57 protein-coding genes and 1 tRNA gene (1 of these 58 running past the window's edge) are annotated in these 55,781 nt (G+C 55.0%); 32 read left to right on the forward strand and 26 right to left on the reverse strand.

Annotated features, from left to right (window positions below):
• Positions 1-533, forward strand: a 533-nt coding sequence (locus ACR0B0_RS19920; protein WP_480649280.1) for a hypothetical protein, incomplete at its 5' end; no start/stop codon positions are given.
• A 547-nt stretch (positions 534-1,080) separates the two neighbouring features.
• Here ACR0B0_RS19920 and ACR0B0_RS19925 read toward each other — a convergent pair.
• Positions 1,081-2,760 carry a BCCT family transporter gene (locus tag ACR0B0_RS19925; RefSeq protein ID WP_170352056.1) on the reverse strand — a complete coding sequence of 560 codons (1,680 nt, stop codon included), beginning with the start codon at positions 2,758-2,760 and terminating at the stop codon, positions 1,081-1,083.
• A 334-nt stretch (positions 2,761-3,094) separates the two neighbouring features.
• Between ACR0B0_RS19925 and ACR0B0_RS19930 the strand changes: the two genes are divergently transcribed.
• Positions 3,095-4,027 (forward strand): LysR family transcriptional regulator, encoded by a 933-nt coding sequence (locus ACR0B0_RS19930; RefSeq protein ID WP_170361945.1) that lies wholly within the window; start codon positions 3,095-3,097, stop codon positions 4,025-4,027.
• 236 nt (positions 4,028-4,263) lie between these two features.
• On the opposite strand, the gene ACR0B0_RS19935 is transcribed toward ACR0B0_RS19930, so the two are convergent.
• Positions 4,264-4,482, reverse strand: coding sequence for a tautomerase family protein (locus tag ACR0B0_RS19935; protein ID WP_480649282.1), 219 nt, complete (start codon positions 4,480-4,482; stop codon positions 4,264-4,266).
• 121 nt (positions 4,483-4,603) lie between these two features.
• Here ACR0B0_RS19935 and ACR0B0_RS19940 point away from each other — a divergent pair, with 121 nt between their 5' ends.
• From ACR0B0_RS19940 to ACR0B0_RS19955, 4 genes are all read left to right on the forward strand, one after another.
• Positions 4,604-5,029, forward strand: coding sequence for an acyl-CoA thioesterase (locus ACR0B0_RS19940; RefSeq protein WP_170414968.1), 426 nt, complete (start codon positions 4,604-4,606; stop codon positions 5,027-5,029).
• A gap of 365 nt (positions 5,030-5,394) precedes the next feature.
• Positions 5,395-5,889, forward strand: a complete 495-nt coding sequence (locus ACR0B0_RS19945) for a GNAT family N-acetyltransferase (protein WP_170379561.1) — start codon at positions 5,395-5,397, stop codon at positions 5,887-5,889.
• Between the two features lie 182 nt (positions 5,890-6,071).
• Complete coding sequence (locus tag ACR0B0_RS19950; RefSeq protein ID WP_170552502.1) at positions 6,072-7,058, forward strand: DMT family transporter; 987 nt, start codon at positions 6,072-6,074, stop codon at positions 7,056-7,058.
• A gap of 108 nt (positions 7,059-7,166) precedes the next feature.
• Positions 7,167-7,634, forward strand: a complete 468-nt coding sequence (locus ACR0B0_RS19955) for a lytic transglycosylase domain-containing protein (RefSeq protein WP_254429585.1) — start codon at positions 7,167-7,169, stop codon at positions 7,632-7,634.
• A gap of 773 nt (positions 7,635-8,407) precedes the next feature.
• On the opposite strand, the gene ACR0B0_RS19960 is transcribed toward ACR0B0_RS19955, so the two are convergent.
• Positions 8,408-8,827 (reverse strand): hypothetical protein, encoded by a 420-nt coding sequence (locus ACR0B0_RS19960; protein ID WP_480649285.1) that lies wholly within the window; start codon positions 8,825-8,827, stop codon positions 8,408-8,410.
• A gap of 569 nt (positions 8,828-9,396) precedes the next feature.
• On the opposite strand from ACR0B0_RS19960, the gene ACR0B0_RS19965 reads away from it, so the two are divergent.
• From ACR0B0_RS19965 to ACR0B0_RS19980, 4 genes are all read left to right on the forward strand, one after another.
• On the forward strand, positions 9,397-9,993 hold the full coding sequence (locus tag ACR0B0_RS19965) for a TetR/AcrR family transcriptional regulator (protein ID WP_170352048.1): 597 nt from the start codon (positions 9,397-9,399) through the stop codon (positions 9,991-9,993).
• A gap of 122 nt (positions 9,994-10,115) precedes the next feature.
• A complete protein-coding gene (locus ACR0B0_RS19970) occupies positions 10,116-11,222 on the forward strand; it encodes an alkene reductase (RefSeq protein ID WP_480649287.1) in 1,107 nt (368 codons plus the stop codon).
• Between the two features lie 340 nt (positions 11,223-11,562).
• Positions 11,563-13,452, forward strand: coding sequence for an SLC13 family permease (locus ACR0B0_RS19975; RefSeq protein ID WP_480649289.1), 1,890 nt, complete (start codon positions 11,563-11,565; stop codon positions 13,450-13,452).
• 254 nt (positions 13,453-13,706) lie between these two features.
• Positions 13,707-14,612, forward strand: coding sequence for a haloalkane dehalogenase (locus ACR0B0_RS19980; RefSeq protein ID WP_170352045.1), 906 nt, complete (start codon positions 13,707-13,709; stop codon positions 14,610-14,612).
• A gap of 32 nt (positions 14,613-14,644) precedes the next feature.
• Here the strand turns inward: ACR0B0_RS19980 and ACR0B0_RS19985 are convergent, their stop codons facing one another.
• Positions 14,645-15,532 carry a LysR family transcriptional regulator gene (locus ACR0B0_RS19985; protein ID WP_170352044.1) on the reverse strand — a complete coding sequence of 296 codons (888 nt, stop codon included), beginning with the start codon at positions 15,530-15,532 and terminating at the stop codon, positions 14,645-14,647.
• A 104-nt stretch (positions 15,533-15,636) separates the two neighbouring features.
• Here ACR0B0_RS19985 and ACR0B0_RS19990 point away from each other — a divergent pair, with 104 nt between their 5' ends.
• The 7 genes from ACR0B0_RS19990 (at position 15,637) to ACR0B0_RS20020 (ending at position 19,546) form a co-directional block, all read left to right on the forward strand.
• The gene (locus tag ACR0B0_RS19990; RefSeq protein WP_170352043.1) at positions 15,637-15,927 is read left to right on the forward strand and encodes a putative quinol monooxygenase; all 291 of its coding nucleotides are present in this window, start codon (positions 15,637-15,639) and stop codon (positions 15,925-15,927) included.
• 26 nt (positions 15,928-15,953) lie between these two features.
• A complete protein-coding gene (locus ACR0B0_RS19995; protein ID WP_170352042.1) occupies positions 15,954-16,970 on the forward strand; it encodes a zinc-binding alcohol dehydrogenase family protein in 1,017 nt (338 codons plus the stop codon).
• A complete protein-coding gene (locus ACR0B0_RS20000) occupies positions 16,967-17,347 on the forward strand; it encodes a VOC family protein (protein WP_170352041.1) in 381 nt (126 codons plus the stop codon). Before ACR0B0_RS19995 ends, ACR0B0_RS20000 begins: the two co-directional genes overlap by 4 nt.
• Positions 17,348-17,492: 145 nt before the next feature.
• Entirely contained in the window at positions 17,493-17,876 is a 384-nt protein-coding gene (locus tag ACR0B0_RS20005; RefSeq protein ID WP_170352040.1) for a nuclear transport factor 2 family protein, read from the forward strand.
• Between the two features lie 134 nt (positions 17,877-18,010).
• The gene (locus ACR0B0_RS20010; RefSeq protein ID WP_480649291.1) at positions 18,011-18,514 is read left to right on the forward strand and encodes an aggregation factor core; all 504 of its coding nucleotides are present in this window, start codon (positions 18,011-18,013) and stop codon (positions 18,512-18,514) included.
• A gap of 13 nt (positions 18,515-18,527) precedes the next feature.
• Positions 18,528-18,980 carry a TspO/MBR family protein gene (locus ACR0B0_RS20015; protein ID WP_480649293.1) on the forward strand — a complete coding sequence of 151 codons (453 nt, stop codon included), beginning with the start codon at positions 18,528-18,530 and terminating at the stop codon, positions 18,978-18,980.
• A 65-nt stretch (positions 18,981-19,045) separates the two neighbouring features.
• A complete protein-coding gene (locus ACR0B0_RS20020) occupies positions 19,046-19,546 on the forward strand; it encodes a CIA30 family protein (RefSeq protein WP_480649295.1) in 501 nt (166 codons plus the stop codon).
• Positions 19,547-19,649: 103 nt separating this feature from the next.
• On the opposite strand, the gene ACR0B0_RS20025 is transcribed toward ACR0B0_RS20020, so the two are convergent.
• The 6 genes from ACR0B0_RS20025 to ACR0B0_RS20050 form a co-directional block, all read right to left on the reverse strand.
• Positions 19,650-21,182, reverse strand: a complete 1,533-nt coding sequence (locus tag ACR0B0_RS20025) for a phospholipase D family protein (RefSeq protein ID WP_480649297.1) — start codon at positions 21,180-21,182, stop codon at positions 19,650-19,652.
• Between the two features lie 338 nt (positions 21,183-21,520).
• Positions 21,521-21,970: a MarR family winged helix-turn-helix transcriptional regulator gene (locus tag ACR0B0_RS20030; protein WP_480649299.1), complete on the reverse strand. Its 450-nt coding sequence runs from the start codon at positions 21,968-21,970 to the stop codon at positions 21,521-21,523.
• The gene (locus ACR0B0_RS20035; RefSeq protein WP_170414921.1) at positions 21,960-23,060 is read right to left on the reverse strand and encodes an Acg family FMN-binding oxidoreductase; all 1,101 of its coding nucleotides are present in this window, start codon (positions 23,058-23,060) and stop codon (positions 21,960-21,962) included. Before ACR0B0_RS20035 ends, ACR0B0_RS20030 begins: the two co-directional genes overlap by 11 nt.
• Positions 23,061-23,275: 215 nt before the next feature.
• Positions 23,276-23,953, reverse strand: a complete 678-nt coding sequence (locus ACR0B0_RS20040; protein WP_170352034.1) for a GntR family transcriptional regulator — start codon at positions 23,951-23,953, stop codon at positions 23,276-23,278.
• The gene (locus ACR0B0_RS20045) at positions 23,950-24,981 is read right to left on the reverse strand and encodes a Gfo/Idh/MocA family protein (RefSeq protein WP_480649301.1); all 1,032 of its coding nucleotides are present in this window, start codon (positions 24,979-24,981) and stop codon (positions 23,950-23,952) included. Before ACR0B0_RS20045 ends, ACR0B0_RS20040 begins: the two co-directional genes overlap by 4 nt.
• Positions 24,978-26,066: an isocitrate/isopropylmalate dehydrogenase family protein gene (locus tag ACR0B0_RS20050; RefSeq protein ID WP_480649303.1), complete on the reverse strand. Its 1,089-nt coding sequence runs from the start codon at positions 26,064-26,066 to the stop codon at positions 24,978-24,980. The genes ACR0B0_RS20045 and ACR0B0_RS20050 overlap by 4 nt, the downstream gene beginning before the upstream one ends.
• Before the next feature lie 135 nt (positions 26,067-26,201).
• Between ACR0B0_RS20050 and ACR0B0_RS20055 the strand changes: the two genes are divergently transcribed.
• Genes ACR0B0_RS20055 through otnC form a run of 7 tightly spaced genes read left to right on the forward strand, consistent with a single transcriptional unit; the run spans position 26,202 to position 32,525 of the window.
• Positions 26,202-27,209: a Bug family tripartite tricarboxylate transporter substrate binding protein gene (locus ACR0B0_RS20055; protein WP_480649305.1), complete on the forward strand. Its 1,008-nt coding sequence runs from the start codon at positions 26,202-26,204 to the stop codon at positions 27,207-27,209.
• Positions 27,210-27,266: 57 nt separating this feature from the next.
• A complete protein-coding gene (locus ACR0B0_RS20060; RefSeq protein WP_480644830.1) occupies positions 27,267-28,016 on the forward strand; it encodes a hypothetical protein in 750 nt (249 codons plus the stop codon).
• A gap of 4 nt (positions 28,017-28,020) precedes the next feature.
• Complete coding sequence (locus ACR0B0_RS20065) at positions 28,021-29,532, forward strand: tripartite tricarboxylate transporter permease (protein WP_480649307.1); 1,512 nt, start codon at positions 28,021-28,023, stop codon at positions 29,530-29,532.
• The gene (locus ACR0B0_RS20070) at positions 29,532-29,819 is read left to right on the forward strand and encodes a putative quinol monooxygenase (RefSeq protein WP_480638644.1); all 288 of its coding nucleotides are present in this window, start codon (positions 29,532-29,534) and stop codon (positions 29,817-29,819) included. Before ACR0B0_RS20065 ends, ACR0B0_RS20070 begins: the two co-directional genes overlap by 1 nt.
• On the forward strand, positions 29,816-30,613 hold the full coding sequence (locus ACR0B0_RS20075) for an N-acyl homoserine lactonase family protein (protein ID WP_480638645.1): 798 nt from the start codon (positions 29,816-29,818) through the stop codon (positions 30,611-30,613). The genes ACR0B0_RS20070 and ACR0B0_RS20075 overlap by 4 nt, the downstream gene beginning before the upstream one ends.
• Positions 30,610-31,887, forward strand: coding sequence for a 3-oxo-tetronate kinase (otnK, locus tag ACR0B0_RS20080; protein WP_480649309.1), 1,278 nt, complete (start codon positions 30,610-30,612; stop codon positions 31,885-31,887). Before ACR0B0_RS20075 ends, otnK begins: the two co-directional genes overlap by 4 nt.
• Positions 31,884-32,525 (forward strand): 3-oxo-tetronate 4-phosphate decarboxylase, encoded by a 642-nt coding sequence (gene otnC, locus ACR0B0_RS20085; protein WP_480649311.1) that lies wholly within the window; start codon positions 31,884-31,886, stop codon positions 32,523-32,525. The genes otnK and otnC overlap by 4 nt, the downstream gene beginning before the upstream one ends.
• Positions 32,526-32,775: 250 nt before the next feature.
• Here the strand turns inward: otnC and ACR0B0_RS20090 are convergent, their stop codons facing one another.
• From ACR0B0_RS20090 to ACR0B0_RS20110, 5 genes are all read right to left on the reverse strand, one after another.
• Positions 32,776-34,326: a polyamine aminopropyltransferase gene (locus ACR0B0_RS20090; protein WP_170352024.1), complete on the reverse strand. Its 1,551-nt coding sequence runs from the start codon at positions 34,324-34,326 to the stop codon at positions 32,776-32,778.
• Between the two features lie 77 nt (positions 34,327-34,403).
• The gene (locus tag ACR0B0_RS20095) at positions 34,404-34,991 is read right to left on the reverse strand and encodes a hypothetical protein (RefSeq protein WP_170352023.1); all 588 of its coding nucleotides are present in this window, start codon (positions 34,989-34,991) and stop codon (positions 34,404-34,406) included.
• Positions 34,992-35,020: 29 nt separating this feature from the next.
• A complete protein-coding gene (locus tag ACR0B0_RS20100; RefSeq protein WP_480649313.1) occupies positions 35,021-36,214 on the reverse strand; it encodes a GNAT family N-acetyltransferase in 1,194 nt (397 codons plus the stop codon).
• A gap of 106 nt (positions 36,215-36,320) precedes the next feature.
• Complete coding sequence (gene speD / locus ACR0B0_RS20105) at positions 36,321-36,710, reverse strand: adenosylmethionine decarboxylase (protein ID WP_170352021.1); 390 nt, start codon at positions 36,708-36,710, stop codon at positions 36,321-36,323.
• 216 nt (positions 36,711-36,926) lie between these two features.
• On the reverse strand, positions 36,927-38,135 hold the full coding sequence (locus tag ACR0B0_RS20110) for an oxidoreductase (protein ID WP_480649315.1): 1,209 nt from the start codon (positions 38,133-38,135) through the stop codon (positions 36,927-36,929).
• Positions 38,136-38,235: 100 nt separating this feature from the next.
• Here ACR0B0_RS20110 and ACR0B0_RS20115 point away from each other — a divergent pair, with 100 nt between their 5' ends.
• The 5 genes from ACR0B0_RS20115 (at position 38,236) to ACR0B0_RS20135 (ending at position 44,287) form a co-directional block, all read left to right on the forward strand.
• Positions 38,236-39,144: a LysR family transcriptional regulator gene (locus tag ACR0B0_RS20115; RefSeq protein WP_480649317.1), complete on the forward strand. Its 909-nt coding sequence runs from the start codon at positions 38,236-38,238 to the stop codon at positions 39,142-39,144.
• Between the two features lie 155 nt (positions 39,145-39,299).
• Positions 39,300-40,352, forward strand: a complete 1,053-nt coding sequence (gene nadA, locus ACR0B0_RS20120) for a quinolinate synthase NadA (protein WP_480649319.1) — start codon at positions 39,300-39,302, stop codon at positions 40,350-40,352.
• A gap of 8 nt (positions 40,353-40,360) precedes the next feature.
• Entirely contained in the window at positions 40,361-41,926 is a 1,566-nt protein-coding gene (locus ACR0B0_RS20125; RefSeq protein ID WP_480649321.1) for an L-aspartate oxidase, read from the forward strand.
• On the forward strand, positions 41,923-42,771 hold the full coding sequence (nadC, locus tag ACR0B0_RS20130) for a carboxylating nicotinate-nucleotide diphosphorylase (RefSeq protein WP_170361978.1): 849 nt from the start codon (positions 41,923-41,925) through the stop codon (positions 42,769-42,771). The genes ACR0B0_RS20125 and nadC overlap by 4 nt, the downstream gene beginning before the upstream one ends.
• Before the next feature lie 271 nt (positions 42,772-43,042).
• Complete coding sequence (locus tag ACR0B0_RS20135; RefSeq protein ID WP_480649323.1) at positions 43,043-44,287, forward strand: molybdopterin molybdotransferase MoeA; 1,245 nt, start codon at positions 43,043-43,045, stop codon at positions 44,285-44,287.
• 14 nt (positions 44,288-44,301) lie between these two features.
• On the opposite strand, the gene ACR0B0_RS20140 is transcribed toward ACR0B0_RS20135, so the two are convergent.
• The 8 genes from ACR0B0_RS20140 to ACR0B0_RS20175 form a co-directional block, all read right to left on the reverse strand.
• Positions 44,302-44,820, reverse strand: a complete 519-nt coding sequence (locus tag ACR0B0_RS20140; protein ID WP_170352014.1) for a GNAT family N-acetyltransferase — start codon at positions 44,818-44,820, stop codon at positions 44,302-44,304.
• The gene (locus tag ACR0B0_RS20145) at positions 44,817-45,371 is read right to left on the reverse strand and encodes a helix-turn-helix transcriptional regulator (RefSeq protein ID WP_170361980.1); all 555 of its coding nucleotides are present in this window, start codon (positions 45,369-45,371) and stop codon (positions 44,817-44,819) included. Before ACR0B0_RS20145 ends, ACR0B0_RS20140 begins: the two co-directional genes overlap by 4 nt.
• Positions 45,372-45,490: 119 nt before the next feature.
• Positions 45,491-46,507, reverse strand: a complete 1,017-nt coding sequence (locus ACR0B0_RS20150; RefSeq protein ID WP_480649326.1) for a Fe(3+) ABC transporter substrate-binding protein — start codon at positions 46,505-46,507, stop codon at positions 45,491-45,493.
• Positions 46,508-46,648: 141 nt separating this feature from the next.
• Positions 46,649-47,212 (reverse strand): hypothetical protein, encoded by a 564-nt coding sequence (locus ACR0B0_RS20155; RefSeq protein ID WP_480649328.1) that lies wholly within the window; start codon positions 47,210-47,212, stop codon positions 46,649-46,651.
• 29 nt (positions 47,213-47,241) lie between these two features.
• Positions 47,242-47,757 carry a hypothetical protein gene (locus ACR0B0_RS20160; protein ID WP_170352012.1) on the reverse strand — a complete coding sequence of 172 codons (516 nt, stop codon included), beginning with the start codon at positions 47,755-47,757 and terminating at the stop codon, positions 47,242-47,244.
• Complete coding sequence (locus tag ACR0B0_RS20165) at positions 47,747-48,124, reverse strand: hypothetical protein (RefSeq protein ID WP_170352011.1); 378 nt, start codon at positions 48,122-48,124, stop codon at positions 47,747-47,749. The genes ACR0B0_RS20160 and ACR0B0_RS20165 overlap by 11 nt, the downstream gene beginning before the upstream one ends.
• 184 nt (positions 48,125-48,308) lie before the next feature.
• On the reverse strand, positions 48,309-48,434 hold the full coding sequence (gene ykgO / locus ACR0B0_RS20170; RefSeq protein WP_008755722.1) for a type B 50S ribosomal protein L36: 126 nt from the start codon (positions 48,432-48,434) through the stop codon (positions 48,309-48,311).
• Positions 48,435-48,525: 91 nt separating this feature from the next.
• A tRNA-Val gene (locus tag ACR0B0_RS20175) sits at positions 48,526-48,600 on the reverse strand.
• A 148-nt stretch (positions 48,601-48,748) separates the two neighbouring features.
• On the opposite strand from ACR0B0_RS20175, the gene ACR0B0_RS20180 reads away from it, so the two are divergent.
• On the forward strand, positions 48,749-49,609 hold the full coding sequence (locus ACR0B0_RS20180; protein ID WP_480649330.1) for an N-formylglutamate amidohydrolase: 861 nt from the start codon (positions 48,749-48,751) through the stop codon (positions 49,607-49,609).
• 7 nt (positions 49,610-49,616) lie between these two features.
• On the opposite strand, the gene ACR0B0_RS20185 is transcribed toward ACR0B0_RS20180, so the two are convergent.
• Positions 49,617-50,870 (reverse strand): DNA polymerase IV, encoded by a 1,254-nt coding sequence (locus tag ACR0B0_RS20185; protein ID WP_480649332.1) that lies wholly within the window; start codon positions 50,868-50,870, stop codon positions 49,617-49,619.
• A gap of 358 nt (positions 50,871-51,228) precedes the next feature.
• Complete coding sequence (pyrF, locus tag ACR0B0_RS20190; RefSeq protein WP_170352008.1) at positions 51,229-51,933, reverse strand: orotidine-5'-phosphate decarboxylase; 705 nt, start codon at positions 51,931-51,933, stop codon at positions 51,229-51,231.
• 150 nt (positions 51,934-52,083) lie between these two features.
• Between pyrF and ACR0B0_RS20195 the strand changes: the two genes are divergently transcribed.
• Both ACR0B0_RS20195 and clpB read left to right on the forward strand, forming a co-directional pair.
• Entirely contained in the window at positions 52,084-52,404 is a 321-nt protein-coding gene (locus ACR0B0_RS20195; protein WP_170352007.1) for a hypothetical protein, read from the forward strand.
• A gap of 129 nt (positions 52,405-52,533) precedes the next feature.
• Positions 52,534-55,152 (forward strand): ATP-dependent chaperone ClpB, encoded by a 2,619-nt coding sequence (gene clpB, locus ACR0B0_RS20200; RefSeq protein WP_170399974.1) that lies wholly within the window; start codon positions 52,534-52,536, stop codon positions 55,150-55,152.
• 48 nt (positions 55,153-55,200) lie between these two features.
• Here clpB and ACR0B0_RS20205 read toward each other — a convergent pair whose 3' ends face one another.
• Positions 55,201-55,781, reverse strand: the 3' portion of a protein-coding gene (locus ACR0B0_RS20205) for an alpha/beta hydrolase (RefSeq protein WP_480649334.1). 325 nt of this gene lie beyond the right edge of the window; only the last 581 of its 906 coding nucleotides appear in the window; its start codon lies off the right edge, out of view; it ends in the stop codon at positions 55,201-55,203.

A 55,781-nucleotide genomic window follows, 5' to 3' on the forward strand; every position in this document is an offset into this window, starting at 1 on the left:
TCAGTGCAATTGATGCCACCCGCCAACTGGCTTCTCAAATAGTGCGCCTGTTGAAAGGATTGGCTTCCGGGATTGTGCTGGTTTCGGGCCTGGTTTGGACCTCACCAGCTGTCGCGGCTGACGTTTCGCAACTTCCGCCCGGTTTGCAGGCGAAGGTTGATCTGGCGGCACAGGCCTGTGCGGAGTTCAACGACGGTCAGTTTGACTTAGATTGGGGTGCGGTTGAAAGGGTCGATCTCGACGGAGACCTACAACGCGACTGGGTTTTGAATGAATCTGGTTTTGCGTGTTCGAGCGCCGCATCTCTTTACTGCGGAACTGGCGGATGCATGTCGCACTACTTGATTGAAGAGGAGGTTCAATCCTTGCTCAACCAGGGCTGGACGGTTGTTGATTTTGGGCTTCAACGCGTTATTGTTGCGGATATTCATGGATCCAATTGCGACGGAATAAACCCAACGCCTTGCGTCACCGCCAGTGTTTGGGATGCGGACGCTAAGACGTGGCGCTCGTCTGCTGGCGATTGGGAGTAAACTGCATTTGTGTGTAGCAGATGTGCCAGAGGCCCCATTTTTCGATGGGTTCTCTGTGGCACGCAAACTTATGGGCGAATTGTACAAAGTTGTGCGCAAATACCGCGCAGAGCTATGGGCAAGCTTCCAAGATTTTCTTCAATGAAATCAATGTTGGGAATGCAGCGCTATGAGTGCACCTACAGTCTCTGAAGGGATTCAATAAAGGATTCTTGTTGTTGCGAACTTGCCTGCGGGTTGGGACGCTACTGAAACACCTTACTGCATGGACATCGCAATCCGGGTCGTAACTAAACGTGAGCAGTGTTGCTGGGGTTCATGCTCAATGTGACTTTTGGAATCCTAGGTTTGGGTTCTCAGGCAGTTTGAACATTCTGCGCAGAAAGCAGACTCTGCAAAGTTCAACCAAAGACGTTTTTTCGGCAATGATCAAGCAATCAATATGCGGCGCTAAAACCCGCATTTTTTGATAGATTTCTGTTTCGGCTGCCATCATATTTGTGACCCCGGTTTTTTCGTCCCAGGGTCACATTTAGATACGCGAGTACTATTCGGCTGGCATCGTTGATGTTTCGGGATCAACAGTTGATGCAATGCCAGCCGCTTCGCGGCGACCATCGTTCCAGATCGCTTTTATCAAAGCAATGCACATCAGCGCCATGACGATAGAGAAAGGTAATGCGCCGATTACCATAGCGGTCTGAATGGCCCCGGTTCCACCTGAGATCAGAAGGCCTCCAACCACCAATGCCAGCGCAGCGCCCCAGAACATGATATGCGGACGTGCCTTGGGCCCTTCGTCACCAGCCGCGTTGATCGTATTCACGATTAACACGGCCGAGTCAGCCGAAGTGACAAGGAAGGTCATCAGCAAAATCACGATCACAACCGCCATGGCCCAGGCCAGGAACTCGGCTATGGGCGCGAGCATGTAGGTGGTCATGGCAAAGATCTTGTCACCATTAGCCGCATCCAGGATCACACCGTTTGCGCCACCGTTCAGTTCAAGGTCGATAGCGGTGCCGCCGGCCCATGCAAACCAGACAAAGCACATCAGCGACGGTACGATCATCGCACCCAGCACGAACTCACGGATGGACCGCCCCCGCGAGATGCGCGCCAAGAACAATCCGACGAAAGGTGCAAACGCGATCCACCAGGCCCAATAAAACACCGGCCACCAGCCCTGCCATTGTGCCAGCAGGAAAGATTCAGACCCTTCTACGCCATCCGAGGCGTAGACGTTGAAGCTGAGCCAGGGCAGAGCAACCAGATAGTCCCAGATGCCGACAAAGAATGCCTTGGCGCCAAAGAACGTAGCCCCGAACAGGATGAAGAAACCCAGAAGGAAGATCGATAGCGCCATATTAATGTTCGACAGCCACTTGATGCCCTTACCCACACCAGACAGAGCTGACAGTGTCGAAGCCCCCATGATGACCAGCAACGCGACGATGATGCCCAGCGTTGTGGCTGAACCGTCTGTATTTGCCAGGCCGCCGATGCCGATACGCGTCAGGCCCGCAACGAACTGCTCAACACCAAAGCCAAGCGTCTGTGCCACACCCAAGATGGTTGCAACGACGGCGACGATATCGATCAGGTGGCCAAGGTTGCCCGAAAGCGCCTTACCAAAAAGCGGCGTCAGGGATGAGCGGATCGTCAGCGGAAGCCCACGGCGATAGCTGAAGAATGCCAATGCAAGACCTGCAATCGCGTAGCACGCCCAAGCGCCCAATCCCCAATGCAGATAGGACCACACGTAGGCAGTGCGCACATTGTCCGCATCTAGGGCTGTAGTGACCCCCTGAATAACCGAAGGATTGTTCTTGAAGTGGGCCACGGGTTCCGCCACCGCCCAGGTCAACATCCCAACTCCGATACCTGCACCGAACATCATCGAGAACCATGAGAAATTCGAGAACTCCGGCTTTTCGCCTTCTACACCCAGGTTCAGACGTCCTGCGGCTGGCCAGATGGCCAAACCAATACAGACGATAACAAACCCGGTTACGACCCAGATGTACCAAGCTGCAAACTGAGCCAGAATGGCTGCATTCCAATCGCCAAGGATCCTGCCGGCCTGGGTCGGCCAAACGATGCACCAGACGACCAGCAAACTAATGATAATCTTACTGATCACCGTGACGTTAACACTGAACCCCCTATAAAAACCGTTGTCAGCGGTCTTAATCGGAAGTTCTGATAGAGGTGGCTTTATCGCCATAATCAACTTCTCCCTGTTTTTGATATTCTGGTGGGACAGTCTGCTAGTTTTGGCCCGATCGCCCATATTGCCGGGAAACCAGTGAGCCCAACGATGCACACCAGTTGCATCGTCAATCTCACTGGGTCCGGGGAGTTAAAACGCGCCGAAATTCTTAGCTTCTCAGAGCCAGCGCACGCGTGTGAATTTCGTTAATCGGATGGCTGTCCGCACCTATGGCCGCGGTTTTGTTTGGTTATCATTGGCTCCCGTGTTTCTCTCACAGGGCTGCACTCGCGCCCATTGGCATAGTTTTTGGTATAAATTTTCTCTCTTTTGCAGTAGCTGAGTAATTATGGGTGACATTAACAGAGTTAATACCAGTCTAAGCCGAAACCTCGTGGCGCTTTATGCGTTCGAAATGGTCGCGAAGCATGGAAACTTTACAAGTGCCGGCGACGCTCTCGGGCTGACCCAGTCCTCGATCTCGCAACGGATAAAAGGTTTGGAGGTCGATCTGGGCGTCGTCCTCTTCAAAAGAGAACACCGGGGCGTTTCACTGACTTATGAGGGGTTGAGGCTTTTGAATGTGGTCAGACCCGCAATGACGCAGATGAATTTTGCGGTAAACTCTTTGCTCGAGCGCAAAACTAAACCCAGTGTTCGAATCTCAGCCGATTTTGCGTTCTCAACATTCTGGCTGCTTCCGCGTCTTGGTTACCTCCGAGAGGAAATCGGGGATGAAATTGAAATTCAGATTTTGGCCTCCACTGTGCCGCCCGGCCTGGATGATACCGATTGCGACATTCGTATCCATGTTGCACCCAAAGCCCAGATCAAACCTGATGAAATACTACTCTTGGAAGAGGTTGTCGCCGCTGTTTGCAGTCCTCAGCTATTAGAGAAGATTGGATCAATCCAAAATCCCGCGGACTTGCTGGATGTTCAACTTCTGAGCCTGTCAAAACCTGCAACCGCAGCGTGGCAAACCTGGCAAGGATGGTTTGATAGCCTGGGCATAACTGGCAAAAGAAAGAAAAATTACATCAGTTTCAACAACTATGACATGGTCACCCAGGCTGCTTTGTCTGGTGAAGGTGTCGCATTGGGGTGGATTGGATTGATTGATGATCTGCTCAGCAAGGGGTCTCTGGTGACCGTTACGGACGATTTAGTCTTCAGCGATGCTGGTTATGTAATGTCTCGAAGTCATACCAACTCCGGCAGGGGGTCCAGGCTTGTGTTCGACTGGATTGCGGATCAAGTTCTCGCAGCATCTTCGAATTAGAACGTCGCTGAGTTGTTCAGTCAGCTCGGCCATAACGTCAGGTCAATTCGAAAACTACGGCAATACTACAACAACATGAAGCGGCATTGAAAACTTGCTTTCTTCTCGCTTTACGGAATTGCAAAATCTGGTCGCGAATGTCGGCTACGGGCTGAATCAGCCAAATATGCAACCCGTAGAAAATGACTGCTGTGGGCCAAAGCTGCCGAAAACTGACTCGGTCCTAAGGTGTTTTTTCAACCACGGGCGCGCATCTCCAAAGCGTCTTGTGTAGTTAGAATGTGTCCCGCGTAACCCCATGAACCGCTGCTTACCTCTAGCAACCGGACAGACGTTCCATTTTGTATTGTTTGCCCGGCGACTTCGCCGAAGGCCTTGGTGATATTTTGTATTATCTTGCCTTTTTCTTCTGCCGAAAACACACCTTCAAGCACCTGAATTTCAATTGAGGGCATCGCACACTCCATTTCTTAAGACTTACCAAAATGCCGGTCTATACTTGGTCGATTGTTCGACAAGATGACATGCAATGCCCATTCTTGTAAGAATCCTATGCAGTTCGAGAGGAGCAACTACATGTCAGCAATGGTTTCATTTCGCTCGGTTGTTGATCCAACGGATTGCGATTTTCTTGGACATATGAATGTTTCGAGGTACTTCGCCGCATGTTCCGACGGTGTTTTAGCCATTCAATCTGAAATGGGGTTAACCGCAAACGATATGCGAACGGGCCGCCGTGTTTCATTCGCCGTAGTCAACGCTCAAAGCGATTTCCGCGCAGAGCTTACTGCTGGTGAATCGATACGGCTGGAGACGGAAGTTGTAGCGATTGGCTCCAAATCCATGACCTTTAGACATCGGCTTTTTCGAGCTGACGGCAACAAAATAGCGTTCGAAACCGAATTCAAATGCGTACTGCTAAGCCTCGAAACCCGCCAAGCCACAGAGATACCCGATGACGTTCGCGAACGTGCAACCAAATGGTTGGGGAACCCAACCTGAATGACCAGAAAGTCCCGAATTGCGTTGGTTCACTCCGACTAATCTTAGCGCCGTACATCAATCGGTGGCTTTGGTCAGCATCGCTAGAATTACAAAGCTCGGTCTTGAAGGTCCGCTTTGGGCTGCGATCTGTCGCAGACATCGTATGCAGAAAATGTCTGCAGTGAGCCCAATGCAGTCATCCATCGTTGCTTGAGCAGGACAATAAATTGCGCATTTGACAACAAGTATTTACGGCCCTCATGCTAAAACTTGGAAATCGAAGTGGAACGACCAAAGGTAATTTCATGTTTAGATCATCAACCCGAAGTGAAGCAGAAAGTTTGTTAAGCGGACTTGCTCTTGGATTTTCTGCGGACCCATTCATGCGTTGGCTGTATCCTGAACCTGCCGATTTCCTCTCCCACTTCCCGCGAGTAATGGACTTCTTTGGAGGGCGTGCATTTGAACAGGGCAGCGCGTTTCGAAACGATGATTTCACCGCTGGCGCACTTTGGCTTCCGCCAAGCATTCACCCTGATGAAGAACGGCTTGTCGCCTGTTTTGAGCAGACGGTCTCACCAGAAAAGCATGATGCGTTGTTCGAAACCTTTGGGCAGATGGACAATTATCATCCAGATGAGGACTGCTGGCATTTAGCATTTATTGCGGTCGACCCAATTCGCCAAGGAAAAGGGTTGGGTTCCGCGTTGCTTGAATGCTGCCTCAAACGTTGTGACGAAGATGGAAGACCTGCTTACTTAGAGTCGACAAACCCTACAAATCTATCGCTGTATAAGCGCTATGGTTTTCAAGAGATGGGTCTAATCAAAGCCGACCAAGCCCCACCCCTATTTCCGATGTTTCGAGCCGCCCAATAGCGATAGAACAAACGGCTGCATTGTCCGCTTCTCGGAAAACTGCAAAGTCTAGTTTTGAATTTCCGGTTTGGGCTGCGACCGGTCACAGATACGCGTCGCGGATATCTGAGCGAACTGCCGTGTCGCAAAGCGACGTGACCTATTCTTTGACCCATGGTAGTGGCCCTGTGAAAGGGCACTCCATGACAGCGGAACAAAAACTACAAAACCCGACAGCTGGTATTGTGTTCGTGCTGATCGGAATATTGGCGATTTCTGTCAATGACATGCTGATCAAATTCCTGTCTGGCGGTTACCCATTGCACCAGATGGTGTTTACAAGATCGTTGATCGGGATCGGGTTCAGCTTTGCCCTGGTCCAGATGGAGGGCGGTTGGCGCATCCTGAAAACCGATCAGCCGGGACTTCACCTTGTGCGCGGTTTGCTGATTGTCATTGCCAATCTGACGTTCTTTACGGCCCTGGCGGTAATGCCGCTGGCAGAAGCCACCGCTGTTTTCTTCGTAGCCCCCTTGATGATCACCTTGCTGAGTATCCCATTGCTTGGCGAAAAAGTTGGGCCGATGCGGATTGGTGCTGTGCTTGTGGGATTTTTGGGCGTGGTGATCATGACTCGCCCATGGGAGGCAGGCGGCGAGCGTGAAGTTGGTCTGTTGATGTATGCCTTACCGATTCTTGCTGCATTTACCTATGCCCTCAACAACGTGATGACCCGTTTTCTTGGCGCAAAGTCCAAAGCCTCAGCAATGGCCGTGTACATTCAGGCGTGCTTTATCGTTGTCAGTCTGTTGTTCTGGTCAGTGGCAGGGGATGGACGTTTTGCGAGCGAGCTCGAGAACGATAGCCTGATCTTCTTACTGCGTGCGTGGGTTTGGCCCGAAGGGGCTGACCGCTGGTTGTTTATTGGCCTCGGATTCAATTCTGCAATTGTCGGGTATTGCCTTGGCCAGGCCTACCGAATGGCAGACGCAGCTACAGTGGCACCGTTTGAATATGTCGGTCTTCCCATGGCTATTTTCTGGGGATGGGTCATCTGGGGCGAACTCCCAAACCTGCCTGTCGCAGTCGGTATTTCACTGATCTTGGGGTCAGGACTGTTTGTCTTTTTGCGCGAGCGTCAGAAAAAGAGGCACGTTGTTACTGAAAAGAGAGTGCACCGCCGGTATTAGGTGCCAAATCAATTCTGGCCAAAAGCCGCTCAAAAATACCTTGGGATATTGAATATCAATCACAGTTGAGCACTGATGAATCTTGTCATTAATGAGATGAGATTTTTGATGCGATACACAGTCATTCTTGCTGCGCTAATTCTTACCGCTTGCGGCAATGAACCCACAGAGCCTTTGACGCGACTTTATCCCGGTGAAACCCCTGAGCTGCGCGTGATGATCAACGAAACTGCGGACGCAAACGGTGTACCGCGGAGCCTCGTACACCGTGTGATCCAGCGAGAAAGCGACTACCGCCCCAATGCCCGAAATGGTCCCTATTATGGGCTGATGCAGATTCTGCCTGCAACTGCGCGCCAGATGGGATTTCGCGGACAGCCTTCCGACCTCTTAGACGCTCAGACCAATCTAACATACGCCGTTAGATATTTGCGTGGTGCTTGGATGGTTTCAGATGGAAATGAACCCGAAGCGGTCATGTGGTATGCCCGCGGGTATTATTACGAGGCGCGAAACAGATGCATGCTTGTGGCCACCGGGCTTAGGGACACTGAGGTGCGAAAGTACTGCGGATGAAGCCCGTCTCTGACATTCTTACTCCCCTCTGGATTTGAGACTTTTGGGCAAATTGCTAACTTTGAGTTATTTGTCATGGCCCCGGAAAAGCTAGTTGTCGGGCGTGCGAGCGCTTCCTCAGGAGAGGCTCCAATTCTGCAAACGACCTAGTCCTCCGGCGCAAGTAGTTTGCACTGGTGTGGAAAGACGGGAGACTGGCACCGAAATTCCTACCTGTGCGTTGCTTTAGGTGACATCTGGCGACACGCCGTGCTTATTACCAGAAGTTGGTCCAATCTCCCGAATTGCTAACTCCGCGATTTTTCGAACCAGATACCATACGCTGCTCCGGCGTGTATGTCCCTTGATCCAGCCAGTCACATCCTGAGCCGGGATCCTACCGCTAGTGTGGATGAGGATCTGGCGCGATTGCGCAGGCAGATGATGGCTGTGTTTGAGCGGTGAAGTCTGTTTGACAGAAATATGCAGAAACCGAGTTTGTTGAGTTTCCGCTACGCGTAGCGGCAGAAAACAGATTTGCAGAGCAGTTGTACTTGTCGGTGGGATTTTCTCCAACGGGTATCGATATTCGAAGACCTAGTTAATGCCCGTATTTCAGTATGCTCTTGGCCATTCGTATTTATGGATGGGCTGCTTGGTATTGTCTCTGAATTCTCAGAAGAGAATGGACATTTAAGTGCCCTGATCTCGCTACTCTTGCCGGAGGCAGAAAAAGCAGGGGAGACACGAATTTGCCAGATGCTGTACGACGTATGAGTGACCAAAGGCTAACACTAAGCTGCCATCAGATCACCAGCATCGCCTGCGATACCGACGATGCAATCATCGCCGATCTGAATGCGATTTGCCGGGCTTTCCCCTCCGAGTTCCAGTTTCGGTGTGGTTAACCAGAACGCGCATTGCCACGGGGTCATTTCACGTGGCAGGGCTTTCAACACTTTTTCCATCAAAGGAAGCGGGGTTCCATCCTGAGCAAACTGGAAAGATGGATAGGCGTTGGCTCCTTTGTAAGGTAAAGAAAGTACCTTCCCGGTTCGTGTCCAGATGTCGGCTATCCGCGTGATCTGCCAGGAGCCCTTCTGCCATTGTGCGTGCACGCCTACATCGTCCAGCAACGGATACTCACGCGCAAAATCATCCATCCGGATGTTATTGACCGCGCAACAATGCCTCTCGAAATTATGCAAATACATCTACTTACTCACTGAACTCACTAACAACTCATGAAACGATACTGCCAAAAAACCGTTCTAACCAAAGTTAAGAAGTTCACATTGGGCAAATTAAACTTCAGCTAACCTCGTTTTTTTGCCTAGCGCGCTGAAATTATTGTTGGTTTGCTTACGATGACCCGCCGTTCTGATGCTCGTAAAACCAGTTCTGAATTCCTGACTTTGTTACTCATTGGAGTAGTAATCCTCACAAGATGAGGGCATTGGCCATGAATCTACCGAACCAATCTCTGGTTTGTGAGTGATCAAGATCAGCGCGTTGGACAAAGCCGCCAATCACTCAGTCCAGTGTTGGAAACTAGTACCGAGCGCGGGCTCTCTTTTCTACGATCACGATCCTCCTCGTCTGACACTCCCGCAAAAAGACAAACAGTCCTGATCCTAAGATTAGCGTGACACCAACCGGGATGGGGAGGTTTTGTATTTCTACCGACCTAAATTCCTTTCTCTGATCACAATACGGACTGACCATTCCAAAAATTTCCTACCGCCACCTTGAATTTCTGGACCAATCATTCCAAATCATGCGCATGAGCAAAAAAACTCTCCCAAATGGCGACATCAAATCATCCGCAGGTCCAGGTAGACCTCGTGCCTTTGACGAAGCTGAGGCATTGGAAAAAGCCTTGTGTGTATTCTGGCACAAGGGCTACGAGACCGCGTCCGTGGATGATCTGACCAAGGCCATGGGTTTGAGTCGGTCCAGCTTCTATGGAGCGTTCGGCAACAAGCAGGCTTTGTTTCACAAAGCCCTCAGCCACTATTCAAGGCGTGGTTTGAAAGCGCTGCGTGACGTTGCTGACGCGGGCGGAGATGACCCTGTCGGTGCGATAATGGAAGCTTTGGCGAACCCGCAAGGCGGTCGTGATGGCTGCATGCTTATCAACTGCCTGACGGAACTTGCTCCTCATGATGATGAAGTGGCGGCTCTCGGGCGGCAGCATTTGGAGAATATTGACGAGATTATTGCGAGAACGCTTGAGCCTTCGGATCCGGGACAGGCCCTCGACAAGGCACGCGCCTTTGCGTCCCTTGCAATCGGAACACTAGCCTTGCGCAAGGCGGGCGTTCCCGCTGAGCAGATATCGCAAACCCTGAAACAAGCCCGGTTGGTGATTTCGCCATAAGGCCTCCCGCCACCATAAGGAAATGAAACCTAAAACAAACTCAATCAAAAGACAGTGACCCCAATATTGGACTGATTGGTCCAATAATATCTGAACGAAGTTTACCAAAGAAGGAAACAGCAATGGCTGATGAAAAACTGTTCTCCGGCATCAAAGCTGGTGCAATCGAGCTGAAAAACCGCATTGTTATGGCGCCATTGACCCGCAACCGGGCAAGAGCCGAGGATGACAGTGTCCATGAATTGCAGGCCAAGTACTACGCCCAGCGGGCGGGTGCAGGTCTGATCATCACGGAGGCTTCGCAAATCTCGCCCCAAGGCAAGGGCTATGCCTGGACGCCCGGCATTTATTCCGAAGCGCAGATCGACGGCTGGAAAAAAGTGACTGAGGCCGTCCATGCCAAGGACGGGAAGATTGTAATCCAGCTTTGGCATGTGGGCCGGATTTCGCATTACAGCTTGCAGCAGGGTGGTGGCGCCCCTGTTGCACCATCCGCAATTGGAGCTAAGGCCAAGACGTTTGATGGTGAGCAGTTTGTTGAAACATCTGAACCGCGGGCTCTGGCCATCGAAGAAATTGCGAACATTGTTTCCGACTACCGGAGGGCCGCGGAAAACGCCAAAGAGGCTGGTTTCGACGGTGTCGAGGTCCACGCAGCCAATGGATATCTGATCGATCAGTTCCTGCGGGACGAGTCCAACAGGCGTGAAGACGAATACGGCGGTCCTGTCGAGAACAGAGCGCGATTCCTGAAGGAAGTCATGGACGTGGTTGTCGACGTGTGGGGCGCCGACCGCGTTGGCGTTCGCCTCAGCCCGTTCTCGGACGCCAACAACATCTCCGACAGCGACCCGCAGGCGACGTTCTCCCATGCGATCAATTTGTTGAATAGCTATGGGTTGGCCTATCTCCATCTCGTGGAAGGACAGACCGGCGGCCCGCGCGATATTCCTGAAGGTGGCGATCTAAAGGCGCTCTATAAATTGTTTGACGGTGCGAAAATGGGCAACAACGCTTATGACCGGGAAATGGCGGTCGAAGCGGTTGAAACCGGAGCCGTCGATCTGGTGGCCTTTGGTCGGCCGTTTATTTCCAACCCGGATCTTGTCAACCGGCTGGAGAAAGACGCCGCGCTGAATGAGCTGGATGCAACTACCCTCTACGGCGGTAACGAAAAAGGATACACCGACTACCCAGCACTAGAAGAGGAAGCGGTTGCCGCAGAGTGATGCATCACTCTTAACTCCTTGGTAACAGGCGATACCAAATAGAGTGAGCGCGCCGGTTTGGACGCGCTCACTTCGAGGTTACGGCAATACCCTTTCTTGAAGCGGGGTTCTGTCACAAGTCTACGAATGGACTGCTTCCCTCCGATTGCGGTGATTAAGAGAGGCTTTTGAGTTTATCTTCAGCGTCTCTTTGAGTTGGCGAAATCCAGGTTTCAGCAGATACCACGTCCGAGAAAACGAGCTGCGTGAGCCGACGTGATAGATTTTGGACTTATCTGCCGCGCAGAGTTGGTTCTTCGTATTTGCTGCTGGTCAGGTAACGTTAGGTTGGGAGTACGATATGGAATTACCAACGCTGACGTACGAAATGATAGCCGTACTGAGTCTATTGTCTTTTACGGTCTTACTTTTTGTTACCGAGATTATACGGATCGATGTTGCAGCAATTCTTGTAATGGTTTTGCTTGGCGCACTGAGCTATCTACCGGGGTTAAATAATCTAGCCGATATTTCCAACCTCTTCGAAGGTTTCTCCTCCAACGCTGTGATGTCCATCATCGCAGTTATGGTAATTGGGGCTGGGCTTGATAAGACTGGACTTATGTCAAAGGTCGCGGCCTTGATCCTCAAGAATGGTGGCACGACAGAGGCCCGGATAATCCCCATAATTTCAACAACGGTTGGTGTCATCAGCTCTTTCATGCAGAACGTCGGAGCTGCTGCGCTTTTTCTGCCCGTTGTGAGCCGCATCTCAGCACGTACTGAAATCCCAATGAGTAGGTTGCTTATGCCCATGGGGTTTTGCGCGATTCTGGGTGGTACGATCACATTGGTCGGGTCGTCGCCCCTCATCCTGTTAAATGACTTGATCGTTTCGGCAAATTCATCCCTTCCGGCTGACCAACAAATGGAGACATTTGGGTTGTTTTCAGTCACGCCTATCGGTGTGATGCTGGTGCTGACAGGGGTGCTTTACTTTGTGCTATTTGGTCGTTGGGTCCTTCCAGCGCAGCGAGAGCGTGGAGAAGACGCAAGCTCAGCTCGGTCCATGCAGACCTATGTAGAAAACACCTATGGGCTTAGGGCCGATATGTTCGAGATTCGTGTTCCAGAAGGCTCGATCTTGATTGGACAAACGCTCGCGGATGTCATGGTCGCCCATAATATTTACATTCTTGGTACATCCTACCGCGGCCACAAGGTCATCGCGCCGATGGCCGATACAAAGATCGAAGCCCCGGCGCGGCTCGCAGTGCTTGGCTTACGTCGGGTGGTTGAGCATCAGTTCGCTGAGCCTTACGGCTTAGAGATACTACCCCAACTAGATGTCTTTGCAGATGATTTCGCGGCGACTCAATCAGGGGTGGCAGAGGTTGTTATTCCTCCCGGTTCTTCAGTGATCGGCCAGACTCCGATTGATTTGCGTCTCCGTCAAACACATGGGTTGTCTTTGTTAGCCATTCAGCGTGGCGAAGAAACACTGAGCCACGTTGAAACCGAGGATCATGCAGCCACGCATATCGGGCAAGTTCCTTTGCAAGCCGGCGACACATGTGTGGTGCACGTGCAGTGGGATCGTCTGACACGACTGAAGTCAGACAGGGATTTCGTCGTTGTAACCTCGGACTTTCCCCAGGAAGAGTTGCGGCCACACAAGGTCGGATGGGCGCTCGCCTTCTTCCTAATAGCGTTGAGCTTAATTTTGTTCTCTGATCTGCGCTTGTCATTGTGCCTGTTGATCGGCGCTATTGGGATGGTTTTGAGCCGGGTGCTCTCGATTGATGAAGCCTACGAGTCGATCAGTTGGAGCACAGTTTTTCTGCTCGCTTCGCTGATCCCGTTGGGCCAGGCGGTTCAGAACACCGGCACTGCGGATTGGATTGCAGCGCATGTGTTGGCCCTCCTTAAAGGGTGGCCGCTCTGGTCTTTGCAAGCAGGAATCGCCGTTTTGGCAACGGCGTTCACGCTGGTCATGTCCAACGTAGGTGCAACTGTTCTGCTGGTGCCGCTGGCGGTTTCTATTGCCGTATCGGCGGGTGGTAACCCGGCTGTGTTTGCTCTCACCGTGGCAATTTCAACGTCCAACTCATTTTTGATCCCAACACACCAGGTGAACGCGTTGATCATGGGCCCGGCAGGCTACCGGGTGGTCGATTTCGTTCGCTCGGGTGGAATCATGACTCTACTTTTCTTAGTTGTCTCAATGACCGGACTTGCGCTCTTCTTCTGATGCGCTTCTTGGCGATCCGCATTGCTGAACTCTGCTTCAGCTCAAAAGAACTGGCAAGATGAGGCCTTTGAGACCAATCCTTTTGTCGGAGCAGCAGATCCGAGATCTATACAAATGGAACTTCGCTGCGAGCAAGAGAAGAAGGGCGGCGAACAAATGCAAACCTGACGCCGACATACCCTGGTACTGGACCGTTTTTGTTTTATCGATCACTGTTGCTTGGCCAATACCGTCGGCATATTGGAGAGTTCACAATGAAGTTCCTTCGAACACCTGACCATCGGTTTGACGGGTTGCCAGATTTCGCATTCGGCCCGAACTATCTTGATGTGGATGATACCGAAGGCGGTCGACTCCGACTGCACTATTTGGATGAGGGTCCGGCACAGGCACCGCCTGTATTGTTGATGCATGGAGAGCCCACCTGGTGTTTCCTGTATCGGCACATGATCCCATTATTCAAAGATGCGGGCCACCGAGTTCTGGCGCCTGATTTGATTGGGTTCGGACGGTCGGACAAGCCAGCTGAGCGGTTCGATTACACCTACCAACGCCATGTAGACTGGATGTCCGAGTGGTTGCGGAAAGTTGACCTAACGAGCATCACATTGGTTTGCCAAGACTGGGGCGGACTCATAGGCTTGCGGCTAGTTGCGAGTATGCCCGAGCGGTTCTATCGGGTAGTTGTGGCAAACACGGCCTTGCCCACCGGTGACACTCCCTTGGGCGAGGCATTTCTTTCTTGGCGGGAATACTCGCAATCCGTTCCTGAATTTAATTCGGGACGCATCGTATTCGGCGGCACAACATCCAAGATTTCCGATGAAGAGGTCGCAGCCTACAACGCACCGTTCCCGGATGCGCGCTATCTGGCAGGCGCTCGACAGTTTCCAATGTTGGTGCCCGACAAACCCGACAACCCAGCTTCAGAAGCCAACCGAGCCGCATGGAAAACCCTAAAGACCCTCAACACTCCGTTTCTGACCGTTTTTGGAGAAGATGACAGGGTCATGGCGGGAGTAGACAAAGTGTTCCAAAAGTCGATCCCTGGGGCAGTTGGTCAAAACCATACCGTTGTGCCTAAAGCCGGGCATTTCATTCAAGAAGATGCTGGCAGAGAGCTAGCACAGGCGACTTTGAAATTCATTAAGCAAACCTAGCTGGTATCAGTCTAGTTTCTTCCCCTGTTGCCTCAATTCACACCAAATTTGCGACGCAAGTGCTCGGCCAAGGCCGTTATGCGACGTGGTTGGGCTCGGCTAGGCGGAAACATCATTTGCAAAGGTTTCGGCGGTGGGAGGAAGTCGCGCAAGACAGAAACAAGTCTGCCAGATCGAACATCTTCGCCTACATCCAGTTCTGACTTCAATACGACCCCATGGCCTGCAATCGCCCAATCGCGGATGAGTGAACCATCATTGACTATTCGATTTCCCTTTACCGATACGCGCTGGGCATTTGGCCCTGATCCAAACTCCCAAACGTTGTCGATCATGTCGCCAAACCTCATGACCAAGCAGTTGTGGATTAATAGATCTTCTGGTTTTTCGGGCGTTCCGAATGAGGCCAGATAACTTGGGGACGCACATACGAAACGTTGGTAGCTTCCTAGATTTCGCAACCTGAGCGAGCTGTCTGTGATGTTGCCAAAGCGAACGGCGAGGTCGAAACCCTGGCCCACAAGGTCGACATAGCCGTCCGAGAGGGACAGTTCGATTGAGACGGCTGGGTTCTCTTCGGTGAATTCGGCAATAACCTTGGAAACAATGCTCCGTCCCAAGTCAATCGGCGCGCTTATGCGAATTGGACCAGACAGAGTTTCGGCACCGTGCCGAACAAGTGTATCCAGGTCCGCAACCTCACTGAGTATGCTTCTTGCTCCGTTAGCTAGTGTCCGGCCTTCTTCGGTCAGGCTAATGGAACGGGTGGTGCGGTTGAACAAAACCACTCCGTAATGTGCCTCGAGAGCCGCGAGCCGCTCGGACACTGTCGTGCTCGACATCCCTGTGTCGCGCGCCGCGGCCACAAGACTGCCTTTCTCGGCTATGGTCAGAAACAAGCGAAGATTGTCTAAATGCATTAAACGGTATTTCCGGATTATATGTTCGATTATACTCCGTTTATCCCGAAAAGACTGCGGCGTAAATCTAACGCATCGCGCAAATACACAAGGGACCTATTCCAATGGCCAAGTTGACAATCGTCGCCAACATCAAAGCTAACCCCGACAAGACTGACCTCGTAAAGGCCGAGCTGATCAAGCTCATCGACATAACCCGTGCCGAAGAAGGTTGCATTAACTATGACCTGCACCAGGACAACGACAACCCGGCTCATTTCGTGTTCTACGAAAACTGGCAAAGCCGAGAGCTTTGGCAAACCCACATGGGTGCTCAGCACCTTGCGGCTTACCTGGAAGCAACAGAGGGCGCCGTTGCAGAATTCACGTTGAATGAGATGACAGTCATCGGTTGATTGAGAACCGGACAAAGGAGCACGTTATGAAAGCCGTGGGATACCTTGAGACAGGGTCGATTGATCGGGCGGACGCCTTAATCGACTTTGAGGCCGACAAACCGACGCCGAAAGAGCACGACTTGTTGGTGAAGGTGCAGGCCGTGTCAGTGAACCCAGTTGATACGAAAATTCGTCAAAAACGTGCTCCTGTAGGTCCAATACCTGATATTCTGGGGTGGGACGCAGTAGGGATCGTCGAAGCAGTTGGTGAAACGGTTGAGACTTTCAGTCCGGGAGATACAGTTTGGTACGCCGGGGCAATAAACAGATCGGGGACCAATGCTGAGTTTCATCTGGTAGATGAACGTATCGTCGGGTCAGCGCCAAAGTCCATATCTGCAAAAGCAGCTGCGGCGATGCCGCTAACGACACTTACTGCCTTTGAGATGCTGTTCGACCGCTTGCGAGTTCAAGATGCCGTTTCCGGCGGGACCAATACGTTGTTGGTTATTGGTGGCGCAGGCGGTGTCGGGTCGATCACCATTCAATTGGCCCGGGCTCTTACTGAATTGACAGTGATAGCGACGGCGTCCCGACCCGAGACACAAGACTGGGTTCGAGAGCTGGGTGCACACCATGTCATCAACCATGCGGAACCTTTTGGTTCACAACTCGAGGCTCTCGGTATCGACAGCGTGGATTTCATTTATTCGACAAACCATTCCCAGCTTTATGCTTCCCAAGCTGGAGAGGTGATGACACCTCAAGGTCGCTTTGGGTTGATTGATGATCCTGAAACCTTCGACATCGCGCCGTTCAAACCTAAATCGATCTCATTGCATTGGGAGTTCATGTACACTCGGTCGCTTTTTGGGACTGGAGATATGAACCGTCAAAGCGAAATCCTGAATCAGGTCGCCGGGTTGATAGATGACGGAAAGATCAGATCCACAGCGACCGATACACTTGGTAGGATCAATGCTACAAACTTAAAGAAAGCGCATACTATCCTTGAAAGCGGCAAGGCCAAAGGAAAGCTCGTGCTTGAGGGTTTTAGATGAGAATTGAGCGGCTGGATCATGTGAATATCGTGACGACTAAGTTGCCTGAGATGGTTACTTGGTATGAAGAGGTCTTGGGTTTAAAACTCGGGGCCCGCCCTGATTTTCCGTTTCCCGGAGCTTGGTTGTATGCGGGTGATCACGCCGTGGTTCACCTTGTGGGTCACGAAGGAACGCCTAATGTCGGCTCCGAAGTGAAGCTCAAGCTCGAGCATTTTGCGCTCTCAGCCACAGGGTTGAGAGCATTCGAAGAAAAACTGATCTCGTGTCAGATCCAGTATCGCAAATCCGAAGTCCCGGGATCCCGAATGATCCAAATCCATGTGGCCGATCCTGATGGAAATCACATTCACATAGACTTTGAAGAAACTGAATAAGTGGCTAACCCGCGAAATAGTCGCAACGCAAAATCAAGCCGGTAACTTCTTGCCGATTAGGGATTGAGGTCCTTGCCGGGTTGCTTCCAAGACTTGCGTGGGCCAACATTTTTTGGGCGGTGCAAATGTCGATTTGGAGATCAGTATGCCGGACCTCAAAACAAACAAGAAAAACGTCATCGCTTTCTACGAAATGATGTTCAACGAGTGTCGACCTGCCGAGGCCATAGAGATCTTTGTTGGGGAAACCTATACGCAGCACAACCCGCATGTTGGCGACGGCAAGCAAGCCTTTGTCGAGTACTTCGAGCGTATGGCTGCCGAATACCCGGGAAAGCGTGTGGATATCAAACGTGCCTTTGCTGAAGACGACCACGTTGTTTTGCATTGCCACCAAATCTGGCCCGATGGTCTCGAGTACGCAGGGATCGATATTTTTCGCCTGGATGTCGATGGGAAGGTTGTCGAGCACTGGGACGTTCTTCAGGAGGTTCCGGCAAACAGCGAGAATGAAAACGGCATGTTTTGACTTAACTGTTCTGACAGCGGCGCATGGAACATTGAAAGGTCCTGTCGGCTGAAGCACGATAGTCAAAGGGCATAAGTCTGATCCAAGAAAGCCGCCAGAGCGTATTTGTCAGGAACCGTCGAAAGGAGACAAAAATGCTTCCGACCAGAATTATTGCGGTGTGCCTCGTACTTTTCGCAGCTACCTCGCTTCACGCCGGAGTTCAAATTCGCTTCATAGAAGGTGCACCAAAGGACCGTTTTGTTCTGACGAATGTCGGAACGTGCGAAGTAGAAGCCTCAACCCTCAAAATTGACTTGTCGCAATCTACCGGACGCCTGATTTTCGATGTCACCGAAAATGGCGCAGGCGTAGAGGTATTCCAGCCGCTTGAAATCGTTGAGGGTGTTGATGCACTGCGGCAACTTCCTTTGGTGGTGGACGGGCAAAATACAATTGAACTTGAGATCGCCGCCCTCGCGGCTGGGGACAAACTCGCCTTTACCATTGATGTTGATGATACAATCGGGCAACGCGAAATCACCGTAACCGGGTCCGAGATCGAAGGCGCAACAGTGTCATATGCCGACGCAGTTGAGACCAATACTGCAACCTTCTCTTCCGACGCAGTTGTCAACGTAGCGACCAAGGACTGCTGAAAGCTGCCTTACAATGTCGAACTGGATGGTCCGCATAGCATTTCTTGCCCTCGTGATGGGAGGCGGCATCCTGATCGGGACACTGACTGCACCTGGCGAATGGTATGCTCAGCTTTCTAAACCTGCTTTCAATCCACCAAATTGGATTTTTGGTCCGGTTTGGACGGTGCTTTATGTCTTGATAGCCATGGTTGGTTGGCGCCAGTTCGAAACAGACCGAAGTTCGACCGCAATGAAGCTGTGGTGGGCGCAGATGGGTCTGAACTTTTTGTGGTTCCCAGCCTTTTTCGTACTGCAACTGCCGTGGTTTGCCCTTGTGGTCATTGTCGCGTTGTTGGCCGTAATCTTCATGTTCATCGCTCAGGTCAGGAATTCAGATCAGGTCTCCGCATTGGCCTTCCTGCCTTACTTCGCGTGGGTCGCATTTGCCACGGCGCTGAACCTTTCCATTGCGATACTGAACTGAGAAGGAACAATATGCGTGCCAACTTCATTGGGCTTGTTTCAGGTCTATTTATCATCGGATGCACAATGGCTCAGGCTGATGGAAAAATTACTGAAGACTTCTCCAAGTCTCCGGAGACGCGCTGGGACTACATTGCCGACACCGTTATGGGAGGGGTCTCTTCAGGGCAGGTGCAGTTTCATTCGGAAGGTGATGTTGCATTCGCGCGGTTGACCGGAACCGTGAGTACAGAAAACAACGGCGGCTTCATCCAGTTCCGACGCAAGTTACCTGTTCGACCAGATGAGGGTGTATCAGGCGTCAGGTTAGTGGTGCGGGGCAACGGCGAGCAATACTTCGTTCACCTCAGAACACGTGGCACGGTGCTGCCCTGGCAATACTATCAGGCCGAGTTCGAAACTTCTGACGAATGGACCGAGGTTTCTTTACCTTTGTCAAACTTTAAGGCTTCAGGTGCCCTGTTGCGCTCTATTCCCGTCGCTGACGAAATCACCTCAGTTGGAATTGTCGCCTACGGGCGCGATCACGACGCCCGTGTAGATGTCAGCGAGATTGGTTTTTACTGAAGGTCGCCTGGACGATGGCCCGAAATACGTCAGGGTGTTTCCCATTCGCTGTAGACGCGTGTCCGAGAAGAGCGACACGCGGCCAGATTACTTGTCAACAAACCTAAAGCTGTGACCCAATTGGTAAAATACCTAGGAAACCGGAAACTATGTGATCCCAAGCTGATCCTGTCGGTTCGGATTCATACTCAAGGACGTTGCCATCATCGCCTCTTGTTGTCCATTTAAGCTGACCGGCGTGCTCTAGCGTTACGTTATATGTGTATGCGGGTAGCGCGTCGTCCAAGGCACCCATAGTCCGTGCGGTCAATGCTGGTGAGTCAATCAGAATTCCCATTTCGGTGTTGATGTTGACAGACCGCGGGTCCCAGTTGAACGACCCTACGAACAAGTATCGGTCATCAACTGCAAATGCCTTGGAGTGTAGGCCTGATCGAGATTGAGCCCAGTTAATACCCCGACGTTGGACCTGATAGGCGTCGGGGCGCAGTTCGTAGAGTTCTACCCCACCGCGTAGAAGTGCACGGCGTTTCTTGGCGTAGTGCGCGTAAACGGGTGCGACGTCGTTAGATGCAAGTGAATTGGTCACAACCTTTACGTCGACCCCGCGGTTTTCGAGTTCGGTCAGCCATCTCACACCGTTGTTGCGCGGCACGAAATAGGCGGACACGATGGTCACCTCACTGCTGGCATTCTCAAAGTGCGGAAGCAATTGAGATGCCAGGACGGGACCTGAGTTCTCGAGGCCGGCGGCTTTCGAGGGCGGATCAGCATAAAGTTTCGCAGGCAGCCAATCCAGTGACAGGGCTCCATCCGCGAAGTTCTCTTGCGCTGATTTTCTGAGGGCAGCGCCGTATTGCGTTTGCCTCGCTTCCTCGACCAGTTCGTTCAACCGGACTCGTGCATCAGCAAGGTCAAATTCTTGGGGTTCTCCAACGACCACACGAGCCGGAACGGCGAATTCGCTGTTCCAGAATGCGTCAAAGCTTTGCGACACCTCGCGCACAACTGGGCCTGCGGCCAGCACATCCAGATCGGCATAGTTCATTTCTTTCCGCGCCAGAAAATACTCGGCACCGATGTTTCTGCCACCCACTATCGTGAACACGTTGTCCGCCGTCATGGACTTGTTGTGCATTCTGCGGTTGATGCGTTTGAAGTCCGTCAGACCCGCGAACAAAAGGCTCTGATCGCGCCAAAACGGATTGAACAGCCTGATTTCAATATTCTCGTGATTGTCCAATGCGGCTGTCATCGCGTCATAGCTGGACGTATCCATGTCATCCAGCAACAATCGGACACGAACACCCCGATCTGCGGCCTGCAATAGACTGGCTGCAAAGAGGTGACCCGTTGGGTCGTTGTGCAGAAGGTAGTATTGCGCGTCTATCGTTCGCTCGGCCGCAGCCGCCAACAACAGCCTTGAGACGAGCGCTTCTTCGCCATCACTGATTAGCTTGACGCCTGACCGACCGTCTTTGGGATTCCCAAGGCGATTGGCCGCCAGGCCCAGAGCTGTGCCTGAAGTCGCTGGCAGCGAAGCCGATACCGTCTTTTCATATGTGCGGGTTTTTGGAGCGCAAGCTACTAGAGCCAGCGCGCAACAAACACAAACCAGGAACTTCCATCGCGCCATTTGCTTCCTCCAACCCTATGCCTTAGGTGACTACGCCGGAGCACGCGATTGCAAGTTTGTTCTATATAGCCTGAGGTTGTTTCGTTTTTGGTGTTGATTTCGCACATCCTACTTTGTCGATTGGCGACTGTGACGGCGCGCTAGTTCGAACGAACTCTGGCAGTTCCCCAATAGGCGGGAATTTAACCAACCACTCGTGGTATTTGATGGTGACGCGTGGATTGCAATACTTGACGACATGCCCATCTTGCCTCGAGGATTGCCGTCGCTGCTCCTAGGTGCAGATAGCATGGTGTTCTGATCGTTTGAGGTCGTGCTTTGGGCGGCGCTGGTTCTACTTAGTCCCGTTCGCTGTCTAAAGCTTCGCGTATGAGCGTCAGATTCGGCAGCGTTTCATGAAACGGCTCAGGCCCGAGTTCGGACATCACCGGACCGAGGGCTGTCGACATCCGATCCATACAAGCTTTCAAAAACTCCGCGCCTCGCGGTGTGGACCGGGCAATTTTTGAACGCTTGTCATTGGGGTTGGCTTCAAGGGTAATTAAGGCATGACTTTCAAGACTGGAGAGCATGTGCGTCATCGACGTCTTGGGCACTTGAAAAGCGTTCGATAGCTGTAGTGGCGTCTCTCCCTCGCGGCGCCGGACCAGGTGGCCCAATATGCCAAATTGGGTTGCGGTCATTCTGCCAGGTAAGAACGCTTCTAGCTTGGTCGAGATCAACTGATTGATGATCCCGACCTCGGTGAAGAACCGGTAGACTTCGTTGGTCTCATGTTCAGGCTTCATTCAGAATTCGTGTCTCCAGCGGCCAGCGGGGTGTGGCAATTGGTTCGGGCCCATACCCCAAACGCAGCAACATTTGCACTGTGTGCCCTGTTGGCGCAAGAAGCTCATGCGCCAGAGCGTATTCATCGGCCATCTCGGGATATTCCTGCAGTGCCTGACTGACCGGATGAACGCCCAGGCCCATTTCGGTTGTCTTCAGGTAAAAACGCATCAATCGACGCCCGGTATCGAGTTGATCGCTTCGCGTGTTTGTAGCCGTCGTGATGACCGCGTATTGCGGCGTCGCGTCTAGCATGGCGAAGTAGCCTCTCATGTGTGACTGAGTGCCTGGGTGGTCAACGTTCATCAGGGTCTCATTGTCCAACAGACCTGCTAGTCGCAGTGTTTCCAACATGGGATCACGCAGTTCAATCCCGTCAGGGTTGGCGTTGATTTCTGCTTTCCCGATCCGCATGAGGTCGACGGATTCTTTCAGCGTCTGCGGTGTACGCATCTCGATTTCAAATGCGCGTTTCGTGAGGTCTCGAATACGGGCCACTAGACTCTCATCGGAAATCAGAGTGGCGTAGTTTTCAAGGACTGACATTTCCGCCTCGGACAGCCGCTGTTCAGTGTACGGTTCTTTGTTGGAATGCCGTTTGAGGATTTGATCTGATAGTGGATCGGATGTCCCGCCTGGCACAAACACTGCTTCTGCGATGGGTCCGTCATCCCCATCTGGCAGTAACTTGACCTCGGTATCGAACCCGAAAGCACTTGCCGCCAGTACCATCGTCTCAACAAATGCCCCGAGGCCAATATAGAGCTGACGGTGGTAAGGATCGGTCTCCGGAAGCTCACGATCTGTATCACGGTGGATGCGCACCCTGTCTTGCTCAACCAACTCGACCAGCCAAGGTTGCAAGTTGTGTGGATTGGGGGCGAGAATTGCGTAGGACAAAGCGGCTTTGCGTGGGTCGTCATACGGTTTTGGCGTCCACGGAGCCAACGCGTCATGCGGCGTGCGTGTAGCGAGGAACGCAATCGCGCCCGTTGCCGCCAGTATCGTGCCTCCGCCTAGAATCTTGAGAAAGCGTCTTCGGTTTGACATCTTGACTCTCCAATAGTGCGATATCGTACTAATTTAATACGAATTCGTACCATATCAACCCCAATCGATGCAGTGATTGGTTGAGTGATTTGAAAAAAGAAAATCAGAACAGCCGGACGCAACCGTGGACTGCCGTGGGCGACAAGTATTCGGGGCGCCTTTGATGTCGAAAATTGGTAGTTATTTTAGTTGATTAACGACCGGACACGAGAAGATCAGAGGCTGTTGAGCCGATGCTTTTCGAGTATCCCGCAAAGCATAGCCTGCGCTTGCAGCCTGTGTTCTCGATGACGTTCGCGGGCGGCATCTGGACGACCTTCACTAATCGCTTGAAAAACAACCCGGTGATCTTCATTGGATTTGACGGGCAGGGGCCTGATGAACAACGTCGTTGCGCGCGCGCGACGCACCTGGTCGCTCATCATGGCAACAATCGCTTCGACCCGTTTGTTGCCGCCCAACCGAACGAGCTCCTGATGAAACAACTCGTCGGCCTCGGCCCAGGCTTCAAGGTCTTCGGCTTCGATGGCTTGGTCCATCTTTGCAATTGATCCAGCAAGTACCGCCAGTTCATCTTCGGAATAACCCGCTTCGGCAGCGCGCTGCGCTGCGAGGCTCTCGAGTTCCGTCAGTATGTCGTAAATTTCACGCATATCATCTGATGAAACAGGTAGTATCCGCACGCCCTTGCGGGGCCGCATTTCCAGCAACCCTTTACTTTCCAACATCAACGCAGCTTCCCGTATCGGGGTGCGGGACATGCCCAGAGTTTCGGCGAGTTCCGACTCCAGATGGTCAGTCCCGGCGGCAAGTTCGCCGGACAGGATCATCTGCCGCAAGTCCCTTACAGCGCGCTGCGTATTGGAAAGAGTTTTTGCGTCCTGATCCTTCACGGCGTCTCCAGGTTGATTTTTCGTCCCTCCGCAGCCGAAAGATAGATCTTCTCTTCAATGCGGATCACGTCCAGATAATCTCGGGCCGAGTTCTCTAATGGCATGCCCCGTAGAAGGCCTGAAACGACGTGACTTTGCAAGGCGTGGACGCAATCTCCGCCAAATCCATCATGATCGCTCGGAGGTAGAATTTGCTGTCGCTCCTGTTTTCCAAATGCGCGGAGTTCTACTGACCCGTCGCCGTTAAGAACCAGTGATCCATCTGTTCCTTCGACGAGAGCTTCGCCCATGGTCTGACGCAGGTTTTCGGCGCTGTGGTCAAGGCACCTGTTCCCATCGAACAGAGCTTTCAAACCGTTGGGGTGGTCAAACAGGATGTAACCTGCATCCTCGCCCGCGATAACGGGGTTAACTTGACGCAAGTCCGCATAAACTGCGCTGGGCGCATCGAATAAAAATCGGAATGTGTCTACCCAGTGAACCGCTGTTTCATGAACGAGGAAACGTGGCATATCCTGAAAGTACGGCTGCCGGTCTAGGTAGGCGCTTGGTCCCTGTCCGTCACCGGGTCGAAGTCGGAAAGTCGCTTGTAGAGGTGTTCCAATTCGACCCTCGGCCATCGCCTCTTTGATTGCGCGATACCAAGGCTGGAAGCGAAAGTTCTCGTGTATTACAATAGTGGCACCAACGGCTTCAGCCTCTGAAACAATCTTCTCAGCTTCATCCAGAGACAAGCAAAATGGCTTTTGGCAGATCAGCCACTTGATACCAAACCGCAATGCCGAGCGGATTGCCTCGGCCTGCGCCACAGGCGGAAGGATGATGTCCACGAGATCCGGTTCTTCCGCCTCCAGCATTTTTGACAGATCATCGTAAGCGGCCAGTCCTGTTTCCTTCGCCTTGTTGATATCACGGTTGCAGGATGCAATCAGAACCGCTCCGGGCATTCGGGACCAGCTTTCGTAGTGGAACCTGCTGAAGTACCCCGCACCCACACACGCGACCCTGATGGCTTGTTGAGTATTCATGCCCGCAATGCTTCCAATACCGACGCGGCTGCGTCCTGCGTTCCGGCGGTGCCACCTAAGTCACGCGTCAGGTTCTGTCCGTTCGCAGTCACCTTTTCCACGGCTTCGCTCAACCGTTCACCGTCGTTGGACAGGTCTGGATGATCATAGGTCAACCCCAACCATTCAAGCATCATTGCTGCAGACAGGATCATCGCAAAAGGATTGGCAATACCCCGTCCCGCAATGTCCGGAGCGGAACCATGGCAGGGTTGGAATACAGCGTGATTCACCCCGATATCCGCTGACGGAGCCAGTCCAAGACCACCCATGAGACCCGCGCCAAGGTCGGAGAGGATGTCTCCGAACATGTTCTCAGTCACCAATACATCGAATTCCCAAGGCTTTTGAACCATCCATAGAGCGGTGGCATCAACATAGGCATGGTCTGCCTGCAATTCGGGATGGTGTGCAGCTTCTGTATCAAACATCGATCTGAAGAACGCAAAAGCGCGGAACACATTAGCTTTGTCGACACATGTAACTCGACCCCGACCGCGCCCGGTTCTTTTGCGGTTCTGGGCGAGTTCAAACGCGAAACGGAACAGTTTTTCGGACACCTCACGAGTGATCAGCAGAGTTTCACGTGCTTCGTGTTCGGTAACTTCGCCAGTGCCTTGGGTGAAGAACAGTCCTTCTGTGCTCTCGCGTATCAAGACAAAGTCGATCTCTTTTCCGGTGGGCAGCGCCAAGGGGGTCATTTGTCCGCTGCTTACCTTTACTGGCCGTACACCAGCGAAAAGTCCCAGTTGCTTTCGCAGATCGATCTGCGGTGAAATCTCGGTTCCGTCAGGGTAGCGAACGTCCGGCAAACCCATTGCAGATAGCAGAATCGCGTCGGCGTTGCGTGCAGTTTCGAGTGACCCAGCCGGAAACGATTCTCCAGTTTTGGCGTAGTGGCCTGCGCCCGCCGGAGCGTCTGTAAACACCAGTTCGTATGAAGGACTGCCGCGCGAAAGCTGGTGCAGTATTTCAAGCGTAGGGGCCATAATTTCCGGGCCGATTCCGTCCCCGTGGAACACTGCTACATCATAATTTTTCTTCATCTTAGCCCGCTTCCTTCCCGTTTCGCATTCATAGCGCGATAGCAGCTTTCACTACAGTCCGTTGACAATGCATTATTTAATGTATACGCAAATAAATGCAATAATAAACGCAAAGTTGTTTGGGAGGACTTGGAAATGAAACTAAAGCTAGGGCGGTTGGCGGCCGCAGCCGTGATGGCGACCGGGATTGCAGGGGCAGCTGTTGCGCAGGATTATCCCTACCGTGATATCACCACAGCTGTGGTCTGGGGGGCCGGAGGAGGTACGGATACGATCAACCGAATGATCATGGCCGAGATGGAAAAACACCTTCCAGTCTCGATCAATGTGATCAATCAAACAGGTGGTGTCGCAGGCTCCAACGGTATGGTCTACGTCATGAATCAACCAGACGATGGCTACACATTGGTTGGTCTGTCAGAGTCCAACGTCACCGCTGCTGTGCAGGGTGGTTGGGATAAGAAATTTGACTTTTGGTATCCGTTCATTGTTGGCGGATCACCTGATCTGATCTCGGTTCCAGCAGATAGCCCTTACAACACGCTTGAAGAGCTGGTCGACGCCGCAAAAGCTGCTCCTGGGACCATTCCAGCGTCGGCTTCCGGCGCAGGTTCGATCCACCACTTGAACCTTCTGGCTATCGAAAAGGGGTCCAGTGCAGAATTCAAGTTTGTTCCATACAAAGGTTCAGCGCCCGGGCAGGAGGCAGCAATAGCAGGTGAAGTCGCGTTGGTTGTGACTTCTCTAGCTGAACAGGCCCCGTTGATCGAAGGCGGTCAACTTAAACCGCTTGCGATGTTGACACCCGAAGATGCGCAGATTGCAGGGGCAACAGTGCCTTCTGCCTTTGGCATCTATGACGGTCTCGATCAGTATTTGCCACTCAAGCAGGCCATCGGGTTTGCAGTTCACAGTTCAGCGGGGGACGACGTAAAGGCCGCGCTTGGTGATGCCTTCGAGCAAGCGATTGCCTCCGACACCGTCGCTGAATGGGCCTCTGCAAACAATTATGATGTCGGTGGTCAACACGGCGAAGAAGCTCAAGAGCTGTTTGCGAACCTCGAAGCTACCTTTGCCTACACCTTACAAGATTTGGGTGCCGCAACCGTCGATCCGGCGTCGCTGGGTATCGAGAAGCCATAATCCGATCACATTTGAAAGGGCGCGCATAATCGCGCCCTTTCCGACAAGAGGCAGGCAATGGACAAACCTGACGATACACTGATCATGCGGGCGCGCGATTTCTGGGCCTCGATTGGTCTGATAGCAATTTCCACCTTTTTCCTTTGGAAGACGTCGGACATCCCCCTTTGGGGTGAAAACCGCGCAGGTGTCAGTGGGTCGGACTGGTACAACTCGGCTGCAATTGTACCGCTGTTCATCTTCGGTGGATTGCTTGTGTTGTCCTTCGTCTTGCTAGCTATTTCGATCCGCTCAGGTGGAGCCCAAAACGCGCTCAGTGCTTTGGGGATCGGATGGGATAGGTCGGAAGCCTATCGAGCATCAACAATCGGCCTGATCCTTCTTGCATATGTCGTGGGACTGGTCCCCAGAGTGGACTTCATTCTGTGTTCTGGGTTGCTGATTACAGCTTTGACCTACGGGTACTACGGCGGCCATTCTCAGCGTGCTTTGGTGGCCTGTATCGCAGTTGTCGCTGCCGGTTTGTTTGCATTCATCTTCTTTCCTGCACAGGTGGTTTGGAATGCACATGGTGATGATTGGTTTACACTAGCCTTGTGGGTCGCGTTAACACTAGTGGTGTTGACCAAAGCGGCTTCTGAACGCGTTTTGCGGTTCGTTCCATTGGTGGCAATACTTGCCCCGCTCATCCTCGTTTGTGCGATGGCCTTTGTTTTCCGGCAGAACGTGCCCGCGCGCGGCGGGCTGATCTTCAAGCAAATCGAATACCACTACTACGTGACGCTTCGTCCGCTATGGAAAGACTGACCGGATGGACTTTATTCTTTCGCAACTAGCTGGATTTGGGACTGCATTCGTGGGTCTGGCAGTGGACCCGCTGACCTATCTGTATTTGATCGCATCCGTATTCCTGGGCATCACATTCGGCGCATTGCCCGGCCTTACGGCAACCCTGGCAGTGACGATCTTGACGGGTTTCTTCGGCAACAAAATCCCGCTGGACTATTCGCTCATCGCTTTGCTCGGGGCCTATGTCGGCGCGATTTACGGCGGCTCTTACCCGTCTATTCTGCTGAACATTCCGGGCACAGCAGCCAGCGCGGCGACAGCCATGGATGGCTACCCACTGGCTAAAGCGGGTCGAGGGGGTGAAGCACTTGGGCTGACCACGACGGCCAGTTTCATTGGCACAGTTATCGGGACCATCACGCTTTTGATTTTTGTCTGGGCGCTGCTTTTGGTTTCAAAGAACATCGCAAGCCCAGAGAAAGCACTGCTGGCCCTTTTCGGCATTCTGCTTTCGGGCACTTTGATGAGCGAAGACCTGGTGATTAAGGGATGGATCGCCGGTCTGATCGGGCTTGCGATGTCCATGGTGGGACTTGACCCTCTGTTGTCTGAGCCGCGCTATACCTTCGGCTGGTCTTACCTGATGAGCGGATTTCAGGTCGTGCCAGTTTTGATGGGTGCCTTTGCCATCCCCCAAATTATCGACGGTTTGAGGCACGTTGAGGCTGGGAAAGTTGTAGCCCTAAAGGGTCGAATCCTTCCGAACCTACGCTCCATCCGACGCTACCTGCCCACCATTGGCCGGTCAGGAGTGATTGGAACTGGGGTAGGAGCGCTTCCTGGCGTCGGCGAAGATGTCGCCGGTTGGGTCAGCTACGGTGTTGGCAAGACCGTATCTGCCGAGGGCGACAAGTTTGGAAAAGGATCATTGGAAGGTCTGCTGTGCTCCGAGACTGCAAACAACGCCTGTATTGGTGGTGCGCTAATCCCGCTTTTAGTGTTGGGCATTCCCGGTTCGCCACCCGCCGCGGCTTTGATGGGGGCCTTCAAGATCAACAACGTGATCCCAGGCCCCACGATAGACCCCGAGATCATTTTGCGCGTGGTTGCAATTTTAGTGCTGGCCTCCCTGACAATGTTCTTGATGGGCCTGTTCACCGCTCGGGTATTCATCAAAATACTTGCCATCCCGCAGACCATCTTCTTACCCGTCGTTATGGTTCTGACAACAATTGGGTCTTTCAGCGTCGGTGGTGGTATCAATGATCTCTACCTGATGCTTGGCGTCGGCGCCGTTGCCTACTTCATGAACCTGATGAAGTACCCAATCGCGCCGTTGGTGATAGGCGTTATTCTGGGCAGCCTGTTTGACGAAACCTTCCGCCGGTCATTGTTCCTGTCGGATGGGGATCCTTCGGTCTTCTTTTCACGACCCGGTGCGGCCATTCTGCTGGTGCTCAACATTGGTCTGATCCTCAGCCAGCTGCCCGTTGCAAAGCGCGCTTTCTCACGCCTGAAAGGACTTTCTGTCTGATGTTTGTAGTCACTGTCACTTTCACTCTCAAACCCGGTACGAGAGACACTTTTCTACCGCTGATGGTCAAAAACGCTTCAACCTCGTTGCGTGAAGAACCCGGATGCCAACAGTTTGACGTGTGCCTCGGCGACGATCCCGAGACAGTTTTTCTTTATGAGGTTTATGAGGACAGCGCGGCGTTCTCTGCCCACCTAGAAAGCGCGCATTTTCAGTCCTTCGATGCGGCAGTGGCTGATATGATCGCCACCAAGGTAGTTCACCAGTATTCCGAGGTCATCCGATGAACGATTGGGAAATCCATGCCGTGAAATACGCGGATCGCAACGCCCGGACGCGAGCCGATAGCTTCATTGTCGATGATAATCATGACGCTCCTCACGCGATGGATTATTTCGTTTGGGTGCTCAAACGCGGTAACAAAGTCGTTCTGGTCGATACCGGTTATGACTCCGATGAGGCCGCCGCACGTGGTCGTCCCATCGCGATGGACCCTCGCGAGGCTCTAAGCCCTTTAGACATTATGCCAGAAGCGGTGACTGAGGTCATCGTGACCCACCTTCATTATGACCATGCAGGGGGGCTGCATTTGTTCCCTAACGCGAAATTGCACATGCAGTCGGCGGAAATGGCCTTCGCCACAGGTCCATGCATGTGCCAGGATCACCTGCGTGCGCCTTTCACGGCTGGCCATGTCTGCGAGGTCGTAAAGCGTCTCTATTCAGGCAAGGTCGTGTTCTACGATGGAGAAGCCGAGATTGCAGATGGGGTAACGGTGCACTGCATCGGAGGGCATTCGCGCGGGTTGCAATGCGTTCGCGTAAGAACGGCGGCCGGGTGGATGGTACTCGCCTCTGACGCCTCGCACTATTACGAGAATTTCATGGCACGCAAAGCCTTTCCTATCGTCGTCGACCTGCAAGACATGATGGATGGTTTCGAGACACTTGAGAGGTTGGCTTCGCATTCTAGGCTTATCGTGCCCGGCCATGATCCACTTGTGCGTGAGGTATTTCCCGTGGGCGCGGCACCGCATATCCATAGGCTGGATCCAGGGCCGACGCGGGACATTGAACTATGAAAATCGGTGTCATAGCGGACGATTTTACTGGTGCAAGTGATGTCGCAAACACCTTGGCGAAAGGTGTTGAGCCGGAAGGTGGATTACGAACGGCTCAGTTTCCGGGTATTCCAACTACCCCAGCCGACAAAGAGATCGAAGCGGGTGTGGTCTCACTTAAGAGCCGCACCGCACCTATTGAGGAAGCCGTAGCAGACAGCTTGCAAGCTCTGCGGTGGCTTAAGGATCAAGGATGCCAGCAGTTCATTTTTAAATACTGCTCGACATTCGATTCCACTAATGAAGGAAACATCGGCCCGGTCGCGGAAGCGCTTGCCAACGAACTGGACGCGCAGAAGGTGGTTTTCTGTCCGGCCTTTCCCACCACGGGGCGTACCATCTATCACGGCCATCTTTTTGTGCTCGGCAAGCTATTGCACGAGTCTGGGATGGAAAATCACCCTCTTACTCCGATGACGGATGCGAACATCAGGCGTTGGTTGCAGCACCAGGCCAAAGAGGCGGTTGGGTTGGTTCCAGTTGGCACCGTGAAGCAAGGGCCAGAGGCGATTGCTGATGCGTTGCAGATCGCAGACGAACGCTTTGTAATCGGTGATGCGATTTCGGACGAGGATTTGCTGGCCTGGGGCGAGGCACTGATGGATGCCCAGCTGATTACCGGGGGATCCGGGATAGCATTGGGTCTACCCAGAAACTTCGTCAGAAAAGCTTCGTCCAAAAGAGGTGGCATTGTGTTCACAGGTATCTCTGGGCCTGCCGCTATCCTTGCAGGATCATGTTCAGGTACGACACGCGGGCAGATCGATGTTCATGCGGAATCCAATCCGACGTTCGCCATCGATGTTCCGGGTGTTATGTCCGGGGATGTGACTACGCAAACGCTTCTGGATTTCTTTGAAACGCATTCAGGAGAGTCCCCTCTCGCTTACTCATCAGGAAGCCCGGAAGAGGTGCGTGCGATCCAAAGTCAATTCGGTCAAGAAGCAGTAGCGGACAGGCTGGACAATCTCTTTGCGGAAACAGCACGAGAACTTGCCCAAACGGGTTATAAGCGCCTTGTCGTGGCCGGAGGAGAGACGTCAGGCGCTGTCGCCAAGGCCGTCTCTGAGGCATTGGGTTCACCGGCCATGTCAATTGGGCCAGAGATCGACCCGGGCGTGCCAGTCTTGAGCGTTGGAAAGACTGAACCCATTGCGCTGGCTCTAAAGTCTGGAAACTTCGGCGCTCCGGACTTTTTCGCGAAGGCCCTCAGAATGATGGAGTCCGGTAAATGAGTTCTGAAGAACAGACACTGCGACGGCAGATGTCGGAACTGTGTGCATCGCTGTTTGCGCGTGGTTTTTCCGTCGGCACGGCGGGCAATGTCTCCGCGCGTTTACATGACGGGATCCTCATGACGCCAACGAATTCCACCTTGGGCGATATCGACCCCGAGCGCATCGCCAAGATTGGTTTGGATGGCAGCCACGTTTCCGGCGACAAGCCGACCAAAGAGGTTTTTCTGCATCAAGCCTTCTATGACACGCGGCCGGAAGCGGGCGCTGTGGTTCATCTGCACTCGACCTGGGCCACTGCTCTGTCGTGTCTGGAAGACACCGATCCCAATGACTGTATTCCGCCGCTTACGCCGTACGTGGTGATGCGCGTCGGCACTGTCAAACTGGTTCCATACATCAAGCCAGGCGACCCGAAATCCGGTTACTTGATCCGCGAACTGGGCGGCAAGTATAGTGCGGTTCTGTTGGCCAATCACGGTCCCGTCGTCTCGGGAAAGGATCTCTTCTCAGCGGTCTGTGCAGCAGAAGAGTTAGAAGAAACAGCCAAGCTACTAGTGGCTTTGCAGGGCCTGCCAACCCGGTTGCTGGATGTAGCTCAAGTCGCAGAACTCAAAGAGACTTTCGGAAGGATTTAATCCGGCACCGAAAAGTGGAGTGCGCAGACTTTTGGGTAAATCGTGCAGAGTTATGAGCAAATATCGCGCAGAAATATGGTCGAACTTCAAGAATTGTCTTTAATGAAATCAATGGCGGTAATGCAGCGTTAGAAGAGCACCTACAGTCTCTGGGTTAGTTCAGAATCTCTGACTATGCAGACCTTTTTCGACAGCGCCCGCTTGTTAGACCTGATCTGAGAGGTGGACGACATTCACTTGGCGTCCAGGCTCAATAGCCGGACACGTCGCGGGCGTATTCCTGATAGATGCCGGGGTCAAAGATGGAATTCACTGCAAGCTCGCGTCTGGGCAACATGTCGCTGGGAAATACCTGCGCGGCCAAAAAAACCTCTGGCGTTATAAACCTCAGACCCTCGGGCAGATCCCCCAGTGTAGATGCGGGTTCATTGGTCGCAAGGTTGTAACCCCAAACCCCGAAAGAAGGGATCGACATCTGATAGTTCACCACCTGCGGGAACATCTCGGACAGGGTTTCCGATATCGTCCAATAGGTATGGGGGGAAAAGAAAGGTGAGCTGCTTTGTGTCACCAGAACGCCGTTTTGGGACAGAATGCCCTGAACCATGGCGTAGAACTCGACCGAATACAGTTTTGAAAGCGCCTCGCTATGAGGATCGGGAAAGTCGATGATGATCCGGTCATAGATCTGATCGGTGGATTTGACATAGTTGAAAGCGTCGGTGTTGTGAACGTTTAGTATGGATGCCTCCATGCTGTTGTCATTCAGACGTGCGACGGGGGCCAGATTGCGCCCCAGGTCGGTCATCGCTGGGTCAAGATCGACCAGATCGATACGCTCAACGCTGGGGTGTTTCAGGATTTCACGTACTGCCAGACCGTCGCCACCGCCAAGCACCAGAACCGACTTTGGGGTGCTATCCCCCCAGGACAAGGCAGGGTGGACCAACGCTTCGTGATAGCGGTATTCGTCGGTTTCAGCGAATTGCAGATGGCCATCAATGTACAGGCGCACGTCGTTTTTTTGCCAAGTATTGGTAACGACCAGCGACTGATACTGCGATTGTTTGCGCCAGACGATGCGATCAAAATACAGATGATCCTGCGCAAATGCAGTGATGCGCCCGGCCACCAAGGTCAGGGCGAACAACAAAACTATGGTACCAATGGCACAGGCCAGCATCCGTTTGGGCGCATCCAGTTGGTCGCGCAGACACAGGACGCTGAGCAGGCCAACCATGGCATTGGTCAGACCGATAGCGAAAGAGGATGAAATCAGCCCAAGCGACGGCAGCAACAGAATGGGAAACAGAACCGATCCCCCAAGCGCACCGATATAGTCTAGTGACAGCACATCAGCGATGGATTCCCGCGTTGTACTGCTTTCCGACAATACGCGCATCAGCAGCGGTATTTCCAACCCGACCAGAAATCCGATGGCCGAGATGAAGGTGAACATACCCACCGTGTAAAACCAGGGCGCGTAAGGAAAAAGCATGAACAGCGACACGCTGCACAGACCACCGATCAGCGCCAGTATCAGCTCAACCCAGATGAACGTCTGGATCAGATTGCCGTGGAAAAAACGGGACACATAGGACCCCACGCCCATGGCAAACATAAAAAACCCGATCGTAAGTGAGAACTGATAGACCGAGTTTCCCAGCAGATAGCTGGACACCGTACCGATGATCAATTCGTAGACAATGCCACAAAGGGCAACAACAAGGATTGCGCCAAGAAGAACCATCGCCTGCCGCCGGGGCAGCGCCGTGTAACGCGGTGTCAGAGTATCAGTCATTTCAAAATCCGAAAACGGGAAGACCCGGCACTGATAACGCGCCGGGTCTGAGTGGGGTTTGGTGTAGTCGCGGCGTCTTATTTACCGGCGCGCAAACCGCCCGAGCGGGCGCTGCGCGGGGCCGAGTAGCTGTTGCGCGGTGTCACTGACCGGTTGTTGAAGCTGGACGCGGTAATGCCGGCCGAGCGTTGGCGGCTGATCAGGTTGCCGATCAGAGCCCCCGCCAGGAATCCCGCCCCCGAGAACCGCAAGCCCGCGGATTGGCCGGTGGTGTCGGTGGCGATCAGGCGGTTGTTGGCCTCGTCAATCTCGATTGTGAAAATCTCACCCTCGCTCGAGTCGCGCGTGCCATTTGCGTTCGGATCGACAAAACCCGAGAATTTGGCGTCAGACAGAACCTCCATGCCCAGCGGTTCGTCATAAAAGCGCGGGTCCGAGTTCATGACCTGAGTCAGATATCCGGTGAACTCATCCACCTGCTCGTCAGATGCTTCGGCGATGCTGTTGGCTTCCAGGTATTCCTGATACTGGTTGATCGCGAATTCGGTCCGGTCCAGAACCTGCCCAAGATCGGCGGTTTGCTCGGACTTCGAACTAAAAAACATCGAATAGGCCACAAAGCCCACAACGCCAACAATGGCTATCGTCTTAATGTTTCCAAACATAACTTCTCCTATTGATTTGAGATTGTGATTCAGGTTTTGCCAAGGTTGCTGCTCCACCAGACCTGATGCAGGTCTTTGCCGTAGAACTCTTTGAGCTCGCCGCATTTTTTCAGGCCATTGGCCTGCAGTTCTGTTGCGTTGGCGTTGGACAGGTCGGACGGGATGGCCAGAACGGCCATGCGATAACTTTGCGCGCGCGCCAACGAAAGCTGTTGATCCAGCCCGCTCAGCCCGCTGCTGGTTTCGCACCAGCGCAGGCCGGCAACGTCGTCCGTTTCGGCAGCTTTGTGAATGTCGGTGAAGCTCAGGCCAGTGGTTGGCGATGGCTCTGCCGCCTGTATGTCGGGCGCTTCGGGATTGTCCAATCCATAGATGATCTTGGCTTCGCGTGGGCCGTGATACCCGGGTACCGTCAGTTCGACTTCGGCTCCGAATTCCTCATACAGTTTATGCGCCGCGGCATAGAGCTTTTTGCCAAACTCTTCATAGTCGCTGGTTTCGATGAAAATCTTGCGGACATGCATCTGGGCCAGTTTGCCAAGCAGGTCGTTCAGCATCTGGCTTCCCAGCCCCTTGCCCGCATGCGCCTGATCCAGATAAGTCCAGGACAGCCAGGCGATGTCCGGCGCATCTTCGTCGAGGCAATAGCCGATCAGCCCCAGCACCTCGCCGCGGTCCTGCAGGACGAACATGTTGTCCGTTCCTTCATGCACGAACTTGTTTTCGGCTTCGTCGGCATCATCTTCGTCGGTTTGGGTGATGATTTGGACAGCCGGGGATACATGCTGCCATTCCATGGGTTTAAGGGTTGGCCCTTTTGAGCCGAACAGGGCGCTAAACATGGCGAGTCCTCCTCCGATCAAGGCGGATGTGCTGTGGGTGAAAACGGCGATCTGAGGGCGCAGAAACAACAGCTCGGCGATAAGGACAAAGACAATCAGCGCCAGCATCCAACTGCGTCGCCCCGGTGTGCTTGTGGCAATCACTCCATAGGAAACCAGGCCATAGGCGACACTGGACAGCCCCACAAAACCGGGTCCGGCCAATTCGAATTCTGTTGTCGTTCCGGCAACGGCGCAAAGGATAACAAGCCCTGCGGTTCGGGCGCTGCCCAAGTGCGGTTCGCTGAGGCTGCCGCCAACAAGGATCAGCAGGCAATTGAGCGTCAGATGGTTCAGGTTGCCATGTCGGATCGAAAACAACAGATGATCTGGTAGCGTCACAATGGGTCCGGAATGCCGAACCGGACCCCACAGCGCATAAACGACTATCGCGCATAGTATGAGACTTATCGTGACCGGGCATCTGCGCAGTTCCTTCATCCGCCCTTTAGCAGCCCGCCGCCGCAAGCCGGTGTCTGCTCTGTCCGATCAGACCGCGCTTGATGGATTGCACATCGACGCGCTGGGGGCGGAAATAGGACTTCAAAACCTCTAAGCTGCGCTGTGGTTCTGCGTCACCGCACATAAAGATATCGATGGCGGCATATCCGTGTTCGGGCCAGGTGTGGACCGAGATGTGCGACTCGGCCAAAAGTGCCATGCCTGTGAAACCTGCCCGTTGTCCGAAATCGCGCATGTTGATCCCAAGAACCTGAGCATTGGCAGCAATTGCCGCGCGTCTCAGGGTCTCTTCTGCTGGGGAAGGATCGTATAGTGCGCTTGCATCGAAAAAATCTGCTATAAGGTGTAGGCCCAGAGAAGATGAGAACCCATCCATATGAAATCGAAACCTCAAATCCAAAAATTCTGTATCCTGACTATCCCTCTGATCTTGGTAGTCAATCTCAACTCAGGTTTATCTGAATTGGGTTGCTGGGCTGTGGCAAAAAAACACAACTCATGAGGGATTTGCGCTAAAATTTAATCAAGACCGCGACTGGTTCGGTTTTGGTGCTTTTGGGGGCAATTTCACATAACCTGCTGATCGGCTGTCTCAGGTTTGCTTTGACCTGGAATTAAACCGGTTCTGCCAGATCCTTGCGCGCTGTGCGTCGCGGTTTTCATATTCGGTGATGGCCTGGGCAATACCGCGATCCACCGATCCTTCCCGATCCGACCCGATATCCGTCATGCGCATGGTATACCACGCGGTCATCCCTCCGGGTGGAAGGGTGGTGAAGCGGGGGAAGGGGACCTCGTGTTGTCGCGCCTGCCACGTCCGGGGCAAAGCGGGATCAAGAACAAAGCCTCGTGCGATACCCACCGCATCCACATCCCCCGCCATAATTGCGGCTTCTGCCTCGTCGCGGCGCTTGAATCCTCCGGTGGCCATAAGCGGGATCGCGGTTAGACCGCGCGCCGCACGAACGAAGTCGAGGAAATAGGGGCCTTTGGACGTACGATCAGAACTGGACGGAGCGCCCGGGAAATAAGTTCCGCCGCTGATGTCCAATAGATCAACACCTTTGCCTTCAAGCCCTGCAACCACCTTCAGCGCGTCTTGTTCTGTAAGACCGCCGTCCAGCTGATCGGTGGCGTTGAGTTTGACAGCAACTGTAAAATTGCGGGGCACTGCGGCACGAACGGCCTCGACCGTGTCGATCAGCAGGCGCATCCGCGCGTGGATTGCGCCGCCATAGGCATCCGTCCGGCGGTTGAAGAGGGGTGAGAGAAACTGGCTCAGAAGAAACCCATGCGCGGCATGAATCTGGACGCCCCCAAAACCAAGTTTGGCTGCAAGATGGGCAGTGCGGGCAAATTGATCCGGGATTGCTCTGATTTCGGGCAAAGACATGGCTTCGCTGCGAAAGTCTGGGAAGTCTATCGCACTTGGGCCTCTGGGCTGGCTGATCGGTAAATGGGCCAACGCCCCGGCATGGCCGAGTTGCAGCCAAAGCTGCGCGCCGTCGGTCGACCCGCGCCGGGCAAGATCGCTGAAGGCCGCCAAGTCGGCTTGTTCATCAAGCACCAAATTGCCCGGCTTTTCAGGGAAATGAGGATCGCCTTGCACCTCGCCGATAATTGACGCGGCCACACCCCCTGTTGCCCAACGTTCATACAGACGCATCTGTGCAGCGGTTGGGTTGCCCTGACCGTCGGCCAGTGAATCCGACATGGCCGATTTGATGATCCTGTTCTTCAAAACACGCCCGTTCGGTAGTGTAAGCGGCGTGAAGAGAGAGATGTTCGAGGCGGCGGGCAAGGTGGGTCTCCTTGGTTTTTGATCTCCACCTTAGATAATTTGGACAATCTCTTTTGATAATGTAGTGATTGGGACTAGTTTTTGATATTTTTTGGATCAAATGGCACAAAAGGCTGAACTGGAAATTCTTCTGGCCGTGGTTGATCACGGCAGTTTCTCGGCTGCGGCCCGCGCATTGGGATACACCCCGTCGGCCGTCGGCAAGCGGGTGTATCAGCTAGAGCAGAGGTTGCGGGTGCCGCTTCTCATACGCTCGACTCGGCGCATGACATTGACCAAGGCGGGACAGCGATATGTAGAGGAAGCGCGCGAGATTCTCGCCCGCCTGACGGCACTGGAAGAGGACATTGCCGATGGTGCCGACAGCCTGCATGGCATGATCCGCCTGACAAGCTCGGCGGCTTTTGGTCAGCGACACGTGGTCCCTCTGGTCATTGAATTCATGGATCTCAACCCCGAGGTTGAGATTGACATGCTGTTGACGGACAAGGTTGTTGATCTGGTCGGAGAAGGTTTTGATATCGCGATCCGCAGCGGCGTTTTGCCGGACTCATCGCTTGTGTCGCGAAAGCTGATGAACAATCGGCGGATACCATGTGCAGCGCCCACCTATCTTGAGCGGCATGGCGAACCGCAGCAACCACAGGAATTGACCGCGCATAAATGTCTACGCCTGGGGCCGGAAAAACACCTGTCGGATTGGGGATTCACAGGAGCAGCGGGTCTCCTATCGCGTCTTGGGCCGGGGTTTTCATGTAACAGCCTCGAAGCGCTCCGTGCGGCGTGCTGCGCCGGGCGCGGCATTGCTTGGCTGCCGGAGTTTCTTGTCTCGAAGGACTTGCGCACTGGTCGCTTGACCTCGGTTTTGCCCGATCATGCTGAACCGAATGCCGGTGGTGGGATCTTTATTCTGCGCCCAGAAATGCCGTTTTTACCGCAGCGCGTGCGGGCCTTGATCAACTTTGTGGCCGACCATTTCTCGGGCAAGACCAGCCCCCGAGATGCTTGAGGTGCGGGCCGAGAAGGTCTGTTGCGCCTGAATTGATAAGATAGTTCCGCTAGAGCTGGGAATATTGGAACATTCTTCTTTTAAGAGTGGTGGTAAATCCACGATAAACCCCATATTAAGTGCGTCACGAATCCATCAGGCAGAAAAACAGTCCCGTGTTCGACCTACCGGCGCAGCGTGCGCATCTCTCCGAAAAATATGATCTGACCCCATCGCCCGAGCTTGCCGCAAGCATGAGCGATATCTATGACCGCATGTCCCGCGTGGTCTCGCCCGTCGATTGGGCGATCTATGCGCCCTATGTCAAGGCGATCAACGACCTGAAGGTCGAGCGCAACGCGGTCATTCTGGGCCATAACTACATGACGCCCGAAATTTACCATGGCATTTCGGATTTCGGCGGCGACAGCCTGCAACTGGCGATCAAAGCGACCGAGGTCGAGGCGGATGTGATTGTGCAATGCGGTGTGCATTTCATGGCCGAGACATCCAAGATTCTTAGCCCGGACAAGACGGTGCTGATGCCGGATATGGAGGCGGGATGCTCGCTGGCGGAATCGATCACCGCCGAAGGGATCGAGGAAATGCGTCGCCGGTATCCAGGTGCGCCGGTTGTGTCTTATGTGAACACCACGGCCGAGGTCAAAGCGGCGTCAGATATTTGTTGTACTTCGTCGAATGCCGCCCAGATTGTTGCAGCGCAAGACAGTCACACGGTCATCATGACGCCGGATCAGTATCTGGCGCAGAACGTGGCACGCGATGTGCCGCAGAAAAATGTGGTCTGGTGGGAAGGCTCGTGCATCGTGCATGAACAATACAGCCCGCAGGATTTGCGCGATTTCCGGGAATGGAATCCGGGCACCCGCCTGATTGCACATCCTGAGTGCCCACCGGACGTTGTGGCCGAAGCAGATTTCTCGGGCTCCACCAGCGGTATCATCAAATACGTCACCGATGAAAAGCCGGAAAAGGCGCTGCTGATTACCGAATGCTCGATGGCGTCGAATATTGCGGATTCACTGCCCGAGGTTGAGTTTGTCGGCCCCTGCAACATGTGCCCCTACATGAAGAAGATCACGCTGGAGAAGGTGCTGTTCGCGCTTGACACCATGACAGGGCAGGTCGAGGTTGACGCCGAAGTGGCGGACAAGGCCCGCCTGTCGGTGCAACGCATGATCGACTTGTCACGCCAGCTGGGTATTTGATCCGCGACATGCAGAGCGTTGAGACGCCGCGTGTGGTCATCATCGGCGCCGGGCTGGCGGCAGTCTATGCGGCCCTGAAGCTGGCCCCTTGCCCTGTGGTGATGATTTCGCCTGAACCGCTTGGATCGGGTGCAAGCTCGGCCTGGGCACAAGGCGGTGTTGCCGCTGCCATGGCGCGGACGGACAGCCCCGAAGCGCACGCGGACGACACCATGCGCGCCGGGGCCGGGTCGGTCCTGCGCGAGGTGGCCGAGTTCGTCACCAATGCCGCACCGGAACATATTTATGATCTGTCCGACTTGGGCACCGGGTTTGATCGCACCGCCGATGGTGGGTTCGTGCAATCGCGCGAGGCCGCGCATTCCGCAGCCCGCGTGGTCCGCGTCAAGGGCGATCAGGCCGGAACTGAGATCATGCGTGCTCTGATCGAGGAGGTGCGCCGAACGCCGTCGATTCAAGTGATCGAGGGCGCGCAGGCCGTTGGGCTGGAAAGCGACGGTACACAAGTGACCGGCGTTTACCTGACCCGCGCCGATGCCGCCGATGCGCCGCCGATATTGCTGCGCGGATCAGCGCATGTTCTGGCCACGGGGGGATCCTCGGGCCTTTATGCCCAAACCACCAATCCTGCACGTATCCGCGGGCAGGGGATCGGCATGGCTGCTCGCGCAGGCGCGCGCATTGCAGATGCCGAATTCGTGCAGTTCCACCCCACCGCCATCGACGTGGGCGAAGACCCGACGCCATTGGCAACCGAAGCGCTTCGGGGCGACGGTGCCATCCTGATCGACAGCGCCGGCCACCGGTTTATGCCTGACATCCACCCTGACGCTGAACTGGCACCCCGCGACACGGTTGCGCGCGCCGTTTACCTGCAGGCGCAGGCGGGCAAACGCCCGGCATTGGACACGCGCCAGGCCATCGGGGCCGAGATGGCTAGGCAATTCCCCTCGGTCACCGAGGCCTGTTTGCGCAACGGTGTCGATCCTGCGACCGACCCCATCCCCGTGACCGCTTCGGCGCATTATCACATGGGCGGGGTTGAGACCGATCTGGCCGGGCGCAGCTCACTGATTGGGCTGTGGGTGTGCGGCGAGGCAGCCTCGACCGGGTTGCATGGGGCGAACCGGCTGGCGTCGAACGGGTTGCTTGAGGCGTTGGTGTTTGCCCGCTCATGCGCGCGCGACATTTCAACCGTTGTGAATCCGCAGGACGCGGCTGAGGTGAACATTTGTTTTACCACCGGTGGTGAGCCGATCAATGAACGGGACGTGGCGGCCCTGCGCGAAACCATGACCGAACATGTAGGTGTGGTGCGCGACGGTACCGGTCTGCGCCAAGCGTTGACGAAAATCGCGGCGTTGGAATCCCGGCATGCGGGCTCTGATCTGTTTCTGAACATGACCGCCACCGCCACCCTGATCGCGGCTGCCGCGCTGCTGCGCGAAGAAAGTCGCGGTGCCCATTCCCGATCCGATTTCCCTGATCTTACTCCCGGCCCCGGCCAACGCTCGGCCCTGACGCTGAGCGAGGCGCTGGCCCTGCGGGACCGTATTGCAAAGGACACAGAATGAAATATCCGGCCTTGCCCGACTTGATCCTTGAACCGATGGTACGGTCCGCGCTGATGGAGGATTTGGGGGCCAATGGCGACGTTACCACCCTGACCGTAATCCCTGCAGATGCCACCTATTCTGCCCGGCTGAACGCGCGCGAGGATGCGGTGGTCTCGGGTATGCAGGTGGCGGCGCTGGCGTTCCGTCTGGTCGACCCGACACTGCATGTCACCACCCACATCGCCGACGGCCAACGCTGCACAAAAGGTGATACGTTGATGGAAATTGAGGGCAGCGCCGCTTCGATCCTGTCGGGTGAGCGGGTGGCGCTGAACTATGCCGGGCGCATGGCCGGGGTGGCGACCGCGACGGCGGCGCTGGTGGCCGAGACCAAAGGCGCCAATGCTCGCATCACCTGCACCCGCAAGACCACGCCCGGCCTGCGTATTGTCGAAAAACAAGCGGTTCTGCATGGTGGCGGGTTCAATCACCGCTTTTCCCTGTCCGATGCGATCCTGATCAAGGACAACCACATCGCCGCAGCCGGTGGGGTGCGCGCCGTGCTTGAGGCCACCAAGGCCCGCGCCTCGCACATGATGAAGGTCGAGATCGAAGTGGACACGCTGGACCAACTGGCCGAAGTGCTGGAGGTCGGCGGGGCCGATGTCGTGTTGCTGGACAACATGCCACCCGAGACATTGAAACAGGCGGTGGCACTGGTCGACGGCCGGATCGTGACCGAGGCATCGGGCAATATCAGCCGCGACACCGTGGCCGCCGTGGCGGCAACCGGCGTGGATTACATTTCATCCGGGGCGCTGACTCATTCCTATCGCACCATCGATATCGGGCTGGATTTCTGAACCAACTCAAACCCTCTCGCGGATGGAGGCCGCTCCGGTGCCATTCCCTCTGACCGCCCGCGAATAGTGATCGTGACCTATGTCAATGACGGCTCTGCGCCAGTGTTGTTCATTGGGGGCATATCGCTGGCCGGGCTGTGCAATCCTGATTGCCGTGCTCATGGACAGTTTGGGGGTGTGATGGCTGTCGACGGCCCAAGCTCCAACTAAGAAGAGGCTCGCGTTGAACGCGCTGGGTTGGAAGAGGTGTTTGACCGGTTGGAGGGCTCAAATGGCTGATGGATGTGGTTGCGACCAGCACGCTCGGATGTATCTGACGGTGACAGAGGCTTTGGCTCGCGGACTGGCCGTTGCCGATCCGATTGCCGAGACCGAAACCGTGTCCCTGATCGATGCGACGGGTCGGGTGTTGGCTAAGGATTGCACCAGCAAAGTGGACATGCCCGCCTTCGACAATTCCGCCATGGATGGCTTTGCCGTCCGCACGACTGATCTGGGCAAAGGGCCCGTGTTCAACCTGCCGGTGGCGGGACGCATCGCCGCCGGGGACAGCGGTGCCCATGGTACGCCAGCGGGTGCGGCCTTGCGCATTTTTACCGGTGCCCCGGTGCCCGCCGATTTCGACGCCGTGCTGATGCAGGAGGATTGCGAGGCCACCACCGGAGGTATCCGATTTACCCGCCGTCCCAAACCTGGCCAACATATCCGCCGCGCGGGGGAGGACTTGAAGGCGGGTGCCCCGATCCTGTCGCAAGGATGCGAGATCACCGCGCGCGAAGCTGCAGCACTGGCTTCGGCCGGGTATGGCAATGTGAATGTATTCCGGAAGCTGAAGGTCACACTCTTTTCCACCGGTAATGAGCTGCAACAACCCGGTGAACCGCTAGGCCCGGGCCAGATTTACAACTCGAACCGCTATATGCTGCGGGCTTTGCTGAACAAGCCGTGGATTGATCTGATGGATATAGGCCCGATCGCAGATGACCCCGAGCGGCTGGAGCAGGTGTTGCGGCAGGCCTGCGATGATGCCGATCTCATTGTCACAACGGGTGGTGTTTCGGTGGGGGATGAAGATCACATGCCGCGCCTGTTTGAAGCCATTGGCGGCCAGATTGACGTGATGAAGGTGGCCATGAAACCTGGTAAGCCGATCATGTTCGGTCGGCGCGGCGACGCGCTTTATGTCGGGCTGCCGGGCAATCCGGTTTCGGCCTTTGTGACATGGCAGATCATCGGGTCGCACATGATGGCGCGTCGGGCTGGTCTGCGTCATACGCCGCCAACCCCGGAACAGGCGGTGCTGGCCGAACCGCTGCAGCGCCACGCTGGGCGTCAGGAATACCGTCCGGTCATGATCAATGGCACGACTTCCGACGGCGTTCCACGGCTGCGTTTGATGGCACCTTCATATAGCGGCCGGGTTGCGACGCTGGCACAGGCGGATGGTCTTGCAGTCATCCCTGCGGAAACCGAAACGCTGCCAAAAGGTCATAAGTTGCCGTTTCTTCGTTTTTGAAACAGATGCCCGGATCAACTTAGGTTTTTGTACATATAGGTCGTAGGCTCTAGCCGGTCCTCAAGCGGATTGCGGCAATAGTCCGGGATCTCTCCGGCGATCTGAAAGCCTAGGCTTTGATACAGGATGCGTGACGGGTCTGTACTGCGTGTGTCAAGCACCAGCAAGGTACGGCCCAGCTGGATAGCCCGGTCCTGAAGCGCCGCCATCAAGACCCGCCCCAAACCCCGGCGTCTGGCGCTGGGGTGAACCAGCAGTTTGGCCACATCGGCCCGGTGTGGCTGGTTGGGCATCGTCGCGGGGATCAATTGCACAGTGCCCACAATGCGTTCGTTTTCACGAAAGACGAACAGGTCCAGCGAGCCGGTCTGTACGTTGGGCCGCACCCGGTCTTGCCAATAGGATCGGGCCTGATCCGATGAAAAGGGCAGGATGAACCCGATACTGGCCCCGTCCTGTACACAAGCGTGCAGGATATCGGTCAGGTCGTCCAAGGCGGTGTCAAAGCTGCAATCGTCGATGCGTGTAATCATATCAGCACCAATAGGTACCGTGCCCCACGCGCGGGCGTTGTTTCAAACCGCGTGGGACCCGCAAGGTGATAGCGCAGGCAATCGCCGCCATTCAAATCATGGGCAACGCCGTCTACGGTCAGTTTCAGCGCGCCGTCCAGCATGATCAGGTGATGCTCTTGCCCAGGCTTTGGTGGCGCATCGTACGTGATTATCGCATCGGGGGGCAGGTGACCTTCCAGCACCTCTCCGCTAAGCCCAGTGGCGGGCGGAGATACCGAGCGACGGGTAAATCCGGTTTCCGGGTCGCGCCATTCGGGTTGCCGTTCGAACGGTACGCGAGGGTCGAAACTGTCTTCGACCATCATCAGCAGACGCGACATCGGCAGGCCATAAGCTGCACAGAGCCGCCCCAGCGTTTCAGCGGTCGGGCTGACATCGCCCTTTTCCATCCGCGAAAGCGTGGCGCGGCTGATGCCGCTGTGTTCGGCCAGTTGGTCCAGTGACCACCCATGGCTCCGGCGCAGTTCGTTCAGACGGTTGGCGAGGCGGTTCGAGAGATCATCCAGCATGTTCATATGTGAGAATATCGTTCATTATAGAGATTATTCTCGAAAAATATGTAATACGCAATAAAAAAGGGCGCAGAAATTTCTGCACCCTTCAAAGTGTTAACGTCTCGTGCGCTGGGTTATTTCCAGCCAGCCTCGTTGAAGATTTTTTGCGCTTCAGGAAGGTTCTTTGCGACCTCGGACAGGTTCACTTCATCTGCCTTGAACTCACCCAGTGACTTGACCGAGTCCGCAAGTGCGACGCCGTTCACCGCCGGGAACTCGTCATTGCCGGCGGAGAAATATTGCTGGGCCGAGTCGCTGGCCAGGTATTCCAGGAACAGGACCGCATTGTCCTTGTTCGGTGCATTCGCGGCGACACCGGCCCCGGACAGGTTCATATGCGCGCCAGTGCTGTCGTTGTTAGGGAACACCCAGCCGATTGAGTCGATTTCCGACGAAACGCCTTTGACATCTTTGCGGATGGCGCGGGCAAAGTAATAGGTGTTCGACACGGCGATATCACATTCGCCCGAAACGATGCCACGCAGCTGGTCGGTGTCGCCGCCCTGCGGATCGCGCGCCATGTTGGCGACGATGCCTTCGGCCCAGGCCTTGGCGGCCTCAGGTCCTTCGTGGGTGATGATCGATGCCAGAAGCGTCTGGTTATATGTGTTGCTGGACGAGCGGATGCAGACCAGACCCTTGTATTCAGGTTTCGCCAGATCGGCGTAGGTGGCCGGCGGGTTGGCTACGTTTTCCTTGTCGAAAAAGATAATGCGGCCTCGCTGCGAAAAGCCGAACCATTGGTTGTCATTGTCTTGCAGATTGGCGGGGATACGTTCTTCGAGCACTGCACTGTCGATCGGTTGCAAAATGCCCGCGTCTTTGGCCCGCGCCAGACGCGAGGTGTCTACGGTCAACAGGATGTCCGCGGGCGAGTTGGCGCCCTCAGCTTCCATCCGTGCAATGAGTTCGTCGGCCTTGCCTTCGATACGGTTGATGGTGATGCCGGTCGCCTCTTCGAAATCAGAATAGAGACGTTCGTCGGTGTCGTAGTGGCGTGAAGAGTACAGGTTCAGTTCACCTTCGGCGGCGGCAGAGGTGGCAACCAAAGCCATCAGAGCGGCGGCAACGCAGGTAGAGGATTTCAGCATCATTTGTCCCAACATTGAAAATCGTAACGGGTATTAACCCGACTGATTTGGTCAATTAAACGATTCTGAGGGGGATGCAAGGAAATCTGACAAATTTAGTTGGTCAAAATGTCGCTCGCCTTTCCTGCTGCGCACTTGCTGTCAGGATCGACGCTGTTTGCTCTGTCTTCCTTCCGGTTGCGGTGGTGCGGGTGACGGCGCCGGCTCAGGTTCCGAATCGTCGCTGAGTACCGGTTCCTTGGTCAGCATGGCCTGAGTTACAGCTTCCATGTATTTTTGCAGCATGACCGGCGGATCGGCCGGGGCAAGTTTGATGGTCAACCTGCTTGCACCTTCCTGGCTATAGGCATAGCGCGAGGAATAGCTGGCGTTGACCTGGGCCGCCACGGGCCCCCAGCCACCTTTCACTGAAGCGCTACCTGATTTTTCGGTCTGTTTGGTCATCGAGATCGCCATTTTGACCTCTATCTCGGCCTCCTGCACCGCATAGAATGCAGGGAGGAATCCCATCGACACGAGGCTGAATTCTTTGGCGGGGCCGTCGGGATTGGAGAGATCGGGAAGCAGGATTTTTTGGTCGGCCATATATTTAGCCATGTCGGTCGAATGACGATCCAACTCGCTTTGTGATTCAGCGACCGAAAGTGCCAGCTTTTGAACCATTTCTGCAAAGGGAACGTTCAGCAGTTCTTGCCCGATACTCATTGTTCAAACTCCTTTTGAAAAATTTGTGTTCACTCGATGATTTGCGTTTTTGACCGCCTTCGGACCGAAAACGTAACTTTCGATGCGTTCTGGCTGACCGCCTGTTTCTTGGCGTTGGTTGCGATCTGTGCCCTATTGCCATCTTGGCCCAGCCCGACCACGGCCTCGACCTTTACATTGTCGATGGTAAACTCGCTGCTTCCGTCTGAACCGGCGAGAATCTGTTCGCCCAGTGCCTGTGAAAATTCCTGAGCGTCGACAACCTGAGTGTCTTCGTCGCCCGAATTCATTTCTGACCGACCCTGGGCCAACGGGTTTGTTACCGGAGACACCGCGCCCATCAGCATGCCGCCGCCGCCTTCTTCCAGATCGTCAATCCGATTCTGCAGGTCCGAAATTGTTTGAAGCAAAGTGGTCTCGCGCTGCTCCATTGCGGTAAGACGGTCAGCAAGTGACTGCAACAGTGTCGCAAAGGCTTCGGGCAATTCGGTGACGCGTACATCAATAGGTGGCCTCTTGGGGGCCTTAACTGTCTTACGTGCCATCGGTGTCCTCTGGTGACCTGTTGTCATCTACTGGGCCCGGAGCAAAGCGCATGCGCATGGTCGATGCACTTTTGGTGTCGACCGTATCGGTCTGGGTCAACTTCGGTCCCATGAAGATCGAGATGATTGCGGGCCGCTTGCCTTCTTCCGTCTTAGTGCTCATCTCCATTACGACTTTCAATTCCACATCGACATCCTGCATGTGATAGAAAACCGGTGGGATGCCCATGTCGCGAAGCTCCTGCGGGTAGTTCTTTAGGGCGTTCAACTGGTCGAGGCTTAGTTGCTCGGCGGCTTGCGCCACGCTCCTGCCAATATCCGCGACCATATCGGTCAGGGTCGTTCCGAGTATTTCACCGTCGGCCAAGTTGACCTCCCGTCATCGAAAATCCGGAGAACGTTAACACGAGAACGCTCTATCACAACGCGAAATATCAAAATCAAACTTGCCAAGCCCCTTACGGGGCTGAGCGCAGGCAAGAAACGCATAGTTGGAAAACAAAAAAACCGCGCTCGAAGGCGCGGTTTCTTTAAGTGGTTATGTGCAGTTCTTAGCCCTGACGAGCTTTGAACTTGCGCTGCGTCTTGTTGATCACGTAGACGCGGCCTTTGCGACGCACAATACGGCAATCACGGTGCCGGTTCTTGAGCGAGCGGAGCGAGTTCTTGACCTTCATTGGTCTGTCTCCAATCTGCGGCGCCTTCATCAAGGACGTGGCCAGCGCCTGGGTTAGTCGGGTGCCCCGGAAGCCCGGAACAGTGAAATCATGGTGGGCGGTACAAGGATCGAACTTGTGACCCCTTCGATGTCAACGAAGTGCTCTACCGCTGAGCTAACCGCCCACGTCCCGTTGCGTTGTCCTACCCCATAACGAAATGGGGCGCGGAACCCCGCGCCGGTAGCGGGGTCTATAAAAGGAGTCGCAAAGGGGTTCAAGGGGTTTGGTAGAACTATTTTCCGGTCTATGTTCAATGCGAACAAGGAGTCACCATGCCGAACGCCCCCTATGTATTGGACATGCCCGCCAGACGCACGTCATGCGTGGTGTTTTCTTCTCCTCATAGTGGTCGGAGTTACCCTCAAACGCTGTTGAACCGCACGGTTCTAAGTGAAAATGTGATTCGATCCTCGGAAGATGCCTTTGTAGATCAGCTGTTTTCTGCGGCGGCTGAATTTGGCGCGCCGTTGATCTCGGCAGTGTTGCCACGGGCGTATCTGGATCTGAACCGCAGTGCCGAGGAACTGGATCCGGCACTGGTCCAAGGGGCGCGACGTTCCGGGCATAACCCCCGGGTGGCATCCGGGTTGGGGGTGATTCCCCGCGTGGTGGCCAATGGGCGCGCGATTTATCGCGGCAAGCTGACGATGGATGAGGCGCGTCTGCGCATCGACACCTGCTGGCGGCCCTATCATGCACGTCTCAAATCCTTGTTGGCCGAATCGCTCGACGTCTTCGGTCAGGCGATCCTGATCGATTGCCACTCGATGCCGCATGAGGCGGTCGCCATGGCCAGCAACGCAAAATCCAAGCGACCAGATGTGGTGCTGGGGGACAGGTTTGGCGCGTCAGCCTCGATCGAGGTTGTGGATCAGATCGAAGCGGCCTTTGTGTCCGCCGGGCTGAACGTGGCACGCAACGCGCCCTTTGCCGGGGCGTATGTGACCCAGACCTATGGCCGCCCCGCCCGTCATCAACATGCGGTGCAGATCGAAGTTGACCGGGCGCTTTATATGGACGAGGCCAACATCGTGCCGAATGAGAATTTTGCCCTGTTTCAAGAGATTCTGCGCGACATCATTCAGGAAATCGCCAGCATTGGCGATGATCCGGTTCGCCTGGCGGCCGAGTAAGCTCAGCTCAGCGCAGCGCGCGGCCTTTCACAATTGCATCATTGCCAAAACGGCGCCGAATCTCGTCGGTGGCGCGTTCGGCCCGTGATCGCTGAGTTGCTCCGGGATCCAGCAAATCGCCCGATATATCGGCCTGCGCTTCGGGGCACAAATCAGACAAGCCAACGCCCAGCAATCGATATGGCCCCTGATCGCCAACCTGGTCGAAAAGGCTACGGGCCGTGCGATAAAGGCGATCGGCAATCTGGGTGGCATCGCGCAGGGAAATGCGCCGGGTGATGATCTTGTGATTGGCTCGTTTGAGTTTCAGGGTGACAACACGCCCGGCCAAACCTTTGGCCTTTGCCCTGTCCGCCACCTTTTCGGAAAGGCGCCAGATGTGCCCATCCAGAATATCCAGACTGGCGGTATCTTCGAAAAACGTCGTTTCGTTGCTGATGGATTTCATCGGCTCATGGGCCGAGACGCGTCGCTTGTCCTGCCCGCGCGCCAGATGCCACAGCCGGTAACCCATTGATCCGAACCGTGCGGTCAGCGCGTCTTGGTCCCAGCGCAGCAGGTCGGAAAAACTGCGGATACCCGCGCGATCCAGCGATTCCTGCGCGGCAGGGCCGATGCCCCAGATCAGCCGCACGGGTTTGTCGTACAGGAACTCAGCCGTTTCCGCCTTCCCGATCACCGAGAATCCGCGCGGCTTGTCGAGGTCCGAGGCGACCTTGGCCAGAAACTTGTTGTGCGACAGCCCGATGGAGCCGGTCACGCCCAACTCATCCTTCATCCGCCGAACCAGCCGCGCCAGCATAACGGCAGGCGGCGCGCCATGCAGGCGCTGCGTGCCGGACAGGTCCATGAACGCCTCGTCCAGCGACAGCGGTTCGACCACCGGGGTCAGTTCGTCCATCATCTTGCGAATCTCGCGCGACACTTCGGCATAGATCGACATGCGCGGCTTGATCACCACCGCCTCGGGGCACAGTTGCAAGGCTTTGAACATTGGCATGGCCGACCGCACCCCGCGAATGCGCGCCACATAACAAGCGGTCGACACCACGCCGCGTTTACCGCCGCCGATGATTACCGGCTTGTCGGCCAACTCGGGATTGTCCCGCTTTTCGACCGAAGCATAGAAGGCATCGCAATCCATATGTGCGATGGACAGATCAAACAGTTCGGGATGCGCCTTGATCCGCGGGCTGCCGCAGGCAGTGCAGCGCCGTTCGTCGGTCAATGTGGTCAGGCAATCTCGGCAGAGACCGGGCATGAAATCTTCCCGCCTTTCATGCGATTCAATTAGTGGTTTCCTTATACCAGCCCCAAGTGTGGCACGAAATGCCAGCGATTACTGAAAGCAGTGTCATGTCCGAAAGAAGACCCCCCGCGAAGTGGCGGGGGGAGGTGACGGACCTCAGGAAGAGAGGGTCCGCGGGGAGTATCACACCCCTAGAATCGCGCAAAACCGCCAATTTCGATAGGACCGAGGTCACACATGAGAAACTCGTATTTTTCATGTGTGTTTTGGGGCACAGCGGCGATTTGGCACGGTTGGGCCGGAAAGTGACGTTAGGTCAACTGGTTGCAAGCCGTTTCTGCGCGGAAATTCGCTGATTTGGTGGCACTTGTCAGTGATGTGTCAAGGAATTTAACTCAGCAAGAACCGCCTGGGCTGCGGCTTTTGGGTCCTGTGCCTGATAGATCGGGCGGCCAACAACGATGTGATCGGCACCGTCGCTGATTGCACTGGCCGGGGTGGCCACACGTTTCTGATCGCCCAATGCTGCGCCTGCTGGTCGGACACCTGGAGTAACGATCAGACGACCTTCGGCCTGGGGCAGGGCGCGGATTAGCGCGGCCTCTTGCGGGCTGGCGATGACGCCATCGGCCCCGGCCTCTAGCGCGCGTGCCGCACGTTCGACCACCAGTTCCTGCACGTTGCCCTCTTTCAGCAGGCTGGCATCCAGATCGTCGCGGTTCAGCGAGGTCAGGATGGTCACGGCGAGGATTTTAAGGTCCTTGCCCGTAGCACCCTCTTTCGCGGCGCGTACCACATGGGGATCACCATGAACGGTCAGGAAATCCAGATCGAACTGTGCTAACCCGCGCACAGCGTTTTCCACTGTGTTGCCGATGTCGAACAGCTTCATGTCCAGAAAAATGCGCTTGCCGTGATCCTGTTTCAGCTCATTAGCCAGGGCCAGCCCGCCCCCGGTCAGCATACCCAGCCCGATCTTGTAGAAAGATACGGCATCGCCCAGCCGCTCGGCCATGGCCAGACCTTGCAAGGCGTTTGGAACATCAAGGGCAACGATCAGGCGGTCATCGGACATGGGGCAAGCTCCTTTTTGGCAAACGTCTGCGTCCTAACGGGTTCCGCGCCTTGTGTCCATGCAGGACCGATGTTTGATCGAAGTCGCATTCCTCATGACTGAGTGTGCTATGGTCCTCCCGTTACAAAGAACATTTAAGATGGGGGACTCATGAAACAGTTTGCGGGTGTGGGGTTTGTTTTGTCTTTGGTTGGCTGTCAGCAAATGCCGTTGCAGCCAGAGGCCGCAGATACAGTCATCAGATCCCCGACCAATCAGGACCTGCGCCTTGTGCGCGGCTATCGTTCGACCGACGATGATTGCCAGTTAACCGGCGAAACGGCCTTTACCGTCGATTTTCTGGATGACGCGGCTGATCTTGTGTCCTGCCCCTCAGGCAGCGATGCGGCGCAATCACTGGTCGACATGTATAATGCACGGCAAGTCGCAAAAACCGGAGGGTATACAGTCTATTCCGTACCGCGCCGTTAAGTGCGGATTCTGCGGCTTAGCCTCTTGAACCGTCAAAGATATTTCCCAGATTGAATGTGAGGCCCAGACCGAAGCGTGCCGCCAAGCGGGCGCATCACATTCAGGGCGCTTGAGATAAAGGAGAATGCTATGGACTTGAACAAGTTCACCGAGCGGGCACGGGGGTTCGTGCAGGCGGCGCAGACGATTGCGCTGCGCGAGGGGCACCAGAGGTTGGAGCCCACACATATTTTGAAAGCATTGATGGATGACGATCAGGGGCTGGCCAGCAACCTGATCACACGTGCAGGTGGCGCGCCGAACCGCGTGGTCGAGGCGCTGGATGCTGCGATGGCCAAAATCCCGAAGGTCAGCGGCGACGCAAGCCAGATTTACATGGACGGCCAGACCGCCAAGGTGTTGGACGAGGCCGCCAAGATTGCCACCAAAGCGGGCGACAGCTTTGTGCCGGTCGAACGCGTGTTGATGGCACTGTGCATGGTGAAATCCAAAGCCAAGGACGCTTTGGATGCCGGCGCTGTGTCCGCGCAGAAACTGAACGAGGCGATCAATGATATCCGCAAGGGTCGCACCGCTGACAGCGCGTCGGCGGAGGAAGGTTATGACGCGCTCAAAAAATATGCGCGCGACCTGACCGAGGCTGCGGCCGAGGGCAAGATCGACCCGATCATCGGACGGGATGAGGAAATCCGTCGCTCGATGCAGGTTCTGTCGCGTCGTACCAAGAACAATCCGGTTTTGATCGGGGAACCCGGCGTCGGTAAGACCGCGATTGCCGAAGGTATGGCCCTGCGCATCATCAATGGTGATGTGCCGGAATCGCTGAAGGACAAGAAACTGCTGGCGCTGGACATGGGCGCGCTGATCGCCGGTGCGAAGTACCGCGGTGAATTCGAAGAACGCCTCAAGGCTGTTCTGACCGAGGTCACCGAGGCCGCCGGTGAGATTATCCTGTTCATCGACGAGATGCACACATTGGTCGGTGCAGGTAAATCCGACGGCGCGATGGATGCCGCCAACCTGATCAAGCCCGCGCTTGCACGGGGTGAGCTGCATTGCATCGGAGCAACCACGCTGGACGAGTACCGCAAATACGTCGAGAAAGACGCGGCCCTTGCGCGCCGGTTCCAGCCAGTGATGGTTCAGGAGCCGACGGTCGAGGACACCATCAGCATTCTTCGCGGTATTAAAGAGAAGTATGAGCTGCACCACGGTGTGCGCATCTCGGACTCGGCATTGGTGTCGGCGGCGACCCTGTCGCATCGCTATATCACCGACCGGTTCCTGCCTGACAAAGCTATCGATTTGGTCGATGAGGCGGCGTCGCGTCTGCGGATGGAGGTAGACTCCAAGCCAGAAGAACTCGATCAACTTGATCGTCAGATCCTGCAGATGCAGATCGAGGAAGAAGCGCTGAAGCTTGAGGATGACGCAGCCTCCAAGGATCGTCTGGAAACCTTGCAAAAGGATCTGGCCGACCTGCAGGAGAAATCCGCCGAGATGACCGCCCAGTGGCAGGCCGAACGCGATAAGCTGGCAGGTGCGCGTGATCTGAAGGAGCAGCTCGACAAGGCGCGGGCCGATCTGGAGATCGCTAAGCGCGAAGGCAACCTCGCCAAGGCGGGCGAGCTGTCCTACGGCGTCATCCCCGAGCTTGAGAAAAAGCTGACCGAGGCCGAGAACGCCGAAAGCAACGCCATGATGGCCGAAGAAACGGTGCGTCCGGAACAGATCGCTTCGGTGGTCGAACGCTGGACGGGTATCCCGACCTCGAAAATGCTGGAAGGTGAGCGCGAGAAGCTGCTGCGGATGGAAGACGATCTGCATTCCCGCGTGATCGGTCAGGATGCGGCGGTGACTGCCGTGGCCAACGCCGTGCGCCGTGCGCGTGCTGGCCTGAATGATGAGGGTCGCCCCTTGGGTTCGTTCCTGTTCCTCGGGCCGACCGGCGTGGGTAAGACCGAGCTGACCAAGGCCGTGGCAAACTTCCTGTTCGACGACGACAACGCGATGGTACGCATCGATATGTCCGAGTTCATGGAGAAACACGCGGTCGCCCGTCTGATCGGTGCCCCCCCGGGCTATGTGGGCTATGACGAAGGCGGTGTGCTGACCGAAGCCGTGCGGCGCCGGCCCTATCAGGTTGTGTTGTTTGACGAGGTCGAAAAGGCGCATCCGGATGTGTTCAACGTGCTGCTGCAGGTTCTGGACGATGGTGTGCTGACCGATGGTCAGGGCCGCACCGTGGACTTCAAGCAGACGCTGATCATTCTGACGTCGAACCTCGGCTCTCAGGCGCTCAGCCAGTTGCCCGAAGGTGCGGACAGTGCGCAGGCCAAACGCGACGTGATGGATGCGGTCCGGGCGCATTTCCGGCCGGAATTCCTGAATCGTCTGGACGAAACGATCATCTTTGACCGGCTCAAGCGGGCCGATATGGATGGCATCGTTGATATCCAGATGGCACGCCTGCAGAAACGTCTGGCCGCCCGCAAGATCGAGCTGGCACTGGACGATGGCGCCAAGGAATGGCTGGCGAACGAAGGCTATGATCCGGTCTTTGGTGCGCGTCCGCTGAAACGCGTGATTCAGCGCGCACTTCAGAACCCATTGGCCGAGGCCCTGCTGGCCGGCGAGATCAAGGACGGCGAGACTGTCCCGGTGACCACCGGAGCCGAAGGTCTGATCATCGGTGACAGGCTGGGCACGTCAGATCGACCCCGCCCGGACGATGCCGTGGTGCATTGATCTGAGATTGGAAACCAGAAAGACCCGCCAAACTGGCGGGTCTTTTTTTTACACCTTGGCAAAATGCCCATTCAGAAAAACAGCGATTTCCGTCAGCGAGGCATCGGCTTCGGGTATCTCCGGGTAAAACTCGAACACGTGCCACATGCCCTCCCATACACGCAGGGTGCAGTCGGCGCCGGCCTGTCGCAGCAGGCGATCCAGACGCACGCAACCGCTCAACAAATGATCGCGGGTTCCCGAAGTCAGAAAGACGGGTGGAAAGTCTGCGTCGAAGGGGCCGTAAATCGGAGATACGTCGGGGGCTGTCAGGTCGACCTCTTTGCCAACATAACAGTCACGGAAAAAGTCGATTTCAGACTGATTTAGAAACGGGTCGCGATCTGCCAGTCCGCTGTCCCCGTTGTTCTGCAGGTCGACAATAGGTGAAAGCAGGGCCAGTGCCGTTGGTAACAGAACGCCATTTGCGCGCATTCTGTGGACTGCAGCCAATGCAAGATTTCCCCCGGCAGATTCTCCGCACAGGCAAGCCCCAGGCGTTTCGGCCAGTACAGACGAGATGACTGCGGTGCAGGCATCAAGGGCCGCCGGGTATGGCGCTTCGGGGGCCAAGGGATAGTCCGGTGCAA

The sequence above is a fragment of the Ruegeria sp. BA12 genome (assembly GCF_056539625.1).

Excerpts from the sequence above, each read along its gene's own strand:
- ACR0B0_RS19950 (WP_170552502.1), top strand. The coding sequence starts at position 6,072 with ATGACAGCGGAACAAAAACTACAAAACCCGACAGCTGGTATTGTGTTC.
- speD (WP_170352021.1), bottom strand. The coding sequence starts at position 36,710 with ATGGATGGGTTCTCATCTTCTCTGGGCCTACACCTTATAGCAGATTTT.
- ACR0B0_RS19980 (WP_170352045.1), top strand. The coding sequence starts at position 13,707 with ATGAAGTTCCTTCGAACACCTGACCATCGGTTTGACGGGTTGCCAGAT.
- ACR0B0_RS20000 (WP_170352041.1), top strand. The coding sequence starts at position 16,967 with ATGAGAATTGAGCGGCTGGATCATGTGAATATCGTGACGACTAAGTTG.
- ACR0B0_RS20090 (WP_170352024.1), bottom strand. The coding sequence starts at position 34,326 with ATGACTGATACTCTGACACCGCGTTACACGGCGCTGCCCCGGCGGCAG.
- ACR0B0_RS20050 (WP_480649303.1), bottom strand. The coding sequence starts at position 26,066 with ATGAAGAAAAATTATGATGTAGCAGTGTTCCACGGGGACGGAATCGGC.
- ACR0B0_RS19940 (WP_170414968.1), top strand. The coding sequence starts at position 4,604 with ATGTCAGCAATGGTTTCATTTCGCTCGGTTGTTGATCCAACGGATTGC.
- ACR0B0_RS20035 (WP_170414921.1), bottom strand. The coding sequence starts at position 23,060 with ATGTCAAACCGAAGACGCTTTCTCAAGATTCTAGGCGGAGGCACGATA.
- ACR0B0_RS20150 (WP_480649326.1), bottom strand. The coding sequence starts at position 46,507 with ATGCTGAAATCCTCTACCTGCGTTGCCGCCGCTCTGATGGCTTTGGTT.
- ACR0B0_RS20025 (WP_480649297.1), bottom strand. The coding sequence starts at position 21,182 with ATGGCGCGATGGAAGTTCCTGGTTTGTGTTTGTTGCGCGCTGGCTCTA.
- ACR0B0_RS20155 (WP_480649328.1), bottom strand. The coding sequence starts at position 47,212 with ATGAGTATCGGGCAAGAACTGCTGAACGTTCCCTTTGCAGAAATGGTT.
- ACR0B0_RS19970 (WP_480649287.1), top strand. The coding sequence starts at position 10,116 with ATGGCTGATGAAAAACTGTTCTCCGGCATCAAAGCTGGTGCAATCGAG.
- ACR0B0_RS20005 (WP_170352040.1), top strand. The coding sequence starts at position 17,493 with ATGCCGGACCTCAAAACAAACAAGAAAAACGTCATCGCTTTCTACGAA.
- ACR0B0_RS20135 (WP_480649323.1), top strand. The coding sequence starts at position 43,043 with ATGGCTGATGGATGTGGTTGCGACCAGCACGCTCGGATGTATCTGACG.
- ACR0B0_RS19945 (WP_170379561.1), top strand. The coding sequence starts at position 5,395 with ATGCGTTGGCTGTATCCTGAACCTGCCGATTTCCTCTCCCACTTCCCG.
- pyrF (WP_170352008.1), bottom strand. The coding sequence starts at position 51,933 with ATGTCCGATGACCGCCTGATCGTTGCCCTTGATGTTCCAAACGCCTTG.
- nadC (WP_170361978.1), top strand. The coding sequence starts at position 41,923 with ATGAAATATCCGGCCTTGCCCGACTTGATCCTTGAACCGATGGTACGG.
- otnC (WP_480649311.1), top strand. The coding sequence starts at position 31,884 with ATGAGTTCTGAAGAACAGACACTGCGACGGCAGATGTCGGAACTGTGT.
- clpB (WP_170399974.1), top strand. The coding sequence starts at position 52,534 with ATGGACTTGAACAAGTTCACCGAGCGGGCACGGGGGTTCGTGCAGGCG.
- ykgO (WP_008755722.1), bottom strand. The coding sequence starts at position 48,434 with ATGAAGGTCAAGAACTCGCTCCGCTCGCTCAAGAACCGGCACCGTGAT.
- ACR0B0_RS20045 (WP_480649301.1), bottom strand. The coding sequence starts at position 24,981 with ATGAATACTCAACAAGCCATCAGGGTCGCGTGTGTGGGTGCGGGGTAC.
- ACR0B0_RS20030 (WP_480649299.1), bottom strand. The coding sequence starts at position 21,970 with ATGAAGCCTGAACATGAGACCAACGAAGTCTACCGGTTCTTCACCGAG.
- ACR0B0_RS19965 (WP_170352048.1), top strand. The coding sequence starts at position 9,397 with ATGAGCAAAAAAACTCTCCCAAATGGCGACATCAAATCATCCGCAGGT.
- ACR0B0_RS20015 (WP_480649293.1), top strand. The coding sequence starts at position 18,528 with ATGTCGAACTGGATGGTCCGCATAGCATTTCTTGCCCTCGTGATGGGA.
- ACR0B0_RS20060 (WP_480644830.1), top strand. The coding sequence starts at position 27,267 with ATGGACAAACCTGACGATACACTGATCATGCGGGCGCGCGATTTCTGG.
- ACR0B0_RS19995 (WP_170352042.1), top strand. The coding sequence starts at position 15,954 with ATGAAAGCCGTGGGATACCTTGAGACAGGGTCGATTGATCGGGCGGAC.
- ACR0B0_RS19960 (WP_480649285.1), bottom strand. The coding sequence starts at position 8,827 with ATGTATTTGCATAATTTCGAGAGGCATTGTTGCGCGGTCAATAACATC.
- ACR0B0_RS19985 (WP_170352044.1), bottom strand. The coding sequence starts at position 15,532 with ATGCATTTAGACAATCTTCGCTTGTTTCTGACCATAGCCGAGAAAGGC.
- ACR0B0_RS20160 (WP_170352012.1), bottom strand. The coding sequence starts at position 47,757 with ATGGCACGTAAGACAGTTAAGGCCCCCAAGAGGCCACCTATTGATGTA.
- ACR0B0_RS20180 (WP_480649330.1), top strand. The coding sequence starts at position 48,749 with ATGCCGAACGCCCCCTATGTATTGGACATGCCCGCCAGACGCACGTCA.
- otnK (WP_480649309.1), top strand. The coding sequence starts at position 30,610 with ATGAAAATCGGTGTCATAGCGGACGATTTTACTGGTGCAAGTGATGTC.
- ACR0B0_RS20115 (WP_480649317.1), top strand. The coding sequence starts at position 38,236 with ATGGCACAAAAGGCTGAACTGGAAATTCTTCTGGCCGTGGTTGATCAC.
- ACR0B0_RS20185 (WP_480649332.1), bottom strand. The coding sequence starts at position 50,870 with ATGCCCGGTCTCTGCCGAGATTGCCTGACCACATTGACCGACGAACGG.
- ACR0B0_RS20140 (WP_170352014.1), bottom strand. The coding sequence starts at position 44,820 with ATGATTACACGCATCGACGATTGCAGCTTTGACACCGCCTTGGACGAC.
- ACR0B0_RS19930 (WP_170361945.1), top strand. The coding sequence starts at position 3,095 with ATGGGTGACATTAACAGAGTTAATACCAGTCTAAGCCGAAACCTCGTG.
- ACR0B0_RS20195 (WP_170352007.1), top strand. The coding sequence starts at position 52,084 with ATGAAACAGTTTGCGGGTGTGGGGTTTGTTTTGTCTTTGGTTGGCTGT.
- ACR0B0_RS19935 (WP_480649282.1), bottom strand. The coding sequence starts at position 4,482 with ATGCCCTCAATTGAAATTCAGGTGCTTGAAGGTGTGTTTTCGGCAGAA.
- ACR0B0_RS19975 (WP_480649289.1), top strand. The coding sequence starts at position 11,563 with ATGGAATTACCAACGCTGACGTACGAAATGATAGCCGTACTGAGTCTA.
- ACR0B0_RS20020 (WP_480649295.1), top strand. The coding sequence starts at position 19,046 with ATGGCTCAGGCTGATGGAAAAATTACTGAAGACTTCTCCAAGTCTCCG.
- ACR0B0_RS19955 (WP_254429585.1), top strand. The coding sequence starts at position 7,167 with ATGCGATACACAGTCATTCTTGCTGCGCTAATTCTTACCGCTTGCGGC.
- ACR0B0_RS20095 (WP_170352023.1), bottom strand. The coding sequence starts at position 34,991 with ATGTTTGGAAACATTAAGACGATAGCCATTGTTGGCGTTGTGGGCTTT.
- ACR0B0_RS20070 (WP_480638644.1), top strand. The coding sequence starts at position 29,532 with ATGTTTGTAGTCACTGTCACTTTCACTCTCAAACCCGGTACGAGAGAC.
- ACR0B0_RS20145 (WP_170361980.1), bottom strand. The coding sequence starts at position 45,371 with ATGCTGGATGATCTCTCGAACCGCCTCGCCAACCGTCTGAACGAACTG.
- ACR0B0_RS20055 (WP_480649305.1), top strand. The coding sequence starts at position 26,202 with ATGAAACTAAAGCTAGGGCGGTTGGCGGCCGCAGCCGTGATGGCGACC.
- ACR0B0_RS20065 (WP_480649307.1), top strand. The coding sequence starts at position 28,021 with ATGGACTTTATTCTTTCGCAACTAGCTGGATTTGGGACTGCATTCGTG.
- ACR0B0_RS20010 (WP_480649291.1), top strand. The coding sequence starts at position 18,011 with ATGCTTCCGACCAGAATTATTGCGGTGTGCCTCGTACTTTTCGCAGCT.
- ACR0B0_RS19925 (WP_170352056.1), bottom strand. The coding sequence starts at position 2,760 with ATGGCGATAAAGCCACCTCTATCAGAACTTCCGATTAAGACCGCTGAC.
- ACR0B0_RS20125 (WP_480649321.1), top strand. The coding sequence starts at position 40,361 with ATGCAGAGCGTTGAGACGCCGCGTGTGGTCATCATCGGCGCCGGGCTG.
- ACR0B0_RS19990 (WP_170352043.1), top strand. The coding sequence starts at position 15,637 with ATGGCCAAGTTGACAATCGTCGCCAACATCAAAGCTAACCCCGACAAG.
- ACR0B0_RS20075 (WP_480638645.1), top strand. The coding sequence starts at position 29,816 with ATGAACGATTGGGAAATCCATGCCGTGAAATACGCGGATCGCAACGCC.